The organism is Caminibacter profundus (assembly GCF_054657155.1).
Genome location: NZ_BAAHXC010000001.1, coordinates 173,015 through 230,685 on the forward strand (window position 1 = coordinate 173,015; position 57,671 = coordinate 230,685).

General features: G+C 28.5%; 57 protein-coding genes and 2 pseudogenes (1 of these 59 cut by a window edge). 42 read left to right on the forward strand and 17 right to left on the reverse strand.

The window, feature by feature from the left end; genetic code table 11:
• Positions 1-112 precede the first annotated feature (112 nt).
• The 11 genes from ACYQ1U_RS00935 (at position 113) to ACYQ1U_RS00985 (ending at position 11,268) form a co-directional block, all read left to right on the forward strand.
• Positions 113-403 (forward strand): 4-hydroxy-3-methylbut-2-en-1-yl diphosphate synthase, encoded by a 291-nt coding sequence (locus ACYQ1U_RS00935; RefSeq protein ID WP_459883342.1) that lies wholly within the window; start codon positions 113-115, stop codon positions 401-403.
• On the forward strand, positions 404-1,804 hold the full coding sequence (locus ACYQ1U_RS00940; protein ID WP_459883343.1) for a replicative DNA helicase: 1,401 nt from the start codon (positions 404-406) through the stop codon (positions 1,802-1,804).
• A gap of 56 nt (positions 1,805-1,860) precedes the next feature.
• The gene (locus ACYQ1U_RS00945) at positions 1,861-3,042 is read left to right on the forward strand and encodes a ComEC/Rec2 family competence protein (RefSeq protein ID WP_459883345.1); all 1,182 of its coding nucleotides are present in this window, start codon (positions 1,861-1,863) and stop codon (positions 3,040-3,042) included.
• 167 nt (positions 3,043-3,209) lie between these two features.
• A complete protein-coding gene (locus ACYQ1U_RS00950; RefSeq protein WP_459883346.1) occupies positions 3,210-5,138 on the forward strand; it encodes an IGHMBP2 family helicase in 1,929 nt (642 codons plus the stop codon).
• Entirely contained in the window at positions 5,138-6,310 is a 1,173-nt protein-coding gene (locus ACYQ1U_RS00955; protein ID WP_459883347.1) for a class I SAM-dependent rRNA methyltransferase, read from the forward strand. The genes ACYQ1U_RS00950 and ACYQ1U_RS00955 overlap by 1 nt, the downstream gene beginning before the upstream one ends.
• The gene (locus ACYQ1U_RS00960; protein WP_459883348.1) at positions 6,307-6,804 is read left to right on the forward strand and encodes a SixA phosphatase family protein; all 498 of its coding nucleotides are present in this window, start codon (positions 6,307-6,309) and stop codon (positions 6,802-6,804) included. Before ACYQ1U_RS00955 ends, ACYQ1U_RS00960 begins: the two co-directional genes overlap by 4 nt.
• The gene (locus ACYQ1U_RS00965; RefSeq protein ID WP_459883349.1) at positions 6,764-7,306 is read left to right on the forward strand and encodes a hypothetical protein; all 543 of its coding nucleotides are present in this window, start codon (positions 6,764-6,766) and stop codon (positions 7,304-7,306) included. Before ACYQ1U_RS00960 ends, ACYQ1U_RS00965 begins: the two co-directional genes overlap by 41 nt.
• A 25-nt stretch (positions 7,307-7,331) precedes the next feature.
• Positions 7,332-7,562, forward strand: coding sequence for a hypothetical protein (locus ACYQ1U_RS00970; protein WP_459883350.1), 231 nt, complete (start codon positions 7,332-7,334; stop codon positions 7,560-7,562).
• Between the two features lie 23 nt (positions 7,563-7,585).
• Complete coding sequence (locus ACYQ1U_RS00975) at positions 7,586-7,837, forward strand: type II toxin-antitoxin system RelE/ParE family toxin (protein WP_459886340.1); 252 nt, start codon at positions 7,586-7,588, stop codon at positions 7,835-7,837.
• A 216-nt stretch (positions 7,838-8,053) separates the two neighbouring features.
• Positions 8,054-9,847 carry a menaquinone biosynthesis decarboxylase gene (locus ACYQ1U_RS00980; protein WP_459883351.1) on the forward strand — a complete coding sequence of 598 codons (1,794 nt, stop codon included), beginning with the start codon at positions 8,054-8,056 and terminating at the stop codon, positions 9,845-9,847.
• Between the two features lie 155 nt (positions 9,848-10,002).
• The gene (locus ACYQ1U_RS00985; RefSeq protein ID WP_459883352.1) at positions 10,003-11,268 is read left to right on the forward strand and encodes a KamA family radical SAM protein; all 1,266 of its coding nucleotides are present in this window, start codon (positions 10,003-10,005) and stop codon (positions 11,266-11,268) included.
• Here the strand turns inward: ACYQ1U_RS00985 and ACYQ1U_RS00990 are convergent.
• Complete coding sequence (locus ACYQ1U_RS00990) at positions 11,252-11,632, reverse strand: bacteriohemerythrin (RefSeq protein WP_459883353.1); 381 nt, start codon at positions 11,630-11,632, stop codon at positions 11,252-11,254. The two genes, ACYQ1U_RS00985 and ACYQ1U_RS00990, sit on opposite strands and share 17 nt — an antisense overlap.
• 280 nt (positions 11,633-11,912) lie before the next feature.
• On the opposite strand from ACYQ1U_RS00990, the gene ACYQ1U_RS00995 reads away from it, so the two are divergent.
• Positions 11,913-12,548: a Crp/Fnr family transcriptional regulator gene (locus ACYQ1U_RS00995; protein WP_459883354.1), complete on the forward strand. Its 636-nt coding sequence runs from the start codon at positions 11,913-11,915 to the stop codon at positions 12,546-12,548.
• 74 nt (positions 12,549-12,622) lie between these two features.
• Here ACYQ1U_RS00995 and hcp read toward each other — a convergent pair whose 3' ends face one another.
• Both hcp and ACYQ1U_RS01005 read right to left on the reverse strand, forming a co-directional pair.
• Entirely contained in the window at positions 12,623-14,041 is a 1,419-nt protein-coding gene (gene hcp, locus ACYQ1U_RS01000) for a hydroxylamine reductase (protein WP_459883355.1), read from the reverse strand.
• A gap of 250 nt (positions 14,042-14,291) precedes the next feature.
• Complete coding sequence (locus tag ACYQ1U_RS01005; protein ID WP_459883356.1) at positions 14,292-14,897, reverse strand: sterol desaturase family protein; 606 nt, start codon at positions 14,895-14,897, stop codon at positions 14,292-14,294.
• Positions 14,898-15,036: 139 nt separating this feature from the next.
• Here ACYQ1U_RS01005 and ACYQ1U_RS01010 point away from each other — a divergent pair, with 139 nt between their 5' ends.
• Positions 15,037-15,690 (forward strand): phosphoribosyltransferase, encoded by a 654-nt coding sequence (locus ACYQ1U_RS01010; RefSeq protein ID WP_459883357.1) that lies wholly within the window; start codon positions 15,037-15,039, stop codon positions 15,688-15,690.
• 66 nt (positions 15,691-15,756) lie between these two features.
• Here the strand turns inward: ACYQ1U_RS01010 and ACYQ1U_RS01015 are convergent, their stop codons facing one another.
• Positions 15,757-16,959 carry an argininosuccinate synthase gene (locus tag ACYQ1U_RS01015; RefSeq protein ID WP_459883358.1) on the reverse strand — a complete coding sequence of 401 codons (1,203 nt, stop codon included), beginning with the start codon at positions 16,957-16,959 and terminating at the stop codon, positions 15,757-15,759.
• 77 nt (positions 16,960-17,036) lie between these two features.
• Between ACYQ1U_RS01015 and ACYQ1U_RS01020 the strand changes: the two genes are divergently transcribed.
• The 4 genes from ACYQ1U_RS01020 (at position 17,037) to ACYQ1U_RS01035 (ending at position 20,163) form a co-directional block, all read left to right on the forward strand.
• Positions 17,037-17,282, forward strand: coding sequence for an RNA-binding S4 domain-containing protein (locus ACYQ1U_RS01020; protein ID WP_459883359.1), 246 nt, complete (start codon positions 17,037-17,039; stop codon positions 17,280-17,282).
• Positions 17,282-19,003 (forward strand): proline--tRNA ligase, encoded by a 1,722-nt coding sequence (locus tag ACYQ1U_RS01025; protein WP_459883360.1) that lies wholly within the window; start codon positions 17,282-17,284, stop codon positions 19,001-19,003. The genes ACYQ1U_RS01020 and ACYQ1U_RS01025 overlap by 1 nt, the downstream gene beginning before the upstream one ends.
• Before the next feature lie 198 nt (positions 19,004-19,201).
• Positions 19,202-19,753: a Uma2 family endonuclease gene (locus ACYQ1U_RS01030; protein WP_459883361.1), complete on the forward strand. Its 552-nt coding sequence runs from the start codon at positions 19,202-19,204 to the stop codon at positions 19,751-19,753.
• Positions 19,750-20,163 carry an FxsA family protein gene (locus tag ACYQ1U_RS01035; protein WP_459883362.1) on the forward strand — a complete coding sequence of 138 codons (414 nt, stop codon included), beginning with the start codon at positions 19,750-19,752 and terminating at the stop codon, positions 20,161-20,163. The genes ACYQ1U_RS01030 and ACYQ1U_RS01035 overlap by 4 nt, the downstream gene beginning before the upstream one ends.
• Positions 20,164-20,298: 135 nt before the next feature.
• Here ACYQ1U_RS01035 and ACYQ1U_RS01040 read toward each other — a convergent pair whose 3' ends face one another.
• Positions 20,299-21,300, reverse strand: coding sequence for an NAD(P)-binding domain-containing protein (locus ACYQ1U_RS01040; RefSeq protein WP_459883364.1), 1,002 nt, complete (start codon positions 21,298-21,300; stop codon positions 20,299-20,301).
• A gap of 188 nt (positions 21,301-21,488) precedes the next feature.
• On the opposite strand from ACYQ1U_RS01040, the gene ACYQ1U_RS01045 reads away from it, so the two are divergent.
• From ACYQ1U_RS01045 to ACYQ1U_RS01095, 11 genes and pseudogenes are all read left to right on the forward strand, one after another.
• Entirely contained in the window at positions 21,489-22,748 is a 1,260-nt protein-coding gene (locus tag ACYQ1U_RS01045) for a glutamate-5-semialdehyde dehydrogenase (protein WP_459886343.1), read from the forward strand.
• A gap of 99 nt (positions 22,749-22,847) precedes the next feature.
• A complete protein-coding gene (locus tag ACYQ1U_RS01050; RefSeq protein WP_459883366.1) occupies positions 22,848-23,750 on the forward strand; it encodes a Ppx/GppA phosphatase family protein in 903 nt (300 codons plus the stop codon).
• Between the two features lie 197 nt (positions 23,751-23,947).
• Positions 23,948-25,642: an acetolactate synthase large subunit gene (locus ACYQ1U_RS01055; RefSeq protein WP_459883367.1), complete on the forward strand. Its 1,695-nt coding sequence runs from the start codon at positions 23,948-23,950 to the stop codon at positions 25,640-25,642.
• Positions 25,639-26,112 (forward strand): acetolactate synthase small subunit, encoded by a 474-nt coding sequence (ilvN, locus tag ACYQ1U_RS01060; protein ID WP_459883368.1) that lies wholly within the window; start codon positions 25,639-25,641, stop codon positions 26,110-26,112. Before ACYQ1U_RS01055 ends, ilvN begins: the two co-directional genes overlap by 4 nt.
• A 52-nt stretch (positions 26,113-26,164) precedes the next feature.
• Positions 26,165-27,115, forward strand: a complete 951-nt coding sequence (gene lpxD / locus ACYQ1U_RS01065; protein ID WP_459883369.1) for a UDP-3-O-(3-hydroxymyristoyl)glucosamine N-acyltransferase — start codon at positions 26,165-26,167, stop codon at positions 27,113-27,115.
• 63 nt (positions 27,116-27,178) lie between these two features.
• On the forward strand, positions 27,179-27,940 hold the full coding sequence (locus tag ACYQ1U_RS01070; protein ID WP_459883370.1) for a hypothetical protein: 762 nt from the start codon (positions 27,179-27,181) through the stop codon (positions 27,938-27,940).
• A gap of 84 nt (positions 27,941-28,024) precedes the next feature.
• Positions 28,025-28,171, forward strand: a pseudogene (locus ACYQ1U_RS01075) (diguanylate cyclase domain-containing protein); the annotation flags it as partial.
• Positions 28,158-28,958, forward strand: coding sequence for a hypothetical protein (locus ACYQ1U_RS01080; RefSeq protein ID WP_459883371.1), 801 nt, complete (start codon positions 28,158-28,160; stop codon positions 28,956-28,958). The pseudogene ACYQ1U_RS01075 and the gene ACYQ1U_RS01080, both read left to right, overlap by 14 nt.
• A 109-nt stretch (positions 28,959-29,067) precedes the next feature.
• Complete coding sequence (locus tag ACYQ1U_RS01085; protein ID WP_459883372.1) at positions 29,068-30,240, forward strand: cysteine desulfurase family protein; 1,173 nt, start codon at positions 29,068-29,070, stop codon at positions 30,238-30,240.
• Positions 30,241-30,265: 25 nt separating this feature from the next.
• The gene (locus tag ACYQ1U_RS01090; RefSeq protein ID WP_459883373.1) at positions 30,266-31,231 is read left to right on the forward strand and encodes an iron-sulfur cluster assembly scaffold protein; all 966 of its coding nucleotides are present in this window, start codon (positions 30,266-30,268) and stop codon (positions 31,229-31,231) included.
• A 239-nt stretch (positions 31,232-31,470) separates the two neighbouring features.
• Entirely contained in the window at positions 31,471-31,683 is a 213-nt protein-coding gene (locus tag ACYQ1U_RS01095; RefSeq protein ID WP_459883374.1) for an EAL domain-containing protein, read from the forward strand.
• Here the strand turns inward: ACYQ1U_RS01095 and ACYQ1U_RS01100 are convergent.
• Positions 31,680-33,233, reverse strand: coding sequence for an L-aspartate oxidase (locus tag ACYQ1U_RS01100; RefSeq protein WP_459883375.1), 1,554 nt, complete (start codon positions 33,231-33,233; stop codon positions 31,680-31,682). The genes ACYQ1U_RS01095 and ACYQ1U_RS01100 overlap by 4 nt on opposite strands.
• A gap of 52 nt (positions 33,234-33,285) precedes the next feature.
• Here ACYQ1U_RS01100 and ACYQ1U_RS01105 point away from each other — a divergent pair, with 52 nt between their 5' ends.
• From ACYQ1U_RS01105 to ACYQ1U_RS01130, 6 genes are all read left to right on the forward strand, one after another.
• Complete coding sequence (locus ACYQ1U_RS01105; RefSeq protein ID WP_459883376.1) at positions 33,286-33,918, forward strand: plasminogen-binding N-terminal domain-containing protein; 633 nt, start codon at positions 33,286-33,288, stop codon at positions 33,916-33,918.
• 79 nt (positions 33,919-33,997) lie between these two features.
• Entirely contained in the window at positions 33,998-35,380 is a 1,383-nt protein-coding gene (locus tag ACYQ1U_RS01110; RefSeq protein WP_459883377.1) for an FAD-binding oxidoreductase, read from the forward strand.
• A 112-nt stretch (positions 35,381-35,492) separates the two neighbouring features.
• Positions 35,493-35,966: a hypothetical protein gene (locus tag ACYQ1U_RS01115; protein ID WP_459883378.1), complete on the forward strand. Its 474-nt coding sequence runs from the start codon at positions 35,493-35,495 to the stop codon at positions 35,964-35,966.
• 15 nt (positions 35,967-35,981) lie between these two features.
• Positions 35,982-38,705 carry a ParA family protein gene (locus ACYQ1U_RS01120; protein WP_459883379.1) on the forward strand — a complete coding sequence of 908 codons (2,724 nt, stop codon included), beginning with the start codon at positions 35,982-35,984 and terminating at the stop codon, positions 38,703-38,705.
• Between the two features lie 3 nt (positions 38,706-38,708).
• Positions 38,709-39,467, forward strand: coding sequence for an exodeoxyribonuclease III (xth, locus tag ACYQ1U_RS01125; protein ID WP_459883380.1), 759 nt, complete (start codon positions 38,709-38,711; stop codon positions 39,465-39,467).
• 8 nt (positions 39,468-39,475) lie between these two features.
• Entirely contained in the window at positions 39,476-40,054 is a 579-nt protein-coding gene (locus ACYQ1U_RS01130) for a DedA family protein (protein ID WP_459883381.1), read from the forward strand.
• Here the strand turns inward: ACYQ1U_RS01130 and ACYQ1U_RS01135 are convergent.
• From ACYQ1U_RS01135 to ACYQ1U_RS01145, 3 genes are read right to left on the reverse strand one after another with little or no spacing between them, the layout of a single operon-like run.
• Positions 40,044-41,096 (reverse strand): GGDEF domain-containing protein, encoded by a 1,053-nt coding sequence (locus ACYQ1U_RS01135; RefSeq protein WP_459883382.1) that lies wholly within the window; start codon positions 41,094-41,096, stop codon positions 40,044-40,046. The genes ACYQ1U_RS01130 and ACYQ1U_RS01135 overlap by 11 nt on opposite strands.
• Positions 41,090-41,371 (reverse strand): Dabb family protein, encoded by a 282-nt coding sequence (locus ACYQ1U_RS01140; protein ID WP_459883383.1) that lies wholly within the window; start codon positions 41,369-41,371, stop codon positions 41,090-41,092. Before ACYQ1U_RS01140 ends, ACYQ1U_RS01135 begins: the two co-directional genes overlap by 7 nt.
• Complete coding sequence (locus tag ACYQ1U_RS01145; protein WP_459883384.1) at positions 41,368-42,534, reverse strand: pyridoxal phosphate-dependent aminotransferase; 1,167 nt, start codon at positions 42,532-42,534, stop codon at positions 41,368-41,370. Before ACYQ1U_RS01145 ends, ACYQ1U_RS01140 begins: the two co-directional genes overlap by 4 nt.
• A gap of 302 nt (positions 42,535-42,836) precedes the next feature.
• Here ACYQ1U_RS01145 and ACYQ1U_RS01150 point away from each other — a divergent pair.
• The 4 genes and pseudogenes from ACYQ1U_RS01150 to ACYQ1U_RS01165 all read left to right on the forward strand — a co-directional run.
• Positions 42,837-43,355 (forward strand): annotated as a pseudogene (locus ACYQ1U_RS01150) (nitrate- and nitrite sensing domain-containing protein); the annotation flags it as partial.
• Positions 43,356-44,573: 1,218 nt separating this feature from the next.
• Entirely contained in the window at positions 44,574-45,035 is a 462-nt protein-coding gene (locus ACYQ1U_RS01155; RefSeq protein ID WP_459886346.1) for a methyl-accepting chemotaxis protein, read from the forward strand.
• A gap of 9 nt (positions 45,036-45,044) precedes the next feature.
• Positions 45,045-47,018, forward strand: a complete 1,974-nt coding sequence (locus ACYQ1U_RS01160) for a bifunctional diguanylate cyclase/phosphodiesterase (RefSeq protein ID WP_459883386.1) — start codon at positions 45,045-45,047, stop codon at positions 47,016-47,018.
• A 47-nt stretch (positions 47,019-47,065) separates the two neighbouring features.
• Positions 47,066-47,230 carry an EAL domain-containing protein gene (locus ACYQ1U_RS01165; protein WP_459886348.1) on the forward strand — a complete coding sequence of 55 codons (165 nt, stop codon included), beginning with the start codon at positions 47,066-47,068 and terminating at the stop codon, positions 47,228-47,230.
• On the opposite strand, the gene cysE is transcribed toward ACYQ1U_RS01165, so the two are convergent.
• The 8 genes from cysE to ACYQ1U_RS01205 all read right to left on the reverse strand — a co-directional run bounded on the left by cysE (position 47,231) and on the right by ACYQ1U_RS01205 (position 55,693).
• Positions 47,231-47,932 carry a serine O-acetyltransferase gene (cysE, locus tag ACYQ1U_RS01170; RefSeq protein ID WP_459883387.1) on the reverse strand — a complete coding sequence of 234 codons (702 nt, stop codon included), beginning with the start codon at positions 47,930-47,932 and terminating at the stop codon, positions 47,231-47,233.
• Entirely contained in the window at positions 47,916-48,491 is a 576-nt protein-coding gene (tmk, locus tag ACYQ1U_RS01175; protein ID WP_459883388.1) for a dTMP kinase, read from the reverse strand. The genes cysE and tmk overlap by 17 nt, the downstream gene beginning before the upstream one ends.
• The gene (gene coaD / locus ACYQ1U_RS01180; protein ID WP_459883389.1) at positions 48,475-48,957 is read right to left on the reverse strand and encodes a pantetheine-phosphate adenylyltransferase; all 483 of its coding nucleotides are present in this window, start codon (positions 48,955-48,957) and stop codon (positions 48,475-48,477) included. The genes tmk and coaD overlap by 17 nt, the downstream gene beginning before the upstream one ends.
• Positions 48,958-49,048: 91 nt before the next feature.
• On the reverse strand, positions 49,049-49,567 hold the full coding sequence (locus ACYQ1U_RS01185) for a UbiX family flavin prenyltransferase (protein ID WP_459883391.1): 519 nt from the start codon (positions 49,565-49,567) through the stop codon (positions 49,049-49,051).
• Between the two features lie 19 nt (positions 49,568-49,586).
• Positions 49,587-50,180, reverse strand: coding sequence for a flagellar basal body P-ring formation chaperone FlgA (gene flgA / locus ACYQ1U_RS01190; protein ID WP_459886351.1), 594 nt, complete (start codon positions 50,178-50,180; stop codon positions 49,587-49,589).
• The gene (lon, locus tag ACYQ1U_RS01195) at positions 50,177-52,498 is read right to left on the reverse strand and encodes an endopeptidase La (RefSeq protein WP_459883392.1); all 2,322 of its coding nucleotides are present in this window, start codon (positions 52,496-52,498) and stop codon (positions 50,177-50,179) included. Before lon ends, flgA begins: the two co-directional genes overlap by 4 nt.
• 8 nt (positions 52,499-52,506) lie before the next feature.
• A complete protein-coding gene (gene bamD / locus ACYQ1U_RS01200) occupies positions 52,507-53,124 on the reverse strand; it encodes an outer membrane protein assembly factor BamD (RefSeq protein WP_459883393.1) in 618 nt (205 codons plus the stop codon).
• Positions 53,117-55,693: a valine--tRNA ligase gene (locus tag ACYQ1U_RS01205; protein WP_459883395.1), complete on the reverse strand. Its 2,577-nt coding sequence runs from the start codon at positions 55,691-55,693 to the stop codon at positions 53,117-53,119. The genes bamD and ACYQ1U_RS01205 overlap by 8 nt, the downstream gene beginning before the upstream one ends.
• Positions 55,694-55,790: 97 nt before the next feature.
• Between ACYQ1U_RS01205 and fliW the strand changes: the two genes are divergently transcribed.
• The 4 genes in view from fliW to ACYQ1U_RS01225 are tightly spaced (each overlapping or abutting the next) and all read left to right on the forward strand, a layout consistent with a single transcriptional unit that may run on beyond the window.
• Positions 55,791-56,174, forward strand: coding sequence for a flagellar assembly protein FliW (gene fliW, locus ACYQ1U_RS01210; RefSeq protein WP_459883397.1), 384 nt, complete (start codon positions 55,791-55,793; stop codon positions 56,172-56,174).
• Positions 56,164-56,931, forward strand: a complete 768-nt coding sequence (proC, locus tag ACYQ1U_RS01215; protein ID WP_459883399.1) for a pyrroline-5-carboxylate reductase — start codon at positions 56,164-56,166, stop codon at positions 56,929-56,931. The genes fliW and proC overlap by 11 nt, the downstream gene beginning before the upstream one ends.
• Positions 56,909-57,598 carry a type II secretion system protein gene (locus tag ACYQ1U_RS01220; RefSeq protein ID WP_459883401.1) on the forward strand — a complete coding sequence of 230 codons (690 nt, stop codon included), beginning with the start codon at positions 56,909-56,911 and terminating at the stop codon, positions 57,596-57,598. Before proC ends, ACYQ1U_RS01220 begins: the two co-directional genes overlap by 23 nt.
• Positions 57,595-57,671, forward strand: the 5' portion of a protein-coding gene (locus tag ACYQ1U_RS01225) for a prepilin-type N-terminal cleavage/methylation domain-containing protein (protein WP_459883403.1). It continues 946 nt past the right edge of the window; only the first 77 of its 1,023 coding nucleotides appear in the window; it begins with the start codon at positions 57,595-57,597; its stop codon lies beyond the right edge, outside the window. Before ACYQ1U_RS01220 ends, ACYQ1U_RS01225 begins: the two co-directional genes overlap by 4 nt.

A 57,671-nucleotide genomic window follows, 5' to 3' on the forward strand; every position in this document is an offset into this window, starting at 1 on the left:
CTTTATTCCTTATCCCTTACGCTTCTTATCCCAAAATTGTAATAAGGGATAAGTGTTAAGGGGTAAGAATGTAAGATAAGGGAAAATAGTATGAATATTTAAAAGGAATAAAATGAGTGCAACGACACTTATATATATTGTTGGACTTAGTATTTCATCTATGGCATTTATTTTTATGTTGTTAATACTAAAACCAAGTAAAGTTACAAAAGAAAAACTCACAAAAATTTTAGGAGATGAAGTTATTGAAAAAATAAAGCAAGCAAAAGATGAAGAAGAGATAAAAACAATTATTAGAAGCTTGCCAAGGCTTAAGAGATCAAAATTAAAAACACTTATGGAGTCTCAAGATATTAGAGATTTATTAAAAGCAATTGATGAATTTATTTTAAAGGATAAATAATTGAATCTTTTTAATTTGGATATAGAAAGAGGAATTTTAAGTGCAGTTTTGTTTGATGGAAAAGTTTATGAAGATATAGCTTCTATTCTTAAGCCAACTGATTTTTATCTTCCTTTTCATCAATATGTATTTGAGACAATGGAAGAGCTTTATAAAAAAGATTTGCCTATTGATGAAATTTTTTTAAAGGAAGAGTTAAAGAAAAAAAATAGGTTTGATGAAGAACTTTTTTTAGAAATTTTAGGTACTGCTCCTATTGAGGAAATTGAAGCGTATGCAAGAGAGATAAAAGATTTAGCGACCAAAAGAGAACTTATACATCTTTCAAATGAAATTAAAAAAATAGTTACTGAAGAAGATAAAAGAGCTGCTCAGGAAGTAGAAGAAATTCAGAGTAAACTTTTTGCAATTGCAACTTCAAATTTAGCAGGAGACTTTAAATCATCAAAAACTATTATAAACGATACTCTTGAATTCATAAAAAAACAGGCTGCTAAAAAGAATAAAATTGTTACAGGACTTGATACAGGGTTTGTTGAGCTAAATAGAATGACTAGTGGATTTGGTGAAGGGGATTTGATAATAATTGCAGCAAGGCCTTCTATGGGTAAAACTGGTCTTGCATTAAATATTGCTCTTAATGTATTAAAGCAGGATAAAGGTGTGGCAATATTTTCACTTGAAATGCCAGCAGAGCAATTGATGCTGAGAATGCTAAGTGCTGCTGGTAAAATTCCACTTCAAGATATAAGAAGAGGAAACTTAAGTGATGAGGAATGGTCAAAACTTTCAGAAATTGCAGATTATTTCTCTTCAAAAGCTTTATTTGTTGATGATGAGGGGAATGTTAATATTCATACAATAAGAGCAAAACTTAGAAAACTAAAAGTTCAAAATCCAGAACTTTCTCTTGCAATAATTGATTATTTGCAATTAATATCTTCAGACCAGCGTGAGAGACATTTGGCAATTGCAGAAATTTCTAGAAGCTTAAAACTTTTAGCTCGTGAGCTCCAAATACCAATAATTGCTCTATCTCAGCTAAATCGTGCACTTGAAAGTAGACCAAACAAACGACCAATGCTGAGTGACCTTAGAGAGTCAGGAGCAATAGAACAAGATGCAGATATAATTATGTTTATTTATAGAGATGATGTATATAAAGTATTAGAAGCAAAACAAAAGCAAAAAGAAGCCTTAGAGAAAGGAAAATCAATTGAAATTGATTTTCAGGAAAAAGAAGTTGAAGATGCGGAAATAATTATTGGAAAACAAAGAAACGGACCAACAGGTACTGTTGAGATGTTGTTTCATAAAAAATATACTCTTTTTACTGATAAAGTAAGCGAAGTAAATGAAATAGAACCTACCGAAACTCATATTGAAATGCCGACTATATAAAATGAAGTTTCCAAGTAGCCAAGTTCCAAGTTCCAAACAATACATCAATTAACATCATGCAAACAAAATTATTTATTCTATTTTTACTTTTGGTTTTTAGATTTCAAATCTCTTTTTTAGAATATCTAAATTTTAAGTATTTTCCTGTAAAAGAGATTGAAGCTAGAGTTTTTGCACAATATAAAAAGAAAAATTATTATGTTTTAAAGCTAAAAAATGATGAGGTTACTTTTTATACAACTTCTAGGGAGAATTTAAAAAATTTATTAAATGAAAAAGTAAAACTTAAAATCTTTACTAAAGATATAACTTTTTGGGGTTATTTGACTAAATTTTATGCACCTTCTTTTGATTTAAAATTAGAGCCAGTTTCAAAAGTAGAAAAATATATCGAATCACAACACTCTTCAATAGTTTTAAGTAATTTATTTAAGGCGTTATTTCTTGGTGAGAGTATGGAATATTCTACAAGAATTAAGCTTTCAACTCTTGGAGTTAGTCATCTTTTTGCTTTAAGTGGGTTACATTTGGGTTTTATTAGTTTTTTGCTTTATTTTTTATTGTCTCCTATATATAATTTGTTTCACAAAAAGTTTCCTTATAGGAATAAATTTGTAGATTTAGGAATTATTGTATTACTAATTGAGTTTTTATATTTGAAAATAACTTCTTTTCCACCTTCTTTAATTAGAGCTTTTGTGATGGAAGTAGTGTTATTTTTCTTTTTTGTTACTTTAAGGAATGTTTTTAGTATAAAAGTTTTAGTTTTGACTTTTTTAGTTTCTTTTTATATTTTTTCTATGAAAATTATAAATATAGGTTTTTTACTTAGTATTGTAGGTGTTTATTATATTTATCTTTTTTTTAGTTACTTTAAAGCTACTTTTAAAAGTGGGTTAGTTCTTAGTTTTTATATGTTTATTGTAATGTTTGTTTGGGGACATTATTTTTTTGGAGAAATGAATATTTATCAGCTTTTTTCTCCAATTGTCAATTTGTTGTTTTCTATCTTTTATCCGATAGAAGCTATTTTGCATATTTTTGGAGTTGGAGGATTGTTTGATAGTATGATAGAAAAATATTTAAGTTTTGGAGAGAAATTTTATTATGTTAATATTTCATTTTGGTTTTTATTTGTTTTTGCTTTTTTTTCAATTATAGCATTTAAGAAAAAAATTGCTTTTTATGGTATAAATATACTTGGAATAATCCTAATATTAGGAAGTATTAGATTTTAGAAGAAAGAGTGAGTTTCAAGTAGCCAAGTTCCAAGTGGTGAATGGAGAATTAAAGTGTAATTGATGATTTTATTGGTTAATGGTTTTTATAGATTAATCACTCATTACTAATCACTAATTACTAATTACCAATATACAAATACACTAATATCCTAAAAGGAGAATAATTGTTTGTTTTTAAAGATGTTAAAGAATATAAAGAGTATTGGAGTGAATTAATTGAAAAAGAAAGACTTGCAGAAAAAGAGTTTCACTTAAATGAGATAAAAAGATTAAGTGGGACTGAGAGACAAAAGAAAGGAAGGGCAGTCCTTGGTCTTAGAATGAAATATGTAGGTGAGTTTTTAGATTTTAAAGTTTATAGATTTAATAGAAATAATATGCCAGAACATCAAATTAAAGTAGGTGATATTGTGTTAGTTAGCAAGGGTGAACCTTTAAAATTTAATCAAGAAGTAACTGTAAGCGGTATTGGAAAAAATTTTATAGAAGTATATTCTAAAGAACCAATCTTTCGCTCAAAACTTTATAGATTAGATCTATTTGTAAATGATATTACTTTTAAGAGAATGCAAAAAGCACTTGAAAAAATTGAGAATGGAGAATGTAGAATTGATAATGAAATATTAATTGGGAAAAAAGAACCGGAAGTTGTAGAAATAAATGAAGAAAGTGAAGTGTTAAATGAATCGCAAAATAAAGCTTTAAAAAGATGTATAAAATCAGAAATTTTTTTAATTCATGGCCCTCCAGGTACTGGTAAAACTACTACCTTATCTGAAGTTATAAAAAAACATATTGGCAAAAAAATTTTAGTAGCTGCTGATAGTAATGTTGCAGTTGATAATTTAATGGAGAAACTTAAAGACTTTAATATTGTAAGAATTGGTCACCCTGCAAAGATAGAGAGTAATTTGATGAAATATTCTCTTGATGTAAGGATTAGGCGCGATAAAAGATACAAAGAGATTGAAAAGATATTAAAAAAAATTGATGATTTAAAATATTTGCAAGATAAACGAACTAAAAAGCCAACACCAGGTAGAAGAAGAGGAATGAGTGATGAGGAGATTTTAGCCTTAGCTAAGTCAAATAAAGGCAAAAGAGGAGTTAAGGCTGAGTGGATTAAAGAAATGGCAGAGTGGATAAAAATTCAACAGAAGATAAATAAATTGTATGATGAAAAAAATAATAAAACCAAAGAAATTATGAATGATATTTTAGATAAAGCAGAAATAATTTTTGCTACAAATTCCACAGTTGGTGGAGAGTTTTTAGAGGAGAGAACTTTTGATGTAGTATTTATTGATGAAGCAGCACAAGCAATGGAACCAAGTACATTAATTCCTTTAATTAAAGCAAAGCAAGTAATTTTTGCAGGAGATCATAAACAACTTCCTCCAACAATTCTTAGCAATGATAATAGACTTAAAATCAGTATTTTTGAAAGATTTAGTAATTTATATAAAAAAGCAGTATATACTCTTGAGGTTCAGTATAGGATGAATGAAAAAATTAATAATTTTCCTAGTTGTGAGTTTTATGAATGCAAAGTAAAAACTTTTGAAGAAATTAAGAATATTACTATTAAAGATTTAGGAATAAAAGAGGATGATTACTTAGGATTTGAGCCAGTTGTGTTTTTTGATACAAAAGGTAAATTTTTAGAGGCTATAAAAAAAGATTCACTCTCAAAATATAATCCATTAGAGGCTGAGTTTGTAAAAAAGCTAGTAGATAGTCTAATTGAAAATGGTGCTGAACCCCAGCATATAGGAGTTATTACTCCATATAAAGACCACGAAGAGTATATAAAAAAGTTATTAAGTTCCAAGTTCCAAGTTCCAGTTGTTGAGGTGAAGTCGGTTGATGGGTTTCAAGGTAGGGAAAAGGAGATAATAATTTTAAGTCTTGTTAGAGCTAATGAAAATGAAGAAATAGGATTTTTGAGTGATATAAGAAGACTTAATGTGGCAATAACAAGAGCTAAAAGAAAACTAATAATTGTAGGAGATGCTAAAACTATTTCAAGTAATATTGTATATAAAAGATTAATTGACTACATAAAAAATAATGGAAAATATATGGAGGTATAATGAAAATTGAAATTACAAAATCTGGATATGAAAAGTTAAAAAAAAGAGCACCTTGGATTTATAAAAATGAACTAAAAGATATACCGGATTGTGACAGTGGGACGCTTGCCGATTTAGTATATAAAGGTAAATATATTGCAACTGCTTTTATAAACTCAAAAAGTAAAATAACTGCGAGAATTTTGAGTTTTGAGAAAGTAAATATTGATAGACATTTTTTTGAGAATAGAATAAAAAACGCCATCAATAAAAGAGTTTCCAAGTCCATAGTACCAGGTTCGAAGTTTAATATTAATGGGAGTATTACAAATTCTTTAAGGCTTATTCATAGTGAAGCTGATTTTTTACCAGGTCTTATTGTAGATAAATATGGAGAAAATTTGGTAGTAAGCTTTACAACAGCTGGTATGAATAATTATAAGGGAATTATAATAGAAATTTTGATAGATGTTTTAAATCCAAAAGGAATATATGAAAAAGGGGATAAAGTTAGAGAGAAAGAAGGATTAGAAGTAATTTCTCAAACTCTTTGTGGCGAAGTAGATGATGAATTTATAATAGTTGAAAATGATAAATTGTTTTTAACTAATTTAAAAGAAGGGCAAAAAACAGGCTTTTTTTTAGACCAGCGTAAAAATAGATACATAGTAGGGCAATATGGTAACAAAAGAACACTTGATTTGTTTGCAAATGCTGGAGGATTTGGGATTTATAGTGAAGCTAAATTTACTAAGTTTGTAGAAATATCTAGCTTAGCTTGTTCTCAAATTGAAAAAAACTGTGAACTAAATAAACTTAGAAATTACGAAATAGTAAAAAAGGATGTTTTTAAGTTTTTAGAACAAGAAAAAGAAATGTATGATTTAATAATTATAGACCCTCCTGCATTTGCTAAGAGTAAATCAGCTAGACTAAATGCATTAAAGGGATGGAAGTATTTAATAGTAAATTCTCTTAAACTGCTTGAAAAAGATGGTTATTTAGCACTTTTTAGTTGTTCTCACTCTATTACATCAAAAGATTTACTCGATATTGCACTTAGCAGTAGTATAATCGATAAAAGTTATTTAGAAGTGGTTGAATTTTTAAAACAAGATATCGACCATCCTTATATTTTAAATATTCCAAATTCTCTTTATTTAACAGGGGTGTTGTTAAGGAAAGTACAATGAAACTATTATTTATTCGTCATTCTCTTGCAGTAGATAGAGAGGAATTTATAGGGCATGATTTTGATAGACCTCTTACAAGAAGAGGTGTAAAAAGGGCTTTTAGGTTTTTTGAAGTGGCGAAAAACATATATCCTAAGATAGATTATATTATTACTTCAAAATCTCTTCGTGCCAAACAAACCGCTGAAGTTTTAAAACGTTTTTTTAAAGAAGCTGAGTATGAAGAGAGCAGTTTATTACTTCCAGGGAGTAATATAAATGATTTAAAAAAAGCAATAGAGGGAAAAGATGGTATTATTGCTATTGTAGGCCACGAACCAGACCTTAGTAATTTTATAAAAGAAATAATGCATGCACCTAATCTCAAAATAAAACTCTCAAAACCATCTCTTGCAGAAGTTGAAGATGGAGCATTAAAGGGACTTTTTGAATATAAGCAGATAAAGGCATTATATGAAAAAAATTACTCTAAAAATCATAAACAATATTGCTAAAAAACAAAACTCAAATGTAATTGAAGTTTTTAGTGTTTTTTTTGCAAATATTGTAGCTGGAAATGATGATTTTGAGAAAGTTGCATTAAAAATTTTTGATTTAAAAAAAATAGAGAAAAAAGAGATTTTAAAAGACTTTTTTGAGTATCTAAAGAATGATATTGCAAGAAATAAAGAAGAATTTTCAAAAAATTTATGTGTATTTGCAAGTGATTTTAAAGAAAGTGCAATTAATTTAGGATCTTTTTTTGCAATATTTTTGCCTCAAGATGTAATTTTTTCAAAAGATGCTCAAAAAATTAGAGAGAGTTTGTCAGTTTATCCTGATGAAGTGAAAGACACAATTATAAAAGCGTTAGAATTTTTGAGTATGCTTTTAGTTGAAGAGTTAGAAGATAACGTAAAATGCGAAATATTCAAAAACATAGTAGATATTATGATAGTTTTAGGGGAAGTGGTTAAAATAATGAAGAATTTAGAAAATGTTACTATTATGATATAATATTTAAAACTTTTAAGGAAACAAAATGGAAGTAGTAGTTAAAATCGATAATTCTAAATTTAACGAATTTAAAAATTTAATAAAAGCCTTAGATGCTGAGATTATAAGCTCATATCCTGATGAAATTATTGTGGGCAGTGTCGAGGAAGTTAGAAAAAGAGTTTATGAAGCTGAAAATAGAGTAAAAAGCGGTAAGTATGTTGATGAAAAAGAATTTGATAATTTTATTCAAAAGTTAGTAAGTGAAGATAATTAAAGACAGGAAATTTTTAAAAAAAAATTAAACTAATATATGAATATATCAAAAAAGATAAACCTCTTGCTACTAAAAATTTCGTTTATACATTAAATTCAAAAATTAAAAACCTCAAAACTTTCCCTAAGATGTATCGAAAATCAATATACTTTGATGATGAAAATTATAGGGATTTAATACATAAAGGCTATACAATTATCTACAAAATAGAAAAAGACAAAATAATACCAATTGACAATGGAAAATGGACAATGAAAAATGATGAAAAGTATTGAAATAATGGCAGTTTTAAACATTTTTAAAGTAACTAACTAATTGAGAATTGGTATAATAATACTTGATATTTTCAAATGGAGTGAAAAAATATAAAAATTATAAATACTAAAAATAAATATGACATCTGTTTTTGAGAGAAGAAAAGATTAAAATGAGATAAGTTTAGACTTAAAAAAGATTTGGTATTATAATAAAAAATCAAAGTAGGAGAATAAATGCGACTTTCAGATTTAGAAAAATATATAAAAGTTATAGACACTCCTCTTGATGTAAACCTTGAAATACCTCATCTAGCTTACATTGAAGCTAAAAAGAGAAATCCTAAAATTTTGATGTTTACAAATCCAGTTGAGGGTGATAAAAAATATGATATACCGGTTGTTATGAATATTTTTGCAAATGATGAAGTGGTAAGGGCTATTTTTGGGAAAGATTTGGATTTGATTGCTAAAGAAGTTGAAGAGCTTATAAAACTCAAACCTCCAAAAACTTTAAGTGAAAAACTAAAAGCATTTGGAAAGTTGTTTGCTATTAAAAACACTATTCCAAAAACTGTTAAAAGCGGGGAGTGTCAATATCGTATTTATCAAGGAGATGCTGCAAAGCTTAGTATCTTGCCAATTCTTAAAACTTGGGAACTTGATGGTGGAAAATTTATTACAATGGGACAAGTTTATACAAAAAGTCTTGATGGTAAGACAAAAAATGTTGGTATGTATAGACTTCAGGTATATGATGATAAAAGACTAGGACTTCATTGGCAAATACACAAAGACTCTGCACATCTTTTCTGGGAATATAAAAAAGCAAATAAAAAAATGCCAGTAAGCATTGCTATAGGGGGTGACCCTTTATGGACATGGTGTGCAACAGCTCCTATGCCTCCAGGTATATTTGAAGTTATGCTTTATGGTTTTATTAGACAACAAAACCCGAAACTTGTTAAATGTATCAGTAATGATTTAGAAGTACCAGCTGATGCTGATATAGTGATTGAGGGGTGGTGTGATCCAAATGAAATGGAAATAGAGGGAATGTTTGGAGACCATACCGGATATTATACTCTTAAAAAGCCATTTCCTGTGATGCATGTAAATACTATAACTACAAAAAAAGAGCCTCTTTATTATGCAACTGTTGTTGGGAAACCGCCTTTAGAAGATAAGTATATGGGTTATGCTACTGAGAGGATATTTTTGCCATTACTTAGGACAACATCTCCAGATTTGATAGACTATGCAATGCCTGAAAATGGTGTGTTTCATAACTTAATTCTTTGTAAAATCTCTCCAAAATATCCTGGCCACAGTATGCAGGTTATGCATAGTTTGTGGGGAGTAGGGCAGATGAGTTTTGTAAAACACGCTATTTTTGTTGGAAGCGGGGCACCAGATCTTAGAGATTATGAAAGTTTAACTAGATATATTTTAAATAATTTAGATAAAGAAAAAATTCTTATTTCTAAAGGTATAGTTGATGAGCTTGACCATTCAAGTATAGAAGAACTTGTAGGAGGAAAGCTAGGAGTTGATGCAACGCAAAAAAGTAGCCAAGTTCCAAGTTCCAAGTTCCAAGTATTAGAAGATGAAGAATTGTTAGAAAAATTAAGAGAAATTGAACCGTTAATTGAAGAAGTTAAGCAATATTTTACTGATACAAAAAATCCTGTTTGTGTTATTAAATTTAAAAAAGAAAAGAGTGCTAAAGAGATTTTTGAAAAAATAAAAGAGTTAAAGAATCATTTAAGAATAGTTGTATTTATAAATACACCTGAAACATATAACCCTTATATGCTCGTTTGGAGAGTTACAAATAATATTGATGCGCTTCGAGATGTTTGGATTGAAGATGTTATGGGAATTGATGGGTCTAATAAAAATAGTTTAGATGGGTTTAATAGAGAGTGGCCACCAGATGTAGATACTACTTTTGAAGTTGTAGAAAAATTACAAAAATTAGGTTTGATTGAATTAAATGAAGCTGAGTTAAGAAAATATCAGATTATTTAAAGAAAATCATCTAAAAAAGCAGTTTTTTTGTCTTTTTTTAGCTTAGTTTTAGATTGAGTTGTTATAATAAGAAAAGGCTTAAACTTCAAGAATGATAAACTACAAAAAAAGTTTTTTAAGACTATATCATCTACAAAATAAAATAAAGGAGAGATATGACATATAAAGCTTATAATATTAAAACTTTTAAGGAGTTAAACAAAGAAAAAAAGTATTTAAGTGAGAGTGAGATTAGAGAAATTGAAATTGCTTCGCTTGTTTTTCCTTTTAAGGTTAATAATTATGTTTTAAGTCTTATTGATTGGAAAAATTATAAAGATGATCCTATTTTTAGACTTATTTTTCCTCAAAAGGAGATGTTAAAAGAAGAAAATTATCAAAAATTATTAAGTGTATTAGATAATCAAGAAGAGCTTCAAAAAGAGGTTTTCAATATTAGAATGAGCCTAAATCCTCATCCGGCAGGACAAAAAGAAAATGTTCCAGAAATTAATGGAAAAAAACTTGAAGGAAGTCAACATAAATATAAAGAGACGATACTTTTCTTTCCAAAACAAGGTCAAACTTGTCATGCTTATTGTAGCTTTTGTTTTAGATGGCCACAATTTACAGGAATTAGCGAACTTAAGTTTGCAAGTAAAGAAGTTGAGGTGTTAATTGAATATATAAAAGCAAATCCAACTATTACTGATATTTTATTTACTGGTGGAGATCCGTTAGTAATGAGTAGTAAACTCCTTAGAAGTTATATTGAGCCTATTTTAAAAGCAAAAATTCCTCATCTAAAAAGTATTCGTTTTGGTAGTAAAGTATTAGGTTTTTGGCCTTATAGATTTGTAAGTGATAGTGATGCTCAAGATTTGCTTGATTTATTTAAAGAAATTGTAGATAATGGATATCACCTAGCATTTATGGCTCACTTTAATCATTATAGAGAACTTGAAGGTGAAGTATTAGAAAAAGCAGTGGAAAATATAAGAAGTACTGGAGCGATTATCCGTACTCAAGCACCGGTACTTAGACATATTAATGCAAGTAGTGAAGTTTGGGAGAAAATGTGGAAAAGACAGGTGGCTCTTGGAATGATTCCTTATTATATGTTTATTGCAAGGGATACAGGAGCTAAACACTATTTTGAGGTTCCTTTATATGAAGCTTGGAAAATTTATAAAGGTGCAATCAGTAAAGTAAGCGGTCTTGCTAGAACTGTTAGAGGACCTAGCATGAGTGCTACTCCTGGAAAAGTAGGGGTTGTTGGAGTTAGCGAGATAAATGGAGAAAAAGTATTTGTGCTTAATATGCTTCAAGCAAAAAAATCGGAACTAGTGGATATTCCGTTTTTTGCTAAGTTTGATGAAAAAGCTACTTGGATAGATGAATTAAAACCAGCATTTGCTAATAAGTTTATATTTGAGCATTAATCATATTAAAAAATCCTCCCGTGACTGTATCCATAGTGGATATATGATTATCAAGCCACGGGAGGAAAGTTTGTTTAAAGTATTTTTCTAAATATTCATAGTCATTAATATGCTTTTTAACTTCTTCTAGTTCGTTAAGTATTCTTCCATGTTCCATTTTGTGTGGAAGATAGGCGAAAAATTGGTATTTTTGCATTAGTCTCTCTTCAAATGCAAAATGTTCTTTAACATCTTCAATAAATTCTTCAAAAGTATCATTTAACTCTTCTTTTTCTTCAATTTTTTTGAGTAATTTTTCTAAGATTTTTACTTCTTTTTCATGTACTTCATTCATAGGCTCGTAAGCTACTTTTTTTATTTCCATTTTTGTCCTTTTTTTCTTTTATTATACCAATTCCAAGATGTTTAGACACTTCAGTATAATAAAATTTAGTTAATCAAATACAACCAATTAAAGCATATACTTCTATTTAAAAACTATGACTATATTAGTATTGGTATTATAACTTAAAAAGAAGCATAAAAAATTGATTTAGATTAAGAAAAAATTTTTTTAATTAAAAAGTTTATTTATTGATTAAAATCAATGACTTTTGGAAAAAATATGTAATATAATAGTAAAAATACTGTAAAAGAGGAGGATAATGGATATTAAAAATTACTTTCTTTTTAAAAATCTTGATGATAATGATTTGAAAGAGATTGAGAAATTTATAATAGTTAAAAAACTTAAAAAAGATGAAATAGTTTTTTTTGAAAAAGAAGAGCCAAGCTATCTTCATTTATTGGTAGAAGGAAGTGCTAGGGTATATAAGGTTGATAATAAAGGAAATGAACTTGTTATTCATAAGTTTCATCCAGTATCACTGATAGCTGAACTAGCTAATTTTGAGAAAATGCCATATCCCGCTAATTGTGCAATGGATAGTGATGGGATTATTTTAAAAATAGAGTTTGAAAAATTTAAAAAGTTTATGCAAAAAGGTGATGTGTGTATGCAAATTATGAGTTCGCTTCTTAGAAAAATGAGATATTTAGATAATGTTATTCAAAATAATTTAGTTCTTGATACCGAAACAAAAATAGCAAAATTTATTTATGATAACCCATTAATATTTGAAGATCTTAAACAGCATTCAATTGCTAAACTTTTACATATAAAGCCTGAAACGCTTTCAAGAAAACTTAAAAAATTAAAAGATTTAGGAATTATTGAAAACAGAGGAAGTAAACTAAAAGTAATTGATAAAGAAAAAATAAAAGAGTATTTCAGTTGGTGATTATATTGAAAATTAAGAATATTTATTGATTTAGTTCAATTTGTATTTTTAAGAAGTTCAAAAAAGGGAAAGAGTTAAGAAGCTAAATCTTTCCCAAAATCTTTATGAATATCTCCTGAAATTACTCCAAGATTGAAGTTTTCAACTAAGAAATTAACAATATCTTCATTTGCAAATTGTGGTGCATTTGGTCCAATATAGATATCTTTTATTCCAAGATATAATAATGCTAGTAAAATTAAAATGGCTTTTTGCTCCATCCACATAAGAGCAATTGATACAGGAAGTTCATTAATATTTTTAATACCAAGAGCATTTGCAACAGTTAAAGCAATGTGAACTGCACCATTACTATCATTACATTGTCCAAGGTCAATATATCTTGGAATATCAGTTCCAGGTACAGTTCCAAAATCTACATCATTAAATCTAAATTTACCACAACTTGATGTAATTATAATATGGTCTTTTGGAACAGTTAGAGCTAATTCTCTAAAATAATCTCTTTTGTTACCAGGTGCGTCACATCCTGCAATTACCCATACTCTTTTTAGTTTTCCTTCTTTAATTGCGTCAAGAACTTTTGCTCCATAAGCTTCTATAACAGTTTTATAGTGATGTCCTGTAACAATTTTTTCATCACTGTCAAATCCAGTAATATCTGGAAGTTCTAAAGTATGGTTAATTAATGGATCAAAATTATCATTTTCAATTTTTTTAGCACCTTCAACACCAGTAACTTTGTAAGTATATAGTCTATCTATATAATTTTTAACTTTTGGTGACTTTTCAGGTGGAACTATACAGTTTGTATTAACAACGCAAGTCCCATTCCATTTGCTAAATATATCAGTTTGGTCAAACCAAGCTTTTCCTATGTTTCCTTTTAAGTTTTTATATTTTCTAAGATGTGGATATCCGTGTGCCGGTAACATTTCTGAATGAGTATATACATTGATTTTATCACTAAGTCCTCTTTCTTCAATTCTTTTTAGTAATTTTTCAAGCATATCAAGGTTATGACCTGAAACTAAAATACCTTTTCCACTTGCTTTATTTTGAGTAACTTCAACAGGTGTTGGGATACCAAGTGCTTTTGTGTGAAGGTCACTTAATAGATCCATTATTTTTACTCCAGCTTCACCAACTTTCATAAGTTGAGCAATATGTTCATCGAAATTGAAGTTTACATTTGTTAATGTAAAGTATAAAGTATTAGCTGTAACATCATCAACTTCAAGAAGTTTTTTCCAATCTTCATCAGTTCCTACTTTTTCAATCAGCTCTCTTGCATGTTCTCTGTATGCACTTAATCCTCTTAAACCGTAAGTCATTAAATCTTGAAGTCTAGCTTTTGTAGCATCTTTACCACATACACCTTTGCTCTCTCCATGGCTACCACAACCATTTGGTGCACTCATTTCACATTGCCAACATAAAAATGATAAATTTTGTTCATTATTTTTATTGTTATTTCCAAAAAGTCCGAACATTTTTGCTCCTTTTTTTGAAGCATTTTAATTTTTATTTTGAGGTATTTCATTGATTGCAGTCAATAAAGTAAAAAAAATGTCAAAAAATCGTTAAATTTTCATCTATTATATCAGTGGAAAATAAAGATAAATAACCAAGTGACCAAGCAAATGAAGTAGTCAAGTTTTAAGTAACAAGAGCTTATTAGGAGTTAGTAGAGGTTGTAGAGGTTGTTAGTAAAGGTTGTAGAGGGTAGTAAAAGTTATACTTCTAATACTTTCTTTTTACTCTTTTAAGTTTTTCAATTCCTTTTAAATCTTCCTCACTCCATTGATAGTAAGTTCCAAAAACTCTATCCCAAATATCAGTAGTGATTCCGTGATTTAATTTTGGTTTTTTGTGATGTACAAAATGAAATTCTTGCATATATCTCCAGTATTTACTTGAAAACTCACGTCTATGCATTATATGATGCATTATTCCATAGTTAAAATATCCTAAAGACATTCCGCCAACAAGAGCTAATGCATCAGGCAAAGGCATAATAAAAGAAAAAATCCATACAAAAAAAGAAGCAATTACTGCACTCATAAAAAATGGCATTGCATCGTAGCTAAATGGATTTTGATGGTGATGTTCATGTCCTTCAATAAATATTTTTAAAGGATGGCTTTTATGAAATAGCCATGCGTGAACAGCATATTCTAAAAAAGTAAAAAAAATTACTCCAACAACAAAAAGTGCAATACTAGCCCAAATGTCTTTAGAATAGTAGATACTTAGCACTAAAAATACAGCTGCTGTTAAAAAGTCAGTTGTTAAGCTTAGATAATAGTTCCATTTGCTTGCTGTAATTTTTAAAATAAAACTTTTCATTGCCCCTCCTTAAGCTAGGCTTATATAAAATATAATTTAAAATTATAGCATTTTCGAATAGTTTTATAAATCAAATAATAGCGAGTTTTTTAATAATTTTCGTGATATAATGATGAAAATTAGTAAAGGAGTGTTTATTATGGTATTTAAAAATAGATTTGAAGCTGGAAAAATGCTAGGTAATAGATTAAAACAGTTAAAAGAATTGACAAATCCAGTAGTTGTAGCTCTCCCAAGAGGAGGTGTGCCTATAGGAGTTGAAATAGCAAAAAGTTTAGATGCTCCATTAGATATTTTATTTGTAAAAAAAATACCATCTCCAATTAACGAAGAAGCTGCAATTGGAAGTGTAAGTGAGAGTGGACAAATTTTTATAAATAAAGATGCAGTTGATAAACTAAATATAATGAGAGTTAATGTTGATGAAGAGTATATTCAACAAACCGCAATAGAAAAAATAAGGGAGATGGCAAGAAAGAGAGATATTTATAAGGTTGAACCAATTCCTCTTGAGGGAAAAGATGTAATTTTGGTAGATGATGGAATAGCAACTGGAGCTAGTATGTATTTAGCTGCTCAAAGTGTAGTAAGAGATATGCCAAAAAGTATTATTATTGCATCTCCTGTCGCACCTCTTGATGAAAATCTTCTCAAAATGCTAAGAAGTGTGTCTCATCATCTTGAGATTTTAGAGACTCCACCAATGTTTATGAGTGTAGGTCAGTGGTATGAAGATTTTCATCAATTAAGCGATAGCGAAGTTAAGGAACTATTAAGTAAATTTAAGAGTTGAAAATAGGGAGTTAATAAGTTGCCAAGTAGTTTTAAACTAAGAACTTGGCAACTAAAACTTAGATACTTAATTTTTACCTCTAACAAACCCTTCAATGATAAATCTTAGTGCGTTTAATTTTATAAAGCCTTCAGCATCTTTTTGATTATATACTGTATCTTCTTCAAATGTTGCAAACTCAGGACTAAATAATGAATTTGGTGATTTTCTACCAACTACAAACACATTTCCTTTGTATAGTTTAAGTCTAACTGTTCCATTTACATTTTCTTGAGTTTTATTAATAAGTTCTTGAAGAGCTTCTCTTTCAGGACTAAACCAAAATCCATTATAAATAAGTTCAGCATATTTTGGCATTATTTCATCTTTAAGGTGTGCTTCACCTTTGTCTAAAGTAATACTTTCAATTGCTCTGTGAGCTTTAAGTAAAATTGTACCACCTGGAGTTTCATAACATCCACGAGATTTCATTCCAACAAATCTATTTTCTACTATGTCAATTCTACCGATTCCATGTTTTTTACCATATTCATTTAAAGTCTCAAGAATTTTAGCTGGAGTCATTTTGTCTCCATTTATTGCAACTGCATCTCCTTTTTCAAATTCAATTTCAATATATTCTTGCTTATCTGGAGCTTTTTCAGGTGCAACAGTCCATCTCCACATATCTTCTTCTGGTTCTGCCCAAGGGTCTTCTAAAATTCCTCCCTCATAAGAAATATGAAGAAGGTTAGCATCCATTGAGTATGGAGATTTTTTCCCATGTTTTTGAATTGGAATACCGTGTTTTTCTGCATATGCTAATAATTTTTCACGGCTATTTAAATCCCACTCTCTCCAAGGAGCAATTACTTTGATATCAGGTTTTAGAGCATAATATCCAAGTTCAAATCTTACTTGGTCGTTTCCTTTACCAGTAGCACCGTGAGCTACTGCCTCAGCACCTACCTGGCGAGCTATTTCAATTTGTCTTTTTGCAATAAGAGGTCTTGCAATTGAAGTCCCAAGTAAATATTCACCCTCATAAATTGCATTTGCTCTAAACATAGGGAAAACATAGTCTCTAACAAACTCTTCTCTTAGGTCTTCAATAAATATATTTTCCGGTTTTACTCCAAGTTTAATAGCTTTTTCTCTTGCTTCTTCTACTTCTTCACCTTGACCAATATCTGCTGTAAAAGTTACAACTTCTGCGTTGTATTTATCTTGAAGCCATTTTAAAATAACACTTGTGTCTAGTCCTCCACTATAAGCTAAAACTACTTTCATTATAATCCTTTTTTAGTGCAATTATATTATGTTTTGATATAATTTGAAAATAGTTGAAAATTGAAAAAAGGAAACTTTTGAGAGTTGATAAGTTTTTAAATTCAGTAAATATTGTGAAAAGAAGAAGTATAGCTGATGAAATGTGTAAAGAAGGAGTTGTTTTTATAAATGGCAAAAAAGCAAAACCTGCTAAAGATGTTAAGCCAGGGGATATAATAGAAATTCATTATTTGAGTGGAATTAAAAAGTATGAAGTTTTAAAAATACCTGAAACTAAAACAATTCCAAAAAGTAAAAAAAGCGAATATGTTAAGGAGATTTAATGAGATGGAGTAGATTTTTTTTATATACACTTAAAGAGACACCAAAAGACGCAGTAACTCCTAGCCATATTTATTTAGTTAGAGGAGGATATATTAAACAAGTTGCAGCTGGAATTTATGATTTTACACCACTTGGAAAAATGGTATTAGATAGTATTAGAGATATTATAAAAAAAGAGATGGATAATGCTGGTGCTCAAGAAGTAATGTTAAGCTTTGTCACTCCATATGAACTTTGGGAAGAAACAGGAAGAGCTAAAAAATATGGGGATGAACTTTTAAGAATTGAAGATAGAAAAGGGCAAAAGTTTGTACTATCTCCTACAAATGAAGAAAGTGTTGTAGATTTAGTTAGAAGCTATGTAAAAAGTTATAAACAACTTCCAATCAATCTTTATCAGATTAATCTAAAATTCCGTGATGAGGCAAGACCTAGATTTGGACTTCTTAGAGGTCGTGAATTTATTATGAAAGATGCATATTCTTTTCATGCGAGCATTGATGACTTAGATAGAGAATTTAATTTAATGGAAGAGACTTATTCAAAAATATTTAAAAAAATGGGTCTTGATTTTAGGGTAGTTGAAGCTGATAGCGGAGCTATTGGTGGGAGTGGAAGCAAAGAATTTATGGTTTTAGCAAATACGGGAGAAGATGATATTGTTGTATGCAGTGAGTGTAATTATGCTGCAAATATTGAAGTCGCAACTCGCAAAATTATTAAAAGAGAAAATCCTATAAAAACTGAAGTAATTGAAGAAGTTTATACTCCTGATAAGAAAACAATAGAAGAAGTGTGTGAATTTATAGGAGTTGATCCGTATTTTAGTATTAAAGCTGTGGTTAAAAAGGCTATATTTGATAAATCTCAAGAGATAGTAGTATTCTTTGTAAGAGGTACAGATGAATTAGAAGAGACTAAAGCTAAAAATGCTATTGGCGCAATTGATTTAGTAGATGCAAGTGAAGAAGAAATTGAAAATGCTGGGCTTGTTCCAGGCTTTATAGGACCTTTTGGTCTTCCAAGTCATATAAAATATGTAATTGATGATGATTTAAGAATGGCAGAAGAACTTGTATGTGGTGCTAATAAAAAAGATTATCATATAAAAGGTGCAGGGCTTCTTGATGCAAATTTACTTGGAAATTTAACTATATATAGAGATATTGCTAAAGTAAAAGAGGGGGATTTATGTCCAAAATGTGGTAAACCTTTAAAGATTACAAAAGGAATTGAAGTAGGGCATATTTTTAAACTCGGAACCGTTTATAGTGAACCTATGAATGCAACATTTCTTGATGAAAATGGAAAAGCAAAACCTTTCATTATGGGATGTTATGGTATTGGAGTTAGTAGACTAATTTCTGCTGCTATTGAGCAAAATCACGATGATAAAGGTATCATTTGGCCAAAAGAGATAGCACCGTTTGTTGTTGATATTATTGTAAGTGATGTAAAAAAAGAAGAACAATTAACATTTGCTGAGGAGTTATATGATAAACTAACTAAATCAGGAATAAAAACTATTCTTGATGATAGGCTCGAGAGATTTGGTCCTAAAATTGCTGATTTTGAGCTTGTTGGAATTCCAGTTTGTGTGATTGTAGGTAAGAAACTAAAAGATGGAAAAGTGGAAGTTAGAGATAGAAAAACTGGAGAAAAATTTGAGGTTGAAAAAGAGTATGCTTTTGAGAAAGTTTTAGAGATTATAAATAAGTGAAAAATGGAAAATTATAAAACCAATAATCAATATACCAATAACCAATTATTGTATATATAGCTTTAAGCTTTATGCTTATACCAATTGACAATGGAAAATGGACAATGGAAAATGATGAAAAGTATTGAAATTAAGGAAATTTTAAACATTTATAAAGTAACTAACTAATTAAGAATTGGTATTACTAAAAGGAATGAAATGTATGTAGAAACTTATACTTATGAAGATTATAAAAAATGGGAAGGGGATTGGGAATTGATTGAAGGAGTGCCACTTGCAATGGCACCAAGTCCTGTTGGAATTCATCAGATTTTATCTTTAAGTTTTGCAAAGCTTCTTGAAGAGGTTGTAGAAGATTGTGATGAATGTTTTGTTTTGATAGAAGAGGATTATATTGTAGATGAAGAGACAGTTTTAAAACCTGATGTAGCTGTGGTGTGTGGAGATGATATTTATTCATATATAAAAAAGACTCCAAAAGCGGTGGTTGAAGTTATATCTCCTTCAACTATTAAAAGAGATGAGATTATAAAAAAAGATATATATGAAAAAGAAGGAGTAGAGTGGTTTTTTTTAGTATATCCGAATATTTTAAAAGTTAAGGCCTACAGGCTGGAAGATTCAAAATTTAAAAAAATAGGAGATTTTTTAGATGGTAAGTTAAAAATAAAAATAGAAGGATGTGAGGGTGAGATTGATTTTGATAAAATGTTTAAAAAAATTAAAAAATATTTAAAGAAGAAAAAATGAAGCTGTTATTTTTTTTAGGATATCTGTTTTTAGAGATACTTTTTTCATATGAATTCGCTAAAGTTTTTACTCCTTTTGGACTTTTTTTGGAAGTTTTAGTGACTGCTGGAGTTGGAGCTTATATTATAAAAACGTTACATTTGTCTTTATTTTCTGAAATGCAAAGAGTTTTTTATAAGGAAATAACAGAAGAAGAATTTGTTACAGCAGGGCTTTTTAAGTTAATAGGAGCATTTCTTTTAATAATACCAGGTGTTTTTAGTGATATTTTGGGAGTTTTATTTTTACTAGAACCATTTGCTGTATGGATTGCTAAGAAGTTATTTAAACAAAAAATTTATGCTTCTAAAAACCCAAATGATGATGATATAATTGATGTAGAGATTGTAGAAATTGTAGAGAAAAAGTAGTATTAATTTTCAAAAATATTATTACAACTTTATTAGTATTACTTTTTTTCACACGATAGCGTAAATTTTTTAATATTTTTAAAAAGAGCAAATGGTGGTTTAAGCTAAAAGTAAAAAATAAGAAAAGAAAGAAGATTAAAGTTTTTTAGCTATGTCGTTAATAGCAATATATGCGTGGTTGAATGCAAGAGCAATACTTCCTTGGCTAGTTACTACATCACCGATTGTATAAAGTCCTGGTATATTTGTTTCCATTGTTTCTTCGTTATAAACAGGTTCACCCCATTCATTTAGCTCAATTCCACTATTTTTAAGGAAGTCTACAGGGCTTGTACCACCAAGTGCATAAACTACTCTATCAAAGATTTCACTTGTTCCATCTTTATAGTTTACTTTTACTCTAGGAGGTGTTACATCATCATTTTCCACAGGTTCTACACTTTCAATATCAACACCTAATTTTGAATGTATTTTTCCTTCTTTAAAGTATCTTTCTACAATTTCTTTATTTGTTGGGTTCATTCTTACAATTTCAGGTCTTCTGTAGTTTAGTGTAACATCACATCCAATATTCATATCTACAAGACCATATGCATACTCACCTGCAGTATCACCACCACCAACTACTAAAACTTTTTCGTTAGGTTGAACTTTATCTAGATTGAAGTTTAGTCTTGGTCTGATTTTTGGAGGGAATTTATATCCTGGTTTATTTGGTTTACCCATTCTACCGATAGCTATAATTACATTTTTCGCTTGAATTACACCAAGTTCGTGGTCTGCTCCAATTTCAAAAACTCCTTCGCTATTTTTTGTTACACCATATACATGATGATTATATTTAAATTTGTCTTCTATTCCAGCATCTTTTATTTTTTTATCCATTTGGTCAAGAAACTCTTCTTTTAAGCATTCTTCAAATGTTACATTTCCAATAAATTCAAATTTTTTACCTTGCCAATCTTTATCAACTCTTTTTCCTGGTTTATAAAACTTTCTAATCATATCAGAATGATTGTCCGCTTTTTCAAGAACAATAATTTTATCAATACCTTTTAATTTTGCTTCAATAGCGCTTGCTATACCTCCAGGACCAGCACCAATAATAGCAATGTCAAATACTTTGTCAAAAGACATATTTTCTCCTTTTTTGTTTTAATTATATCTTATATTTTTTTATAAAAAATTATTATAATATTTCTTTAAGTTAACAATGTGTAAAAAAGTAACATTTATTTTTAGCTAAAGGTACTTATCATTAACTTAATGAATAGATATTCATTGAATTTAGGTTTTTTTATTTATGTTTAAATATTTATGTTAAAATATTAAAAAAAAAGGAGAAAAAAGTGGAGGAAGTGTTACAAAAAGTAAAAGCAGCAAGTAAGACTATAGCAACTCTTAATGGAAGCATAAAAAGAAAACTATTAAATGAAATGGCACAAGGGTTAGAAAAATATACAGATGAAATAATAGAAGCAAATAAAAAAGATTTGGATTATGCTAAAGAAAAGAATTTATCAAGTGCATTAATTGATAGACTTTTACTAAATGAGCAAAGAATAAAAAGTATGGCAGATTCTTTAAGAGTTATTGCAAAACTCAAAGACCCAGTTGGAAGAATTATTGATGGATGGAAACTTGATAATGGACTTGAGATACAAAAGGTAAAAATCCCTATTGGAGTAATTGGAATAATTTATGAAAGTAGACCAAATGTAACAAGTGATGCAGCAGGGCTTTGTCTTATGAGCGGTAATGCATGTATTCTTAAAGGAGGAAAAGAAGCATTTCATTCAAATGCAGTAATAGTTGAAATTTTAAGAGATGTTCTTGAAAAAAACAAACTTCCAGTTGATATTATTACACTTTTGCCAGATTATAGTAGAAGTGGAGTTGAATGGCTTATAAAACAAGAAAATTACGTTGATTTGATTATTCCAAGAGGTGGTGAAGGATTAATTAAATTTGTAAGTGAAAACTCAAAAGTTCCAGTAGTTAAACACGATAAAGGTTTATGTCATGTGTATGTTCATCAAGATGCGGATTTAAATAAAGCTCTTAAAATTGCACTTAATGCAAAAGTTCAAAGACCTGGTGTTTGCAATGCTTTAGAGACACTTCTTGTAGATAGAAAAATTGCAGGAAAGTTTTTACCATTAATTAAAGAAGAAATGGAAAAAGAAGGGGTTGAGCTTAGAGGTTGTGAGGTTACTCTTGAATATATAAAAGTTAGTGTCGCTAAAGAAGAAGACTGGTATACTGAATATTTAGATAAAATTTTATCAATAAGAGTTGTAGAGAATTTTGAAGAAGCAATTAATCATATAGAAAAATATGGTTCAGGTCATAGTGATTCAATTGTAACAGAAAATTTTAAAGCAGCTGAGGAGTTTTTAAATAGAGTTGATAGTGCATGTGTTTATGTGAATGCTTCTACTAGATTTACTGATGGAGGAGTATTTGGATTTGGTGCGGAAGTCGGAATTTCGACTAATAAGCTTCATGCAAGAGGTCCTATGGGAATTGATGATTTGACTACTTATAAATATAAAATTATTGGAGATGGACAGGTTAGAGAATAAAGAAAGTAGCCAAGTGGTAGAGTTCCAAGTTCTAAGTGAGAAGTTAAAAACTTTTCACTTTACACTTTTAACTTTTAATTTATTATACAAGGGGTTTGAATGATTGCAATTGATTTAGGTAGTAACACTATAAGAATTGTAAAATGGGACTGTAAAAAGAATAAAAAAATAGATGAATTTGAAAAGATTATAAAAACTGCTGATAATCTAGTAAAAACGAAAGAAATTTCATCGGAAGCAATAGAAAGAATAATTAATGCAATAAATGAAGCAAAAGAGAAAATTGATTTTAATGACAAGATAACTGCAGTTGCAACTGAAGCTTTAAGAAGAGCTAATAATGCTGATGAGGTTATAAAAACAATTAAGGAAAAAACAGGGATTGAATTTAGAGTAATTACTCCAGAAGAAGAAGCTAATTTTGTAAGTATTGCAGTAGAAAATTGTCTTTTAAATTTAGAATTTGATGCAAGAAACTTCTTTTTAGTTGATATTGGTGGAGGTAGTACTGAACTTATTTTAAAACATAAAGATACCATTATTTCTCAAAGTTTTAGAGTAGGAATAGTAACTCTAACTCAAAAGTATAAAACAATTGAAGCTATTAAAATTGCAGTAAAAAAAGAAGTTGCTAAATTTAGAGATTTTATTGATTTTATATTTAATACTTATAAAAAACCAAAAATTTTTGTAGCAAGTAGTGGGACCCCTACAACTATAGCGGCACTTAAGCTTGGAATGAACTATAAAACATATGATCCTGAAAAAATAAATGGTACTATTATTACTATAGAAGATTTAGATTATTGGATGGAAAAGCTTTTAAAAATAGAGATGAAAAAAAGAGAAGAGTTGGTAGGTGTTGGCAGAGGAGATTTAATTGTCAGTGGTATAATGATATTTAAGGAAATTTTAAGAATTACAAGGTATAAAGAATGTATAGTATGTGATGATGGAGTTAGAGAAGGTTTAGCAATTAGTGAATGTAGAATGGGGTTGTGAGAAGTTCCAGAACTTGTCCGGCATACACAAAATGTGTGTACGGGTTCCAAGTTCTTGGTTCCAAGTTTTAAATTTTAAGTGAAAAGTTAAAATTAGAAGTGTTAAGTGATAAGTAGTCTACTACACACTTAACACTACACACTAATAACAAATATACCAATAATTTATTTTGATATAATTCGCAAAAAAGGCTGTTAATGAAATTGACTGGAGCTCAGATAGTAATAGAAAGTCTAATAAAAGAGAATGTAGAGGTAGTATTTGGCTATCCTGGTGGAGCAATTATGAATGTGTATGATGAAATTTATAAACAAAGCTCATTTAAACATATTTTAACAAAGCACGAACAGGGTGCTGTACATATGGCAGATGGATATGCAAGAGCTACTGGCAAGGTTGGTGTGGCAATGGTAACTAGTGGGCCAGGTATTACAAATGCAGTTACAGGGATTGCCACTGCTTATACTGATTCTATTCCTCTTGTAGTAATTTCAGGACAAGTACCAACTTTTGCAATAGGAACTGATGCATTTCAAGAAGTTGATGCTGTAGGAGTTACAAGACCTATTACAAAACATAACTTTTTAGTAAAAGATGTAAAAGATTTAGCTTTTATTATAAAAGAAGCTTTTTATCTTGCAAAGAGTGGTCGTCCAGGACCAGTTCATATTGATATTCCAAAAGATGTAACTGTAAATAAAACAAAGTTTGAATATCCTGAGAAAATTGAATTAAAAACTTATAAACCAACTTACAAAGGTAATAAAAGAGCTATAAAAAGAGCAGTAGAAGCTATAAAAAAAGCTAAAAAGCCTGTTTTTTATATAGGTGGAGGAAGTGTATTAAGTGGTGCATATGAATTAATTAGAGAAATAGTTAAAACAACCAAAATTCCAACAGTAGAAACTCTTATGGCAAGAGGAGTTTTAAGATATGATTGTCCGTATCTTTTAGGAATGGTTGGAATGCATGGTTCATATGCAGCAAATATGGCGATGAATGATGCAGATTTGATTATATCTCTTGGAGCAAGATTTGATGATAGAGTAACTGGAAAAATTGATGAATTTGCAAAAAATGCTGATATTGTGCATATTGATATTGACCCTAGTCAAATTGGAAAAGTTGTGCCAACTAAATATCCAATTGTTGGTGATGTGAAAATGGTTTTAGAAGAGATGATGACTTTACTTGAAGAGATTGAACCAAATAGATATGAAGAGTGGAGAGGAATTCTTAATAGATATAAAGAGTTGTATCCTCTAACATATAGTGATAGTGATGAAGTAATTAAACCTCAATGGGTTATTGAAAAAACTGGTGAAATAGCACCAGAAGATGTAGTGATTTCAACTGATGTAGGTCAACATCAAATGTGGGCAGCTCAATTTTTTCCATTTACATATCCAAGGCAGCTTTTAACAAGCGGAGGGCTTGGAACTATGGGATTTGGATTTCCAGCAGCTCTTGGAGCAAAGGAAGGAGTTAAAGATAAAATAGTAATAAACTTTACTGGTGATGGAAGTATTATGATGAATATTCAAGAGGTTTTAACTGGATATAAATATAATCTTCCAGTAATTAACATTATTTTAAATAATAACTATCTTGGAATGGTAAGACAGTGGCAAACAATGTTTTATGAAGATAGACTTAGTGAAACTGATTTAAGTGATGTTCAACCAGACTTTGTAAAACTAGCTGAGAGTATGGGTGGAATTGGTTTTAGAGTAAGTAAAAAACAAGAATTTGAAAATGCTTTAAAAGAAGCAATTGAATCAAAAAAAGTAGCATTTATTGATGTTCAGGTTGATAGAAGAGAAGATGTGTTGCCAATGGTTCCACCAAACAGTCCTCTTAAAAATATGATTGTATTTAAGGAAGAAAAATGAAAAAAATAATATCAGTAATTGTTGAAAACGAACATGGAGTTTTAGCAAGAATAGTAAATATGTTTGCCGCACGTGGATATAATATAACATCTTTAACAGTTGCACCAATTCCTAGTAGTGAGTTTTCTAGAATGACTATTATGAGTGAGGGAGATCCAAAAGTTTTTGAACAAATTGTAAAACAACTTTATAAATTAATTCCTGTATATAAAGTTATTGAAAGTGATGATTTTATTGAAAAAGAGATGGCAATGGTTAAGTTTTCTTTAAAAGAAGTAAAAGATAACCTTGCTGATATTGATGCACTTGCAAGATGTTATAATGGGAAAATCAGTAATGTAAATGATAAACATATTGTTGTAAGTGTGGTAGATAGACCAAATAGAATTGATAATTTTTTAAAAGCAATACAAGCTAAATATAAAAATGCTGAAGTTGTAAGAAGTGGAGTAAGCGTTATCGAAAGATAGATGAAAAATGAAGTGGCCAAGTTTAGAGTAAAGAATTGAGAATGGAGTAGTAATGAAATTAAGAGAAGTTTGTAAGATTTTAGAAATTGAGTGTAATTTAGAAGAAGACAAAGAAATAACTGGTCTTAACACTTTACAAGATGCAAATAGTAATGAAGTTAGTTTTCTTGAAAATCCAAAATACGCAAAATTTCTAAAAGATACAAAAGCTGGTGCTGTTTTGATAAGAAAAGAAGATGCAAGTAAACTACCAAAACAAGTAGTGCCTTTAATTACTGATGAGCCGTATTTAAAGCTTGCTATTTTAACTAAATATTTTGCAAAAGAGCCTTGGGTAGATGGTGAATATTATATCGACAAAAGTGCAAAAGTCGATAGTAGTGTTAGAGTTGGCAAAGGTGCAAAAATAGGAGAAGATGTTGTTATTATGCCAAATAGTGTAATTGGGCCTGATGTTGTAATTGAAAAAGGTTGCGTAATATACCCAAATGTAACAATTTATAGAGATACGATTATAGGTAAAAATGTAATTATTCATGCTGGAAGTGTAATTGGTAGTGATGGATTTGGTTATGCACATACAAAAGATGGAAAACATGTAAAAATATATCATTTAGGAAGAGTGGTAATTGAAGATAATGTAGAAATTGGAGCAAATACTACTATTGATAGAGCAGTATTTAGCGAAACTAGAATCAAAAAAGGCTCAATTATTGATAATTTAGTTCAAATTGCCCATAATTGTGAAATAGGCGAATATTCTATATTAGTATCACAAGTAGGTCTTGCTGGGAGTAGTAAGCTTGGAAGAAATGTTGTAATGGGAGGACAAAGTGCTACTGCTGGTCACCTTGAAATTGCACCATTTACTCAAATTGCAGCAAGAGGTGGTGTTACAAAGTCTATAAAAACTCCTGGTATTTATAGTGGTTTTCCTCTAATGCCACATAGAGAGTGGCTTAAACTTCAGGGTCTTCTTGCAAAATTTCTTAAAAAGTCATAGTTTTTCAGCTGCTTTTTTTCTTTTGTTAAAATAATAATTCTGTAAAAATTAAAAAGGTTAATAATGGTTAATAAAAAAAATCAAATAATTAATCTGATTGTTAAAAACAAAGACGATATTATTAAAAATTGGTTGGAAGACGAAAAAGTAACTGAAATTTTTAAAGAGAAGGGAATAAGTATTGAAAAATTTAAAAAACATTTTGCTTATAATTTTTTATCAAATTTTTTGGAAATAATAAAAGGAAAAGAAAACTGTCCTTATTTAAATAAGTTTATCGAGCTTGTAAAGGATAAGCTAGACATATATGAAGTTATGACGGTTTGTAAAGCGTTAAAATATTCTATATTAGACAATATAAATTTTAAATATAAATGGTTTTTTGATGTTTTTGATTTTGTATCTAAACAGGTGTTAGAAGCTTTTTACTTAAGAGAGTTAGATAAGGAACATAAATTAAAAAATATTTTAAATGTACAAGATAATATAATTTTTGAATTAAGAGATAATGAGTTGGTTTTTGCGAATAAAATTTTTTATAAGTTAAATCAAAACTATTCACACCCTTTGGAAATTATAGACGAGGTTGAGTACTTTGAAGATGTTTTTAATAAAAAAAATTTTGAGGAATGGCTAAATTTGATTTTGACCAAAAATTTCAGCAGATGTGAAGTTAAAATTCAGGACTTAGATTATGAACTTAAAGTTTATCCAACAGAGGAAAATAGTTATTTGTTTGTTATAAATGACATATCATTTATAAAAGAAAAAATTAAAAGAAATGTGGAAGAGAATAGTTCTACAAAAAAACAGGTGAATTATTGAACTTATTATATATAGACCCTGTTACAGATTTGGCTAATAATAGAAAATTTGACGAGAAAGTAGTTTTTAAAAAATAAAAAATTTGCTTTTATAATGATTCGCTTTAATAATTTAAAACTAATAAATGAAATATACGGAAGAGAAGTAGGAGATTTTGTATTAAGGGAATTTGCTAAGAAACTGAAAAATTATGAAAATATTTTTGCAGCAAGAATAGATGATTTCTTATGAGGATACTTTAATAGAATTAAAGTTAAAAATAGCAATAGTTATTTATAGAGAAAACGATACAAAAAGTAAAATTCTAAATAGAGCTTATGTTTTAGTAGAAAAAATGAAAGGTAATATTATAGATGACAAAGAATTTGTAAGACATGAACATTTAAAAGAAGAGGTTATGAAAAAATTTTTTTCATTTCTTAGAGAACAAAAAGATAAAAATCAAACAGTTCAAGTAATTAATTTTTATAAAGAAATTCTTATTAAATCAGAAGCCAAAGTTGTTAGTATAGGGAAAAATGACGTTGCTTTTAAGGTTAAAAAAACAACATTACATTCTATTCATATTAATAATTTATTATATATTGAAATGCCAAAGACCCCGAATGTAAAAGCAAAAATTACAGATATAGATATAGAGAGGTCTGTTATAAAGACAAGTGAATTTGATATAGATTTATCAAAAAAAGACTATGTGTCTGTCGAAGTAGAACCTCCTATGGATGTGCTGTTAAAGTGGGATAAATATCAAATTTCAGCATTAATAGAGATTATTTCAATTAATAGATTTGTTGTAAAAAGTACTTATTGTTATGAGTTTAAAATTGATATGGAGATAGAAGTTTCGACTGTTATTAATATAAGAAAAAAAGAGGAACAGATAAACTTGAAGGGGAAAATTACAAATGTACAAAAACTACTTGACGGATTTTTAATAGTGATAGAATTTATAGATAAAATAGAGAGTGAAAAATTTCTTTCTAAGCTTGTTGCTGATAGACTAGACAAATTCATATAATTCAGAATTTAAAACGAAGCATTTTGGATATTAATGAAAAAAATTGATATATATCAATTTTTTTTTTGTAAAGTGTGTTACAATTAGTTAAAAAGCTAAAGGAGCTTTAATGAAAGTATATTTAGATAATAATTCAACATCTCCTATCGATGAGAGAGTACAAAAAATTTATTGTGATGCAACAAAATATTTTGGAAATATTAATGTAATTTATGACTTAGGAATAGAAGCTAGACAAAAATTAAATGAGGCGTATGATGTTTTATACCCTGGAATTGGTGCGTCAGATGAAGATGATATAATAATCACTTCTTCAACGACTGAAGGTAATAATACTGTAATAAAAACTTTTTTAGATGCTTACCTAAAAGGTAGCGGCAAAAAGCATATAATAACAACAATAGCAGAGCATTCATCTATTAAAGCTACATGTGCTTATTGTAAAACACATGGGATGGAAGTTACATATCTTAGAACAGATGAAAACGGAAGAATTTCGCTTAAAGAACTTGAAAATGCAATAAGAGAAGATACAGCGTTAATTTCAGTACTTTTTGCAAGTCATGAAAGTGGTGCAATTCAGCCAATTCGTGAAATTGGAGAAATAGCTAAAAAGTACAATATTCCATTTCATTGTGATGGTGCTCAAGCAATTGGAAAAGCAAAAATTAATGTAAGAGAGTTAGGAGTTGATTATTTTACATTCTCAGCACATAAAATTCATGGTCCAAAGGGTGTTGGGGGACTTTATGTGAGAAAAGGAGCACCTTACGTAAATCTAATACATGGTGGAAATCAAATGGGTGGTAAAAGAGGTGGAAGTGTATATTTAAATGGAATAATTGCAATGGCTGAGACAGTGAAACTAGCAAATGAGCATTTAGATGAGATGTATTCAAGAGTTAGTAAGCTTAGAGATAAATTGGAAGAAGCTATTTTAAAGATTCCTGATACTAAAACTTATGTAGATAAAAAATATAGACTTCCAAATACAGTTGTTGCTTCATTTAGAGGAATTGAAGGTGAAGCAATGCTTTGGGATTTAAATATGCACAAAATTTATGCAGCAACTGGAAGTAGTTGTAGTAGCGAAAGACTTGAAGGTAGTGAAGTGCTTGAAGCTTTAGGAGAAGATCCTGAAATTGCTCATACAGGAATTATCTTTTCATTAAGTCGTTTTACAACAGAAGAAGGGATTGATTATGTAATAGAAGTACTTCCTAAAATTGTAGAGAGACTAAGAAGTATTTCAATGACATATGCTAATGTAAAGCCAAATTAAAAAAATACAAATATAAGGAGAAAAAATGGGAAGAAATGATTTAATAACAGGAAATGTTTGGGAACAATATTCAAATAAAGTAATTGAGAGAATGAACAATCCAAAATTTTTGGGTGAATTTAGTGAAGAAGATGCTAAAAAAAGAGGAGCAAAGCTTGTAGTGGCAGACTTTGGTAGTGAAGCGTGTGGAGATGCTGTTAGACTTTATTGGTTGGTAGATCCAAAAACAAATAAAGTTATTGATGCGAGATTTAAAAGTTTTGGATGCGGGACAGCAATTGCGTCATCTGATGTAATGACAGAACTAACTATAGGCAAAACTGTTGATGAGGCTATGAAAGTAACAAATCTTGATGTTGAAAAAGCGTTGAGGGATGAACCAGATAAACCGGCATTTCCACCTCAAAAAATGCATTGTAGCGTTATGGCATATGATGTTATTATGGAAGCGGCTGCAAAATATAAAGGAAAAGATGTAAATGAACTTAAAGATAGTGAAATAGTTTGTGAATGTGCAAGAGTAACAAGAGGTGAAATTGAAGAAATTATTAGAAAATATGATGTAAAAAGTGTAGAAGAACTTCAAAAATACACAGATGCTGGTACTTATTGTAAAAGTTGTGTAGCTCCTGGAGGGCATGAAGAGAGAGATGTATATCTTGTAGACATTATAAGAGAAATGCAAGAGGAAATGAAAAAAGAAAAACTAAAAGAATCTATAAATTCTGAAGATTTTGATAGTATGAGTTTGATTAAAAAGATAAAACTAATTGAAGAGTTTTTAGATAAAAAAATAAAACCAATGTTAGCAGTAGATGGAGGTAGTTTAGAACTTATTGATATAAGAGAAGAGGATGATCTTACAAGAGTTTATATTAGATATCTTGGAGCATGTGCGACATGCGCAAGTGGTAGTATGACTTTAATGGCAATAGAAGATGAACTAAAAAGATATTTTAATACAGATAAAATAAAAATAGAACAGATTTAATTAAGGTTTAAATGTTTCTTTCATTCTCCTTCTCTTTCTTCTTCATTGGTTAATAATCATATTTATTTGGTACTGACTAAATAAAGCGAAACAATTGCAAATTTTAGTGAAATAAAAGCGTTAAAAATTTTCACTCTTGTTGAGCGTATTTATACCAATTCTAATATAGTCATAGTTTTTAAATAGAAGTATATGCTTTAATTGGTTGTATTTGATTAACTAAATTTTATTATACTGAAGTGTCTAAACATCTTGGAATTGGTATTATAAAAGTGATTTCAATTTTAGGTAAAGAATTTATGGTATTAACAGTAGCAGAATTTGTTGAAAATAAATTAGTACTTGAATATCTAAAAGAGATGAAAGTAAATTTAGCTCAAGGTTATTATCTGTCTGCACCAAAAACTATAGAAGAATTATTAATAGAAAAGATGGAGAAATTTCACTTTTAATCTAATTTCTCCAATGTGTGATGTAAAAATGCATGGTCACTTTCTGGGAAGTCTAGTCTAAAATGAGCACCTCTGCTTTCTTCTCTATAAAGAGCTGATTTTGCTAAAACTGTTGCAATGTCAATTGCATTAATACATTCAAGTTTTTCTTGTAAAGAAGAATCTATGTCGTCATTTGTGTTTAATTTTTCTTTTATTTTATTTAGTCTTTCTTGAGCTTTTTTTATTGCATATCCATTTCTTATGATACCTAATTTGTTGAAAAGAATTTCACCAATCTCGTCTTTGATTGTTTTAGCATCTATTTTTGTGTTTTTTAGTTTTTCTACAAGTTCAATATCTTTTTGAATATCTTCGTTTTTTGGTTCTATATGTTTTGTTTGTCTATGAGAATATTTCACTGCTTGATAACCTGCAATTTTTCCAAATACTGCACCTTCACTTAAAGAGTTTCCACCAAGTCTATTTGCACCATTTACACCATTGTTACCTGCCTCTCCGGCATAAAATAGACCTTCAATATCAGTAAAGCAATATGTATCAGTTTTAATTCCTCCCATTGTATAGTGTGCAAGTGGTGAAATAGGTATTGGTTCTTTTGAAATGTCTATACCTTTTAAAGATTTTACTCTTTTTTTGAGATTTATTAGTTTTGTATTAATTACTTTTTCTGGAATATCAGTTAAGTCAAGATATACTTTTTTCCCTTTTTGAAGTTGTTTAACAATTGCACGAGTAACAAAGTCACGAGTATTTAGTTCATCTACGAATTCTTTTCCATCACTGTTTATTAGTTTTCCACCTTCAGCTCTTGCAGCTTCACTTATTAAGTAGTTTGTTCCTTCAAGCCCTGTTGGGTGAAATTGTACAAACTCCATATCCATAGCTTCAAGGCCGATTCTTAGTCCCATAGCTATACCATCACCAGTTGCATCGTTAATGTTTGTTGTGCGACCTCTATAAAGCCCTGCAAATCCTCCAGTAGCAACTATTACAGCTTTTGCTTTTATTACTTTTACTTCACCATTTTGATCTACAAAAGTAGCACCTGCTACTTTTCCATCATTTACAAGTAAATTTAGAGCAAAATAATTTTTGATTGTGTCAATATTTAAGTCATTTAGTGCTTTATTTAAAGCTTTCATAATTGCAGGACCTGTTGCATCTGCTGCATAAACTGTTCTTTTATATTTTGTACCACCAAATGGTCTTTGAGCTAGTCTGCCATCTGGAAGTGTATTAAAAGGTACTTTAAATTTTCTGTGTAGTTCTCTAACTACTTGTGGAGCTTGCTCACAAAAAATTCTAACAGCTTCTTCTTCTGCAAGTCCCATTCCAGCCTTTAGTGTGTCTTGAATATGGTTTTCAATTGAATCACCATCTCCCATATTGTTTAATGCAGCATTTATTCCACCTTTTGCCATAAATGAATTGTTAGCCATTGGTGATTTTTTCATAACGATTGCCACATTACTTCCAAGCTCTTTTGCCTCAATCGCAGCCATCATTCCAGCAATTCCACTTCCAATTACCAAAATATCGTATTCCATCCAAAAATCCTTATGTTTAATTTTGATATAATTTTACCAAAAAGGTTATTAAATGAGGATATTTTTTGTATTATTTTTAACAGTGTTTGCTTTTGCAGAAATTAGAGCAAATTTAGTGGAAGTATACAATAATTATGGAAAAATTGATAAAAAATTAAAAAAAGGAACTAGTGGTATTGTGTTATGTCCGTATGAAGGTGAAAAAATTATTTGTGCTAGAGCTGTTGCAAATGGTAATTTAGTTGATTTTTATACATATGATACTTTGAGAAATGATGCTTTTGCACTTCCTGTTGTTGTTCCAAAAAAAGGTGATGAGGTTGTGTTTGAAAAAGATTATAATAGAATAATGATAATTGCACCAAATCAAGAGGTTTATTTAATGATTAGAAATAAATATAAAAATGCAATAATTATTTCACCTGATATTTTAGCTTCATTTATTGATGGGATGCCAGATATTAGTACTTTTAGAAAATTTGCTATAGAAAATAATATAGTAAGATATATATTTGTAATAGGCAAGAAGCTTTATGAAGTTGATTCATTTAGTTTTTATGTAATAAATTCACACAAAATTAAAAAAACTTCTAAATATAATAAAGCTTTCTTTACATATTTTAATAACTTTGATATAAAAACTGAAAATATTGAGAATTATTATTTAAAATTAATAAAAAAATAATTTTATTTTTTAAAAAAATTTTGCGTGTTTTGAATAATAAAGAATTAAATTAAATACAAAATCTAAGTAAAGGTTAAACATGATAGATACTAAACATATTGAGGCTTTAAAAAAAATAGTTGGTGTTGAAGATGTCAAAACAGATAAAATTCATTTGCGTGCTTATTCATATGATGCGACAAAAGAACACTATTACCCAGATGCTATAGTTTTTCCAGAAAATGAAAGGGAAGTTAGTCGTGTTTTAAAATACTGCAATGATAATAAAATTTCTGTAATACCAAGAGGTGCTGGAAGTGGGTTCACGGGAGGAGCTTTGCCTGTAAATGGAGGTATAGTATTAGCAGTTGAAAAATATATGAATAAAATACTTGAAATTGATGAAAAAGATATGGTAGCAGTAGTACAGCCAGGTGTCGTTAATGCACATCTTCAAAAAGAAGTTGAAAAAAGAGGTCTTTTTTATCCGCCTGATCCTGCAAGTATGGATTATTCAACAATTGGTGGAAATGTTAGTGAGAATGCTGGTGGTATTAGGGCAGCAAAGTATGGACTTACAAAAGATTATGTAATGAGTCTAAAAGCAGTACTTCCAAATGGAGATATAATTAGAGCTGGAAAAAGAACAATAAAAGATGTAGCAGGATATAATGTTGCTGGTATTTTGATTGCAAGTGAGGGGACCTTAGCAGTTATTACTGAAATTACTCTAAAATTACTTCCAAAACCAAAACTAAAAAAAACTTATATGGGAATTTTTGAAAATGTAGAAGATGCTATGAATGCTGTTTATAAGTCTTTGTCTATGGGAGCAACGCCAGTTGCTATGGAATTTATGGATAGTTTAGTTGTAAAAGCTCTTAAAGAGAAACTTGGAGTAAATTTACCTGAGTGGGCTGGAGCTCTTTTAGTTGGTGATGTGGATGGAAATGTTGAAGAAGAAGTAAACTATCAACTTGGCATTTTGGAAAATTCGTTTAAAGAAAATGGATGTAAGGAGTTTAGAGTAGCTAAGAATGAAGAAGAATCAAATGAAATATGGTATGCAAGAAGAAATGCATCTCCATCTATTACTATTTATGGCAGTAAAAAGATAAATGAAGATATATCAGTACCAAGGAGTAAACTTCCAGAAGCTTTAAATAGAATTTATGAAATTGGAAAAAAATATAATTTAACCATTCCTTGTTTTGGTCATGCAGGTGATGGAAATATCCATGTAAATGTAATGGTTGATGGAAGTAATGAAGATGAGGTAAAAAAAGGATATGAGGCAGTTGAGGAGATATTTAAAGCAGTTGTTGATATGGGAGGTACTTTAAGTGGTGAACATGGAATAGGGCTTAGTAAAGCTCCTTTTATGAATATTGCTTTTAGTGAGGCTGAGATGAATTTATTTAAAAGAATAAAAAAAGCTTTCGATCCAAACGGTATTCTCAATTCTGGGAAAATGGGAATATAAAATAAAGTAGCCAACTTCTGAGTCTCAAGTTCCAGGTGAAAGGATAAAAAATGAAAAGTGAAAGGTGAAAAATAAAAAAATTTCAACATTTAAACTTAGTTTAGGATGATAAATGAAATATTACGAATTTAGAGATGCAGCAAGAAAACATTTTAAAGTTTGTGAATGTTTGTATGAAAGATGTAATGAAGATTGTTTAAAAAATTGGCTTATAAAAGAAGAGATTTATTATTTATTAGGTTATGTAGTAGAGATGGGATTAAAATATATCAAGTTAAAACAAATAGGAGAAGGTGAAATAGAAGATTTGGACTTTGATAATGGTGAAGAAATAAAAAGTTTTTTTAGAAGTAGAGGAGAAAATATTAAATTTTTTACTCACGATATTACTTATTTGATGACTTTAATTAATGAGATAGAAGTAAATTTTGAATCTTTAGAAAAAATTAAAGTTTATTTTGCAGATAAATGGAATATTTACATTAGATATCATTGTAATGAAAATAAGTATTGTGATGTAAGAAAAGATTTGGATGAAATTTATAAAGAAGTGAAAAAGTTTTTAGAATATTGTTATAAAATTTAAAAAAAAGGTAAAGAAATGTTGCTTGTAAAGGAATGTATAGATAAACTTCAAAGTTTTTTAAGAGATAGAATATACAATATTACTATTAATATCGATACAACTATAACTTTGAATATTATTGGAAAAATTGATAATGAAATTTTAAAAGAAATTGATTGTAAAGTGTTTTTAAGAGAATATTCACAAGAAGAGTATGAAAATGATGAATTTATAAGAAAAATATTTGATAAACAAATAAATTGGAGTTATAAAAAAAGATTTTCTTCTTTCGATGATTTTGACTTAAAAAATATTAATCTTCCTGTTGTTTCATTTTATAGTTATAAAGGGGGGGTGGGTAGGACTACTGCTCTTGTTTTATTTGCTAATTATTTGGCATATCATAAAAAGAAAAAAGTAGTTATTATTGATTTTGATTTTGAAGCACCTGGGATAATAAATTTTTTTAATTTTGAAAGTGAAAGTAAAAATGGAGTAATTGAATTTATTTTAGATACTCAAACCTCAAAAAGAGAGATTAATTTTAAAAGAGATTATTCTTTTAAAGTTTCTAAAGAAATTAGTGGTGATGGAGATATATATATAATTCCTGCAGGAGATATTAAAAATATTGAAAGTTATATTGAAGGATTGGCAAGAATTGATTTAAATTCAACAGTTACTATAATAAAAAAAATATTGGGTTTATTTGAAATTATAAAAAAAGAATTTTCACCTGATGTTATTTTAATTGATAGCAGAACAGGAATAAATGATGTATTTGGTCTTTTAAGTCATTACTTATCCACATTAATAATTGGTTTTTTTTCAAATTCTATACAAAATAGACCTGGTCTTGAGGTTTTTTTAAAAAATTTATTAAATGAAAATGCTCCAGAGTTTGTTTTGGTAAATTCTCAAATTCATTATGATACTTTAAACTCTTATAGATTTAAAACTTTTGAAGATAATGTTAAATCGATAATAGAGCTTTTAAATGATAATACTGACAATGTTTTACCATCAATGACTTATATATATAGAGAACCTTTACTCTCAGAGTTAGGTACAGAATTTAGTAGTAATGAAGATTATATGGATTTTATAAAAAATAGATTTATAAATACAAGATATAAAGATATGTTTGATATGATAGAGACATTTATAAGTTTTAATCAATATGATATAAAAAATCAGACAATAGAAAGTGAAAATATTAAGAATTTAAGGGAATGTCTGTTAAAAAATTTAGAAAAACATTATCCAGAACCTTATGGGGATGATGAGGAAATAGAATTTAATAAAGATTTTTTTACTAAAAGATTTTATTTTAGAAAATGTATGGAAGATATTTTTGATGAGAATAGACTTTTAATATTAGGAAGTAAAGGAACTGGAAAAACTTATTTTTATAGAGCTTTAGAAAATAGAGAATTTTTAAAAAATCTACAAAAAAAAGCTAATAATTTTGATAAAAAATATAAAGTTTGTAACATAATTTCATTAGAAAAAGATAAAAATGGAATTAAATTTTATCCTATTGATAGATTTAATGTAGAGGATATTAAAAATGAAGAATTTTTTTACGAAAGATTTTGGCAAGTTTATATTTTAAATTCTTTAGCATTAGAAAAAGAAAAATTAAATTTAAGTATAGATTTTATTCCTCAAAAATTAAATGGAAAATTTAAAGAGAAAGAGAGAAAATTTTTTTTAGAATATATTTATAACAAATTTGAAGAAATTGAAAATGAATTAAACAAAATAGATAAACAATTAAAAATAAAAGATGAAAATTTGTTAATAACCTTTGATCAATTGGATTTTATAGTAAAACCAGTAAATTGGCCAAAAGCAATTTCTCCATTAATTAGATGGTGTGTTAGAAATCCTTATTTAAAAATTCAACCAAAATTATTTTTAAGAAAAGATTTATATGAAAAACTTTCAAATTTAACAAATAAACAATCTTTAAGAAATAGGGTAATTGAATTAGAATGGGATAAAGATGAAATTTTTGCTTTTTTCTTTAAGATTGTTTTTGGTTATGAAAAAAATAGGTTTTTCCAAATAATGAATTTTTATAAAGATAATATTAGTGAATATAAAAATATTACAATAGGTGTTATAAATAGTATCGAAAAATATGCAACTGATATATATTATAATCAATTTCCTTTAGAAGATTATTTTATAAAACCTTTAGTTGAAGTTTTTTTTGGAAAAAATGTTTATTTAGGACCTGATGATAAAAAAAGAAAAAGGTTTGGATCAACTTATGATTGGTTTTATAAAAATTTACAAAATGCTGATGGTACAATTTCTATAAGACCTTTTTTAGATTTAATAGAAAATGCTATAGATAATTTTTTAAATTCTAATAAGATAAATAGAATTTTTTATCCAATATTACCGCCAAGTTTTTATACTTCAGCTCCTATTAGAAAAAAAGCAGTTGAGAGACATTTTGAAGATTTAGCAATAGAGAGTGGAAATGAGGATTTTAGAGAAATTATATTATATATAAAAGATAATCCAAATTTTCCTAAAAGATTTAGAAAAAGAATTTTAATTGATAAAGAGTATGATGAATTTTTAGAACACGTTAAAAATAATGTGAAATTAATACATAAAAGTAAAGAGGAAATTGAAAATATTCTTAAAATTAATGGAGTAATAAGAGTAGAATATATGTCTGGTTCTAAAAAAAGAGCAATTTTTGCATATTTGTATAAATACTTTTTAGGATTAAAAGGATAAACATTGAAAATATGCACATTTAATGTAAACTCAATAAGAAGCAGGCTTGAAATAGTTCAAAATTTAGTTAAAGAATATGATATTGATATTTTATGTATGCAGGAGATAAAAGTAGAAAATGAAAAATTCCCAAATATTAATGAGGATTTTGAATGTATTATTCATGGTCAAAAAAGGCTTCATGGTGTAGCTACATGCAGTAAGTATCCAATTGAAAAATACAAACAAGGATTTGAAGGCGAACTTAATGAGCCAAGGTTAATATATACGCTCATAAATGGAGTTCATATAATTAATATTTATGCACCTCTTGGTGATAATTATGATGATAGGTTTGATTATAAGATGACTTTTTATGATAAATTATTTAATTTTTTAACAAGATTTGATTTAAAAAGTGAAAAAGTATTAATTTGTGGTGATTTTAATATATCTCATACTGACCTTGATGTATGGGATGAGTTTATATGGGAAGGGGAAGTTACTCATTTACCAGAGGAGAGGGCGATTTTATCTAAGTTTTTGAGTTTAGGATTTGTTGATTTAATTAGAAAAGTTTATCCAAATGAAAAAATTTTTACATTTTATGATTATAGAGGAGGGGCAGTTTATAAAAATGAAGGTCTTAGACTTGATTATATTTTAACAACTAAGTCACTCGAGAGAAAATTTAAAAATATTGAGATATTAACATCTATTAGACGAAAAAGAAAGCCAACGCCATCAGACCATGTACCGATAATTGCAGAATTTGATTTATAAGGATAGTGATGTTTCAAGAGATAATTGATTTTTTAGTAAACTTTACTGAGACTCTTGGATATTTTGGTATATATTTTTATATGCTTTTAGTTGGAACTTTTATTCCAGTCCCAAGCGAACTAGTATTACTTCCAGCAGGATATTTAGCTGCAAAAGGGGATATGAATTTATATCTTGTATGGTTTAGCTCTGCTCTTGGTAGTTTGAGCGGGGCTTTAATTAACTATTTTTTAGCTAAATTTATAGTAAGGAAGTTTTTAAAAGATAAGCCAATAATAAAAAAAGTAAACAAGTTTTGGAATGAACATGGAAAAATATCAGCTTTTTTAGCTCCTTTAACTCCAGGCCTTGGTCAATATATTTCCATTCCGGCAGGTCTTTCGCATATGCCTCTTCGTTTTTTTATACCTCTTACTTTTTCTGCTAATTTAATTTGGACAGGTTTTTTGATTATGATTGGATATTTATTTGGAACAGGAAAAGAGGCAGAAAAACAAGTTGTTTATGGTAGTTTGTTTTTACTTGGTGGAGTGATTTTAATAGCTTTTATTTATGTTTTTAAAGAAATGAAAAAAACTAAACAGTAATTATTTTATTTTTACCACTTTTTTTTGCTATATAAAGGGCAGCATCTATTCTGTTTAAAAATTCGTCAACAGAATTATAATTATTACTATATTCTCCCACTCCTCCACTTATTGTTACTAGATTGTCATCTAATATAATATTTTTTGCAATTTCTTGTTTTATTCTTTTAGCTACTGTTATAATGTCTTGTAGTCTTGACTCTGGAAAAATTACAATAAACTCTTCACCTCCATATCTACATGGTAAATCAGTTTTTCTTAGGTTTGTTTTTAATATTTTTGCAATTGAAGTTAAAACTTCATCTCCAGTTTGATGACCATAAGTGTCGTTGATTTTTTTGAAATTATCTATATCGAATAAAAAAATACTAAAAGGAGTTTTGTTTCTTTTATATTTTTCATGTAAATATTTGATTTGATTTTCAAAATAGAGTCTATTGTATAGTGTAGTTAGAGGGTCAGTGATAGTTGCTTTTTCAAGCCCACTTCTAACTAATGAGTAAACTATAAGTATTAAAATTACAATTAATGTTATCGATATGAAAGTAAATAAAAATATTTTATTTATGATATAAGCCATTTTATCTTCAGCTATGTGTTTCATTAAGCAGGTAAGTTTATCAGCTGTTTGCCAAGCTTTTTCTGATAACACTAATAATTTTTTTTCTGAGTTTGTATTTTTTATTTGTTTCCAGAGTGAGTTAGTTGTGCTGAATAAGTCATAAAATTTTATTAAATATTTGTCAGGTACTATTTCTGGATAATTATCTAGATAGTAATTTATGGTTATAAATAAATTATCGATATTTTTAGATACTTTGTGAATTTTTTGAGAGTGAGCTATTTTGAGTTTGGTATATCTTTGTATGTTTCCTCTAATTTGACCAAATTTATTAATTAAAAAGCTATCATATTTTGTATATTTTTTTAAGTGATTACTAATAGTCAATTGATTTACTAATATTATTACTAGAATAAAAGAGAGAAAAAAAATAATTGAAGTTGAAATAAAACTATTAAGGGTTTTTATTTTATTTAACATTTATAATCCACGACTCTTCTTTCTGTAATATATTTTTTTAAAAGTTCGATTACTTCTAAATGTTTAGGATGTTTATCATAAATTTCTAAATCTTTAAGATTTTCTACTTCAGTAATTATACAAAAATTACTAGGGTTTTTGTCAAATCCAATATCAATTCCTACTTCAATATGCTTGATTACATCAATTTCATTTTTAAGATTTTCTATTTTTTGCTTTATCTCTTTTAAAGGAGAGTTTTCTTTTACTTTACATAAAACTACATGCCTAATCAATTAAACTCCTTTATAAACTCTTCTATTCTTTTTATCCCTTCTTTTATTGTATCAAGATCGGTAGCGAAAGAAAATCTAAAGTATCCTTCACTTCCAAAACCAACGCCTGGTACTACTGCAACACCTTTTTCTTCTAGTAATTTTAAAGCGAACTTCATTGAATCTTCTTCTATACTTTTATGATTAACGAAAATATAAAAAGCACCTGTAGGCTTTGCAGCAGATAGACCATTTATACTATTGAATGCTTCATAAACATAGTCTCTTCTTTTTTGAAACTCTTTTCTCATAATTTCTACATCGGAGTCAGCTTCTCCAAGGAGGGCTGGAATTGCTGCTTTTTGAGTGATTGAATTTATATTTGAAGTGCTTTGAGATTGAAGTTTTATCATATTTTTGACAAGTTCTTTATTTTTGCTTGCACAATATCCAAATCTCCAACCAGTCATTGCATGAGATTTAGATAGACCATTTACTGTAATAGTTCTGTTTAACATATCTTCATTTATGCTAGCACTCGCTACAAATTCTTCATCATAAATTAATTTTTCATACATTTCATCGCTTATTACCCAAATATTCGTATCTTTTAATACCTCTGCTAAGCTAGTAAGCTCTTCTTTTGTATAAACTGCGCCAGTAGGATTACTTGGTGTTGTAAGAATTAAAATTTTTGTTTTTGGTGTAATTGCGTTTTTTAGCATTTCAGCTGTAATTTTAAATCCAGTTGATTCATTAGTTTCAATTATTACAGGTACTCCGCCATGATATTTTACAACTTCTGGATATGTTACCCAAAAAGGGGAAGGTATGATTACTTCATCTCCTTTATTTAATAAACATGCAAAAATATTAAATAGAGACTGTTTTGCTCCATTGCTAACAATTATTTCATCTAGTTCATAATAAAGGTTGTTGTCTCTTTTTAATTTTTCCTGAATTGCTTCTAAAAGTTCTGGGATTCCAGCAACTGCAGTATATTTTGTAAAGCCCTCTTCAATAGCTTTAATAGCGGCTTTTTTTATCACTGCTGGAGTGTCAAAATCGGGTTCACCAGCACTAAATGCTAGGACATCTTTACCTTTTGCTTTTAATTCTCTTGCTTTTTGAGATATTGCAATTGTCAGTGATGGGCTTAGTGTTTCTATTCTATTACTAAACATTTCATAACCTTTTTTATTTTGTATTATATAAAAATAGTATAAAAAAAAGTAAAAATTAATAGTAATTTTTTAAAAAAGAAACACCGAAGAAACACTAATTTTTTTTGATTTTTAGTCGATATAAAAAATCAAAAAGGAAAAAGATGATTAAAAATTTAACGATAAAAAAGAAATTATTACTGCTAGCAGGTTTACCGCTGTTTTTTTTAGTATTATTTGCAGGGTATTTGATTTACGATCAGTATAAACAGTATAAAAAAGAAGAAAACTTTAAAAAGCTTATAGTATTAAGTACGGAATATATGCCAAATATATTAGTGGAGCTTCAAAAAGAGAGGGGGCTTTCATCTGCTTATATTGCAAATCGAGGTCAAAGATTTAAAGATGAGTTAAATTTGCAAATAAGAAAAACTGATATTGCTCTTGGTAAATTAAAAGCTTATATTAAACAAAACGATATTTCAAAAATAGATCCTCATTTATATTTATATTATAAGCAAGCATTTGAAAAACTAAAAAATATTAATCGAATAAGAAATAAAGTAAAAAATTTAGAGATTGGTTTAATAGATGAAATAAAATATTACTCTTCAATAAACAGGGAGTTTTTAATTACTAAAGATCAGTTACTTAATTATAATTTAGGAGAAGATATAACCCAAGGAATGATTAGGTTTTTTAAAACTTTATGGCTAACTGAATATGCAGGAAAAGAGAGAGCATATCTAGCTTATTTATTGAGTACAGGAAAACTTAGGAATGATATTATTATTGAATGGTATTCAACAGTGTCTGCTCAAAAACTTTTATTAAATGAATTATCTGAGGTTGCAAAAATAATTAGAGAATATAATCTAGAAGTGCAGAAAGTAAGAGATATTTTTGCAAAAATACCTTTTAAATTAAATCTAATATCTGCTATGAAAGAGACTGTGGGTTATGGAGGTCTTATTCATAACTTTAAAAACTATGTATTAAGAGGTAAGGCTAAGTATGAAGAAAATGTAAAAAGATCATATAAAAAGTTAATTATGTTAATAGATAAGTTAGAAAAAGAAGGAATCAGCGAACAAGAAACAACGGAACTTGAAAAAATTAGAAAAGTATTTACCAAATATTATTTAGGTATACCAAAAGTAGTAGAAGCTTGGTCTAATAATATGCCAATTAAACAGCTTGATAAAGTAATAAAAGTAAATGATAGGCCAGCTATTAATGCTTTTAAAAAACTTAGTAATACTAAAACCTATATTAATATTACTCCTAAAGAGTGGATAGTTTTAGCAACAAAAAAAATAAACCTTATAAAAAAATATGCAGATAAGTTAGCTCAAAAACTTATAAAAATTACAGAAAAAGAATATAATCATACTCTTAAGTTTTTAATTATAGTTAGTATAGTAACTATATTAATAATAATTACAGTAATAGTTTTAGCAATTTTACTCGTAAGAGATTTAACGCAATCTATAGATAAGTTAAAAGATGGGCTTCTTGAATTTTTCAAATTTTTAAACAGAGAAACTACTCAGGTAAAAGAAATAGAAGTTAATTCAAATGATGAAATAGGATTAATGGCAAGAGTTGTCAATGAAAATATTAAAAAAGTTGAAGAAGGTATAATGAAAGACTCAATTATGATTAAAGGACTAGTTAGAGAAGTTGAAAAAATGAAAAAAGGAGTTTTAGAGGGTAGAATATTTGAAGAAGCTTCAAATCCGGATCTCGAAAAAGTAAGAGTTATATTTAATGAAATGAAAGAAGCTCTCGAAAAAATTATAGGAAAAGATATAAATAAAGCAGTATATGTATTAGATAAAGCAATGAATAGAGATTTTACTCAAAGAGTTCAAAATGCAATAGGAAAAGTGGAGTTTGCTGTAAATTCAGTTCTTGACACTATTGTAAATATTCTTTCTACGAACAAAGAAAATGGTGAAATGTTAAATCAAAAAGCAAATGAGTTAAAAGAAAATATGGAAAAATTAAGAATGGTTACTAAAGAAGCTTCTCAAGAATTAATTGAAGTTGTAAATGTTATGCATAGTTTAAACAATGAAGTATTGGAAATTTCAAATCAAACAAAAACTGTAGTAGAGCAGTCTCAAGATATTAAAAGTGTGGTAAATGTTATTCAAGAAATAGCAGACCAAACGAATCTTTTAGCATTAAATGCAGCAATTGAAGCTGCTAGAGCAGGGGAACATGGAAGAGGGTTTGCAGTTGTTGCTGATGAGGTTAGAAAATTAGCAGAAAAAACTCAAAAGAGTTTAGGTGAAATTGATGCAAATATAAATATACTTACTCAGTCAATTACAAATATTGGAGAAGCTATTGTTAAACAAACAGAAGATATTACAAATGTTACCGAAAAAATTAATGAAGTAAATTCAAAAACACAAGTAATGGAAAAAGAAGTTGAAGAAGTTGGTATAATAGCAAATGAAGTAAACAGTATGGCTAATAATATGATTCAAGAAGTGAAAAAGAATAAGTTTTAAAGGTAGGTTATGACCAATGAGGTGATTGAAACTTTTAAGGAAGTTTTTAGGAATTATCTAAAAACCTCTTCTATTCCAACTAAACTTCAAGAAGAAATTTATAAAAAGTTTCTTGAAATTTTTCAAAAAATTTTTATAAATTTTAAAAGTGTATTAGACTCTATAAATGAAGCAGTTATTATAATTGATGAACAAGATAGTATAAAAGAAGTAAATAAAACCTTTCTAAATTGGATAAATATTTCAAAAGAAGAAATAATTGGAAAAAATATAAAAGAGTTTATTTATAAAGACAAAAATATTGTATATCTTAAAAATGGATGTCTTGTTCCTATTGATGTATCTATTCAAGATTTTGAAATAAATGGAAAAAGTTATAAAAGGATAATAGCTCTTAATATTAAACAAAAGGTTGATATTGAGTTAAAACTCAAAAATCTTTTAAGGCTTTATAGAGTTTTAATTAAAATAAATGAGTTAATTACAAGAGCTGCTACAAAGGGAGAGATTTATAAAGAAAGTTGTGAAATTTTAATTAAAGAAGGACACTTTGATTTTGCTTGGGTTGGAGAATATGATGGTGGTAAAGTAACTCCTATTGCTTGTTTTGGGGAAAATGAAAGTTTTAAAAATTATCTTCGCTCTCATGTTATAAAAATTAATGATATTTCTTCTCTTATAAAAAAAAGATATAAAAAAGAAGAAAATTTAACTAATCAAGAAAAAAGCTTTTGTCATAAAATAACTGTTCCAATATTCAAAGAGGAAAATGGAATATCTACTGTTGTTACAAACAATACAATAACAGCTGCTTTAGTTGTTTATTATAAGGGAAAAGAATTTGAAGAAGAGGAAATTAATCTTCTAAAACAAATTGCTCATGATATTGGTTTTGGAATTGTTACTCTTTCAAGGAAAGAAGATATAAATTATCTTACTTATTATGATATATTAACTGCTCTTCCTAATAGAAGATACTTCTTTGATGAACTTAATTCTATTGTTGAAATGTTAAAAGAAAAAGACCAAAAAGGTATGTTAGGGATTGTTGATATAAATAACTTTAAGACAATAAACTCAACTATTGGTTTTTGGGCAGGAGACATAGTTTTATCTCAATTAGCAAAAGATCTAAAAAAACTTCTTAGAAAAAAAGATATCTTAGCAAGAGTTGGAGGGGATAAGTTTGCATTATTTTTATACAATATAAAAAGTAAAGAAGAAGAGTTATATAGATTAGAAAAAGTTTTAAAAGATTTTGAGTTTATTTTTGAAATTGAAAATAAAAAATTTTTAGTAACAATTAGTATGGGATGTGCTTTTTTCCCTGATGATGGGCTTAGCAAAGAGATACTTTTTGCATCAGCTGAAGCAGCATTAAAAGAATCAAAGAAAAAAGGCAAAGGAATTGAGTTTTACTCATCTTCTATGCAAAAAACTACTCTTGAGGTTTTAAATCTTGAGAGTGAGCTTGTTGAAGGTATAAAAAAAGATGAATTTATTGTTTTTTATCAGCCAATAATGGATATTCAAAGTAATAAAATTTCAATGGGTGAGGCTTTAATAAGATGGCAAAAAGGAGATGAATTAGTTTCACCTGCTAAATTTATTCCTATTTTAGAAGACAGGGGATTAATAAAAGAAGTTGGTGCTATTGTAATGGATAAAGTTTTTAAATTTATTAAGGATTATGATTTAGATGTTCCAATATCAATTAATATTTCAGCGAAACAAGTTCATATTGGATTTTATAACGAAGTAATAAATTTACTCCAAAAATATCAAATACCAGCTGATAGAATAATTATTGAAATAACGGAAAGTGTTTTGATGGAGAATTTAGAGATTTTACTAAAAAATATTAGTGAGCTTAATAAGCTAGGAATTAAATTTGAAATTGATGATTTTGGAACTGGTTACTCATCTCTTGCATATCTTAAAAAACTGCCAATTTATGCTTTAAAAATTATAGAGCTTTTATAAAAGATTTACCAGATGATGAAGAGGATGTTTCTATTTCAAGAGCAATTATTTCAATGGGGCACTCACTTGGTAAAAAAATTGTAGCAGAAGGTGTTGAAACAGAAGCTCAAGTAGAGTTTTTAAGAGAAAATGGATGTGACTTCATTCAAGGGTTTTATTATTCAAAACCACTTCCAGAAAAAGAATTTTTAGAATTTATAAATAACTTTTAATTATTTGTTTTTAAATGCTTCAAGATAGTCTCTATATTTTTTTTCTATTTCTTCATCTTTTTCAATGATGTTTTTGTCATTGTTAATAATTGCTTCTTCTAGAACTTTTATTCTGTCCATCAAATATTCAAATAACTCTTTTTCAATATCAGGTAGTTTGTTGTGTCCAAGAGGGGTATAGTCTTTTCTTTTTATAACTTTTCCAGGAATCCCTACAACAGTAGAGTAAGGTGGGACATCTTTTACTACGACAGAATTTGCTCCAATTTTGCTACCTTTTCCGATAATAATATTACCAAGTACCTTTGCTCCAGCACCAATAATACAATCATCTTCTATTGTTGGATGTCTTTTTCCAGGATTTAAGCTAACTCCACCAAGTGTTACACCTTGATATATTGTTACATTATTTCCTACAATTGCAGTTTCACCAATAACAACTCCAATACCATGGTCTATAAAGACATTTTCACCAATTGAAGCTGCTGGGTGTATATCTATATTAGTAACAAATTGATTAATACTCATTATAAATCTTGCTATTCTTCTAAATCCTTTTTTATAAAGTACATTTGCTATTCTATAAAAGGCTAAAGCCCAAACACCAGGGTATGCATAAAATAATTCAATATTATTTTTAAAAGCCGGATCTCTATTTTTTACAGCTTTAAAATCACCTATTATTTTATTTAATAAGCCCACTTATTGCCTTTTTTATTCTAAAGTTTATTTCTTCTATAGAGTTTGAAGCATCCAGTAAAAGGTATGGGATTTCAAGTCTTTTACAAGTTGCAATTAAGTTTTGTTGAATTTTTATAAGATATTCAATTCCTCTTTTTTCTATATTATCATGTGTCTTTTTTGATAATCTATTAATTAGTTCCTCTTTTTCTATTTTTAAAATGATTACAAATTCAGGAAATATAGAGTCAGTTGCGAAATTATTCAAATTTACAAGCATATCAAAATCAAAAAATTCCATTGCATAAGCAATACCGCTTATCACACTTCTATCACTTATTATTAGTTTATTATAGTTTGGTTTTATTACTTTTTCATTTAGTTCGGCTCTATCTGCTAAAAATAAAAATAGTTCAGTTTTTTTATGAATATTTTCATTAAAAATTATTTCTCTAAGTTTTTTTCCAACTTTTGTAAAACCTGGTTCTTTTATAAGGACAGCGTCTTTAAAATAGTTTTTAAGCAGTTCTATTTGAGTTGATTTTCCAGTTGTGTCAATTCCTTCAATTGCTATATACATTTTTTAAATCCTTGAGTATTTCTTTTGGCACTAAGTGACTTACATCCCCATTATATTTTAAAATGCTTCTAACAACACTTGATGAGATAAATGCATTTTGTAAATTTGGCATAAGATAAATAGTATCTATACTTTCATCAAGACTTTTGTTTGCATATCCCATTTGAAGCTCGTATTCAAAATCACTAACAGCTCTAAGACCTCTTATAATTATTTTAGCTTCTTCTTTTTTTGCAAACTCTACAAGTAAACAACTAAAAGGTTTAACTTCTATTTTTGGGAAATTTGAAGTGGCCTTTTTCATCATTTCAACTCTTTTATCAAGATTAAACATTGTTCTTTTATCTTTATTATCAGCAACTGCTACAATTATTTTATCAAATATTTTACAAGCTCTAACTATTATATCAATATGACCATTTGTAACTGGATCAAAAGTTCCAGGGTATATTGCTTTTGTAAACATTCAAATCCTTTTAAAATGTTATTTGTGTATTGGTATATTAGTTTTATCATATATTTATTTGGAACTCGGAACTTGGTTACTTGGCAACTATTCATTGCCATCTTTTAAATAAATTATTCTTAATACCTGCTAAATCGAACCATTTTCCAATGAGAAACATTTCAACTTCTTCAATGTTTTTTGGTTTATTATAATAAGCTATAACTGGAGGTGCAATTATAACATTTTGAAGGCGAGATAGTTTTAGCATATGTTCAAGATGAATTTGACTAAAAGGCATTTCACGAGGTGCAATTATTAGCTTTTTTTTCTCTTTTATAGCCACACTAGCAGCTCTTGTAATTAGATTATCTGCAATTCCAAGGGCAATTTTGGCTAAAGTATTCATACTACAAGGTACAACAAAAGTTATATCTATTCCAAAACTACCGCTCGCAGGTGCAGCAGCAATATCATCATTTAAAAAAATATTTTCTTCTTTTTCTAAAACAACTTTTGCATTCTCACTAATCACTAAATATCTCTCATACTCTGGTGGTATTAAATTGTATAGTTTTATTCCAAGACTAGCTGTGCTTGCACCACTAACGCATACTAATACTTTTTTCATTTTTTACTCCAATCTGAGTTTAATTGTTATCAATTGTAACTATTCCTTTTTTTATTACTTTAGCATTAAAGATTTTTTTATCCATTTCAATGGGTATTATTTCTCCAATATTTCCATCTTTTAAAGCCTTTGCTTTTGAATAAATTTTAATATTTTGTGAATTTATTATTACTGTTACTCTCTCTCCTCTAAGGACTGAGGGAGCAATTTTTGTATTTGATTCATTGATTATCGTATTTTTTGAAATAATTTTTGAAGCAATTAGATTATTTGGTATTTTTATTAAAGGTTTTGAATAAAAGAATCTAAAATTTACAATTTCTTTTTTGATATTGATATTTTCAAGAATAGGGGAGTTTTGTTTTATTATTTGGGTGGCTTTGAAAACAGGAATTTGTGCTTTTATTTTTATGTAATAGTAACTATTATCAATCTTTATACTTCCACTTGGAGATTTTGGGTTTATTAAAAACTTAATATTTTTATATTTTTTAGGAAATGGTTTTGAAGATTTAATTTTTTCTATAATTATATTTGGATACTCTTTTTTATAAAAAGATATTATTTCATTTTGAACAGTTGCTAAAAGAAAAAGAGGTAAAAGAATTATTATTTTACGAGGGCATGGTCAAGTACTTCTTCAATTCTTTTTACAGGTACTATTTCTAAACCAGCTTTCACTTCTTCAGGTACATCATCTAAATCTCTTTCATAATTCTTTTCAGGTATTAAAACTTTTTTGATTTTAGCTTTGTATGCTGCTATTAGCTTTTCTTTAAGTCCACCAATTGGCAGTACTTCTCCACTTAAAGTAATTTCACCAGTCATTGCTATATCACTTCTAACTTTCTTTTCGCTAAAAATACTTGCAATTGCTGTTGTCATTGTAATTCCAGCACTTGGACCATCTTTTGGAATAGCTCCCTCTGGGACATGAATATGTACATTATATTGATAATAAATTGGGTCTTTGCTTCGTTTTACTTTTATTTTTTTACTATCAATTAAAATTTTAACTAATGTAAATGCAATATGGGCTGATTCTTTCATAACATCGCCAAGTTGACCAGTTAGTATTACTTGACCTTTTCCGCGATATTTTACGGCTTCAACTTTTAATACATCTCCTCCAACCGGAGTCCAAGCTAATCCGTTTACTACTCCAATTTTATTTTGTTTTTTTATAGTATCAATTTCATATAGTGGTTTATCAAGAAAATCTTTTAAATTCTTAAGAGTTACTTTTACTTGCGTTTCACCTTCTAATATTTTAATAGCAGCTTTTCTCATAATTTTTGCTAGTATTCTTCTTAAATTTCTAACTCCTGCTTCTTTAGTGTATTTATCTATTATTTCTTTAAGAGCCGCATCAGTTATATTAATTTCACTTTTTTTTAGAGAATGTTTTTTTGCTTCTTGAGGAATAAGGTATCTTTTTGCAATTTCAAATTTTTCTTGAGGAGTATAACTTCCAACAAAAATCATTTCCATTCTGTCTCTAAGAGGTGCTGGAATAGTACTTGGGTCATTTGCCGTTGCAATAAATAATACTTTACTTAAATCTAAATCAAAGTTTAGGTAAAGGTCTCTAAAGTTAGTGTTTTGTTCTGGATCAAGGATTTCAAGTAGTACTGCTGTTGGATCTCCTCTATATCTTGCAATTTTATCCACTTCATCAAGAACTATTACTGGGTTCATCTCTTTTGCATTAATTAGTCCTTGAGCAATACGCCCAGGCATTGCACCGATATATGTTCTTCTATGACCTCTAAGTTCATTTACATCTTCAAGTCCACCAAGAGCAATTCTAACAAGCTTTCTATCAAGCGATGCTGCAATAGAGTTTGCAAGGCTTGTTTTACCAACACCTGGAGGTCCTACAAAACATAAAGTTGCTCCACTAAATTCTTCACCTCTTTTTTTTGCAAGTTCTTTTGCTCCAAAGTACTCTACAATTCTTTCTTTGGGTTTTTTAAGGCCATAATGGTCTTTATCTAGTCTATTTTTTAATTCATTTATATCAAAATCTTCTTTTGCATATTCACAAAAAGGTATTTCAAGAGCCCATTCAATATAGTTTTGAGTAGTTGTAGCTTCTGCACTATCTGGGTGCATTCTTGAGAGTCTATCTATTTGTTTCTTTATTTCTTTATAGGCATCTTCTTTCATACAAGGTTTTAGTTTTTCAAGTTTTTCTCTATATTCTTTTATCTCTTCTTCAAGCTCATTTGTCATACCAAGTTCTTGCTGGATTAATTTTAATTGCTGTTTTAGTAGATGCTCTCTATTTGCTTCTTGGACTTGTTCCATTACTTTGCGTGAGAGTTCATTTTTTAGTTTTATTGATTCAATTTCTTCTAAAATAAAATGAATTAGTTTTATTAATCTCTCTTTTGTATAAATCTCTTTAAAGAGTTCATATCCTTTTTCTACAGGAAGTTTTAGTGAACTTGCAATAATGTCTACTATTCTATTCGCATCAGAATTGCTATCAATTATTTTTATAAAATCCTTTGGAAAGAAAGGATTTAACTCACTTAAAGTTAAAATGTGCTCTTTTAAAGTTTCAAGTAACGCTTTTTCTTCTTTTGCATCTTTATAAACAGGAACTACTTTATCAACAATTGCCATAGTAGGGTTTTTGTCAGTTATTTCTAAAATTTTACCTCTCTCAAGTCCTTGAAAAAGAATTTTCACCCTACCTTCTGGTAGGGTCACTTTTCTAATAATAGTACCAATTGTACCGAAAGTACCAGGCTCATCTTTAACTGATACAAAAAGTAAAGAGTGGTCATTAATAGCTTTTTGAATAGCAATAATATCTTCTTTTCTTTCGAGGAAAATTGGAATAATCATAAAAGGATATATTAATTCTTTTTCTATTAATACGGGAACTTCCGTTGGTAATTCATTATAATTTTCTAGTGTCATGTCTCTCCTTACCAATAAAATATTTTTTTATACCATGGAACCTTTGGTGGTTTTGAGTTTTTAGGTATATTTGTTTTATATTCTAAAGCGGCTTTTTTGCCTTCATTTTTATAAAGCTTATATATTTTATCATCTAAATATTTATTTGTCAATAGTGCTTTTAAGTAAATTGTGTTTACTTCATATAAGTATCTTGAGTTAGGGAATTTAGTTTTATACTCTTTACATTTATTGATAATTTTTAATACTTTTCCTTGATTTGTATAAGCATTTTGGTAGGAGAGAAAATCAATTTTTATTTTTTGATACTCACACCATGGAATTTCTTCTAGACTAGCAAACCTTTTTTCATATTGGTCAAGGTAAAATTTTGCAAGTTCATAGTCTTCATTTTTTAAATGAGCTAAATATAAACTCATTAAGTCTGTTTTTATGTAAATTGATCCAGGATGTTCTGCTTCAAGTGTTAAAAACAGGTTATCAGCTTCATCGAGATAATTAGTGTTTATAGCTTTATAAATTTTTGAATGAATAGCGTTTGCAGTTAAGTTTTTTTCCGTTTTGTTTTTTGACGTGCACCCTAAAAATAAAAGCCCAAAAGAAAGGATTAATAAAGTTTTACGCATTTAGTTTCCTTAATTCTTCTTCAATTTTTGCTAGTTTTTCTTTAAATTCATCTAGTTCTTTTTGATTTTTTTCAACAACTTCTTTTGGTGCTTTTTGTATGAAGTTTGGATTTTGCAGTTTTTTATTTAGTTTTTCTATCTCTTTATTTAGTTTTGCTTTTTGATTTTCAAGTCTTTTTATTAGTGGATTTATATCGATTTCGTCTTTGCTTACCATTGTTTCAAGGTTATCACTAATATCTCTAATTGCATTTTCAATTGGAGTTTCTATAAATTCAACTTCTTCCACTTTAGCTAATTTTTTAATGTATTCTTTAGCAAGTTCAGGTAAATTTGCTAGGACAAAAGCTTTTTTAAAGTTACTTTGAGTGAGAGCCTTTATTCTTCTTAGACTAACAATAGCTTCTATAATTAAGTCAAAATCAGCTGGTTTAGCAGTTTCCTTTACTTTAGGATACTCTTTTAACATAATAGTATTTTTTTCTATATCAGGATTTTGAGATAGTTCTTGATATAAAAATTCAGTAATAAATGGCATAAATGGATGAAGTAGTTTCATTGATTCTTTAAAAATACTTCCAAGTTCGTTTATGCTTTCTTTACTAACTTTACTAAGTTCAATTCCCCAGTCACAAAAATCTTGCCATAAATATCTATAAAGTGTCATTGCAGCATCATTAAATCTATATTCATCAAGCTCACGTCTTACATTTTTAACAGCTTCATTAAATTTATGGTACATCCAAATTCCTAAGTCTGTTTTTATTTCGATTTCATCTAAATCAGCAAAAGAGTCTTGGTGCATTTTTAAAAATCTTGCAGCGTTATATAATTTATTTGTAAAGTTTCTAGATTCTATTATTTTTGCTTCACTAAGCCTAATATCTCTTCCTTGTACTGCCAAGATTGCCAGAGTAAAACGTAATGCATCAGCTGAATATTTTTCAATAATTTCAAGTGGGTCAATTACATTACCTTTACTTTTACTCATTTTTTGACCGTGTTCATCGCGCACAAGTGCGTGAAGATAAACATCTTTAAATGGAACTTCTTTTAAGAAATGAACACCCATCATAAGCATTCTTGCAACCCAGAAGAATAAAATGTCAAATCCTGTGATAAGTAAATTATTTGGATAAAATCTTTTTAAATCCTCTTCTTTATATTTTTCTCCTTTACCCCATTCACCATTTTCCCATCCAAGAGTAGAAAATGGCCAAAGAGCTGAACTAAACCAAGTATCAAGTACGTCTGGGTCTTGATGGAAGCTTTTTGACTTACATTTTGGACACTCTTTTGGTTCATCTACGCTTACCCATTCATGCCCACATTCATCACAGTAATATACTGGAATTTGATGTCCCCACCAAAGTTGGCGAGATATACACCAATCTCTAAGTTCTCTCATCCAGGCATCATAGTTATTTTTCCATTGAGGCGGGTGAAATTTAACATCACCTTTATTTGCCGCTTCGATTGCAGAAGCTGCCACTTCTTTTTTCAAAAACCACTGAGTAGAAACGTATGGTTCAATTACACTTTTACATCTATAGCAGTGTCCTACTTGATGGATATGTTTTTCTCTTTTTTCAACAAATCCAAGGTTTTCAAGTTTTTCTACAATTTTAGGACGAGCTTTAAGTCTATCTAGCCCCTCAAACTCTCCTGCTTGATTATTTAGAATTCCTTTTTCATCAAATACTTTTATCAAAGGCAATTTATGTCTTAGTCCCACTTCATAGTCATTTGGGTCGTGAGCTGGCGTAACTTTTACCGCACCTGTACCAAATTCCATATCAACATACTCATCAGCAATAATAGGGATTTCTCTATCAATTAGAGGAAGTCTAACTTTTTTGCCAATTAGATGTTTGTATCTTGTGTCTTGTGGATTTACCATAACTGCAGTATCGCCAAAATAGGTCTCAGGTCTTGTAGTAGCCACAACAATATATTCATTACTATCAACGATTGGATATTTGATGTAAACTAGCTCGCCCTCATGAGTTTCATACTCAACCTCAATATCACTCAATGCCCCATCTTTTGGACACCAGTTTACCATATAGTTGCCCTTAACAATATAACCCTCATCATAAAGTTTTTTAAATGCAACCCTAACAGCTCTTTGGAGTCCTTCATCCATTGTAAAGCGTTCTCTACTCCAGGCAGGACTTGCTCCAAGGCGTCTAAGTTGCTTAGTAATAGTTCCACCTGAAAATTCTTTCCATTTCCATACTCTTTTTAAAAATTCCTCACGACCCAACTCTTCTTTTGTTTTGCCTTCAGCTAAAATTTGTTTTTCTACTACGTTTTGAGTTGCAATTCCAGCGTGGTCAGTTCCTGGCTGCCATAAAGTTGCATATCCATCCATTCTTTTGTATCTAACCATAATATCTTGGAGAGTAAAAGTAAGTGCGTGACCGATATGTAGACTTCCTGTAACATTTGGAGGAGGCATCATAATACAAAAACTTTTTGATTTTGAATAATCTACTTCAAAAAATTTGTTTTCTTCCCAAGTTTTATAAGCTTTTGTTTCAAATTCTTTAGGATTGTATTCTTTCATTAAAATCCTTTTTTCTTGCAATTATACCAACAAAATTACAAAATTCTTGTGATATAATATGGAATGTTTTTTGCTAAGCGTTAAAAAAAGGATTAATATGAAATTTAATGCAATATTACCTATTTTAGGTTTTGAGAACGAAAAAGAGTATGAATTAGAAGAGATTAATGATATTTTTTATAAATTAAATGGTGAAAATGTTTCTTTTACTTTGATTAATCCTTTCAAAATAAGAGATGATTACGATTTTGAAATAAGTGATAGTGAACAAGAATCTTTGAAACTTGATGAAAATAAAAATTTTTTGGTGTTGAATATTGTTACGGTTAATGAGCCTTTTTTGGAATCTACTGTAAATTTTGCTGCACCTTTAATATTTAATTTGGATGATAAGTTAATGGGACAAGTTATTTTAGATAAATATAATTATGGTTTAGCTGAACCTCTTAAAAAGTTTGCAAAGGGTGAGAGTGATAGTTAGTATAATTGGATATGGAGCAATGGCAAAAGCCATTTTAAATGGAATGGAGAATGGAGAATTTAAACTTAAAGGCGAAAAATTTGAAGTTGAGGTTGTTGGAAGAAGTGAAAATAAATTAAAAGAGATAGAAAAAGAGTTTAATATAAATACAGCTTTAATTGATGGGTATGATATTACGGGAAAAGTTGTTATTTTAGCTGTGAAACCATATGCTCTTCAAGAAGTTTCTATGAGAATAAAAGGTGAGGCTGAAGTTTTAATTTCAATCCTCGCTGGTAAACCTTTAATAGAACTTCAAAAATACATAAAAGCAAAATCTTACATCCGTGCAATGCCAAATATAGCTGCAAAACACTCTGCATCTACTACTGCGATTACTGGAGATGAAGAAGCAAAACCTATTGCAGAAGAGATTTTAAACAAAATTGGAGAAGTAGTTTGGGTAAATAATGATGATGAATTGGATATGGCAACAGCTATTATAGGAAGTGGTCCAGCTTTCTTAGCAATAATAGCAGAAGCTATAAGTGATGCAGGAGTTTATACAGGACTTAAAAGAGAAGTAAGTGAAAAGTTAACTAAAGGACTTTTTAAAAGTTTTGCAGCATTAAATGAAAATTTTTCAAATATTAAAAATAGTGTAATGAGTCCAAAAGGTACAACAGCAGAGGGTATTTATACTCTTGAGAGCGAAGGTATTAGAGGTAGTATTATAAAAGGTATTATAAATACTTATGCAAAGTCAAAAAAGATATAAATCATTTACATTAATTGAACTTTTAGTTTCAATAATTGTTATTGGAATAATAATGACTACTATTCCACTTTTTTTACAAACATTAACAACTTCTGCAAAAGTTAGTATAAAAGAAGAGGTCTTTTTCTCTCAGTTTTCATTGCTTTCTCTTATTAATACAAAATATTTTGATGAAAATAATACTAGAGGAGATAATTTTTATAAAGATTTAAATGCCACTAAAGGAGATTCTGATCTTTTAATTGAAAAATTTGGAGATGAGCTAAATAGGCTAGGGAAGAAATTTATTAATAATAATCAATTTAGAAGTGGTAGTAGTGATACTGTTAGTACTATAGGAATTGATGATGAAAATATAAGTGATATTGCAACTTATGATGATATAGATGATTTTGATGGATTTAAAGAAAATATAAAAACAGGAATTAGTTCAAAAGGATACAGTATACAAGTAGAAGTTTATTATATAAGAGATGAAGCTAATTATAATGACCAAAACATTTTATTTAATATGGATTATACATCTCTTGGAAAAAATGGTTTTAGTAACATTAAGCTTATAAAAGTTTATACTACTTTTGCAGATGGTAGTAAAATTCAGTTAGAATATCCTACTTGTAATATTGGAGCCTCAAAAATACTCTCCTTAGAGGAGATAAATAGATGAAAAAAGCTTTTACTCTTGTTGAAGTATTAGTAGTTGTGGTAATACTAGGTATATTAGCTACGATTACAACTCA

Excerpts from the sequence above, each read along its gene's own strand:
- ACYQ1U_RS00935 (WP_459883342.1), top strand. The coding sequence starts at position 113 with ATGAGTGCAACGACACTTATATATATTGTTGGACTTAGTATTTCATCT.
- ACYQ1U_RS00945 (WP_459883345.1), top strand. The coding sequence starts at position 1,861 with ATGCAAACAAAATTATTTATTCTATTTTTACTTTTGGTTTTTAGATTT.
- ACYQ1U_RS00955 (WP_459883347.1), top strand. The coding sequence starts at position 5,138 with ATGAAAATTGAAATTACAAAATCTGGATATGAAAAGTTAAAAAAAAGA.
- ACYQ1U_RS00960 (WP_459883348.1), top strand. The coding sequence starts at position 6,307 with ATGAAACTATTATTTATTCGTCATTCTCTTGCAGTAGATAGAGAGGAA.
- ACYQ1U_RS00965 (WP_459883349.1), top strand. The coding sequence starts at position 6,764 with ATGAAAAAAATTACTCTAAAAATCATAAACAATATTGCTAAAAAACAA.
- ACYQ1U_RS00970 (WP_459883350.1), top strand. The coding sequence starts at position 7,332 with ATGGAAGTAGTAGTTAAAATCGATAATTCTAAATTTAACGAATTTAAA.
- ACYQ1U_RS00980 (WP_459883351.1), top strand. The coding sequence starts at position 8,054 with ATGCGACTTTCAGATTTAGAAAAATATATAAAAGTTATAGACACTCCT.
- ACYQ1U_RS00985 (WP_459883352.1), top strand. The coding sequence starts at position 10,003 with ATGACATATAAAGCTTATAATATTAAAACTTTTAAGGAGTTAAACAAA.
- ACYQ1U_RS00990 (WP_459883353.1), bottom strand. The coding sequence starts at position 11,632 with ATGGAAATAAAAAAAGTAGCTTACGAGCCTATGAATGAAGTACATGAA.
- ACYQ1U_RS00995 (WP_459883354.1), top strand. The coding sequence starts at position 11,913 with ATGGATATTAAAAATTACTTTCTTTTTAAAAATCTTGATGATAATGAT.
- hcp (WP_459883355.1), bottom strand. The coding sequence starts at position 14,041 with ATGTTCGGACTTTTTGGAAATAACAATAAAAATAATGAACAAAATTTA.
- ACYQ1U_RS01005 (WP_459883356.1), bottom strand. The coding sequence starts at position 14,897 with ATGAAAAGTTTTATTTTAAAAATTACAGCAAGCAAATGGAACTATTAT.
- ACYQ1U_RS01010 (WP_459883357.1), top strand. The coding sequence starts at position 15,037 with ATGGTATTTAAAAATAGATTTGAAGCTGGAAAAATGCTAGGTAATAGA.
- ACYQ1U_RS01015 (WP_459883358.1), bottom strand. The coding sequence starts at position 16,959 with ATGAAAGTAGTTTTAGCTTATAGTGGAGGACTAGACACAAGTGTTATT.
- ACYQ1U_RS01025 (WP_459883360.1), top strand. The coding sequence starts at position 17,282 with ATGAGATGGAGTAGATTTTTTTTATATACACTTAAAGAGACACCAAAA.
- ACYQ1U_RS01030 (WP_459883361.1), top strand. The coding sequence starts at position 19,202 with ATGTATGTAGAAACTTATACTTATGAAGATTATAAAAAATGGGAAGGG.
- ACYQ1U_RS01035 (WP_459883362.1), top strand. The coding sequence starts at position 19,750 with ATGAAGCTGTTATTTTTTTTAGGATATCTGTTTTTAGAGATACTTTTT.
- ACYQ1U_RS01040 (WP_459883364.1), bottom strand. The coding sequence starts at position 21,300 with ATGTCTTTTGACAAAGTATTTGACATTGCTATTATTGGTGCTGGTCCT.
- ACYQ1U_RS01050 (WP_459883366.1), top strand. The coding sequence starts at position 22,848 with ATGATTGCAATTGATTTAGGTAGTAACACTATAAGAATTGTAAAATGG.
- ACYQ1U_RS01055 (WP_459883367.1), top strand. The coding sequence starts at position 23,948 with ATGAAATTGACTGGAGCTCAGATAGTAATAGAAAGTCTAATAAAAGAG.
- ilvN (WP_459883368.1), top strand. The coding sequence starts at position 25,639 with ATGAAAAAAATAATATCAGTAATTGTTGAAAACGAACATGGAGTTTTA.
- lpxD (WP_459883369.1), top strand. The coding sequence starts at position 26,165 with ATGAAATTAAGAGAAGTTTGTAAGATTTTAGAAATTGAGTGTAATTTA.
- ACYQ1U_RS01070 (WP_459883370.1), top strand. The coding sequence starts at position 27,179 with ATGGTTAATAAAAAAAATCAAATAATTAATCTGATTGTTAAAAACAAA.
- ACYQ1U_RS01080 (WP_459883371.1), top strand. The coding sequence starts at position 28,158 with ATGATTTCTTATGAGGATACTTTAATAGAATTAAAGTTAAAAATAGCA.
- ACYQ1U_RS01085 (WP_459883372.1), top strand. The coding sequence starts at position 29,068 with ATGAAAGTATATTTAGATAATAATTCAACATCTCCTATCGATGAGAGA.
- ACYQ1U_RS01090 (WP_459883373.1), top strand. The coding sequence starts at position 30,266 with ATGGGAAGAAATGATTTAATAACAGGAAATGTTTGGGAACAATATTCA.
- ACYQ1U_RS01100 (WP_459883375.1), bottom strand. The coding sequence starts at position 33,233 with ATGGAATACGATATTTTGGTAATTGGAAGTGGAATTGCTGGAATGATG.
- ACYQ1U_RS01105 (WP_459883376.1), top strand. The coding sequence starts at position 33,286 with ATGAGGATATTTTTTGTATTATTTTTAACAGTGTTTGCTTTTGCAGAA.
- ACYQ1U_RS01110 (WP_459883377.1), top strand. The coding sequence starts at position 33,998 with ATGATAGATACTAAACATATTGAGGCTTTAAAAAAAATAGTTGGTGTT.
- ACYQ1U_RS01115 (WP_459883378.1), top strand. The coding sequence starts at position 35,493 with ATGAAATATTACGAATTTAGAGATGCAGCAAGAAAACATTTTAAAGTT.
- ACYQ1U_RS01120 (WP_459883379.1), top strand. The coding sequence starts at position 35,982 with ATGTTGCTTGTAAAGGAATGTATAGATAAACTTCAAAGTTTTTTAAGA.
- ACYQ1U_RS01130 (WP_459883381.1), top strand. The coding sequence starts at position 39,476 with ATGTTTCAAGAGATAATTGATTTTTTAGTAAACTTTACTGAGACTCTT.
- ACYQ1U_RS01135 (WP_459883382.1), bottom strand. The coding sequence starts at position 41,096 with ATGTTAAATAAAATAAAAACCCTTAATAGTTTTATTTCAACTTCAATT.
- ACYQ1U_RS01145 (WP_459883384.1), bottom strand. The coding sequence starts at position 42,534 with ATGTTTAGTAATAGAATAGAAACACTAAGCCCATCACTGACAATTGCA.
- ACYQ1U_RS01155 (WP_459886346.1), top strand. The coding sequence starts at position 44,574 with ATGCATAGTTTAAACAATGAAGTATTGGAAATTTCAAATCAAACAAAA.
- ACYQ1U_RS01160 (WP_459883386.1), top strand. The coding sequence starts at position 45,045 with ATGACCAATGAGGTGATTGAAACTTTTAAGGAAGTTTTTAGGAATTAT.
- tmk (WP_459883388.1), bottom strand. The coding sequence starts at position 48,491 with ATGTATATAGCAATTGAAGGAATTGACACAACTGGAAAATCAACTCAA.
- coaD (WP_459883389.1), bottom strand. The coding sequence starts at position 48,957 with ATGTTTACAAAAGCAATATACCCTGGAACTTTTGATCCAGTTACAAAT.
- ACYQ1U_RS01185 (WP_459883391.1), bottom strand. The coding sequence starts at position 49,567 with ATGAAAAAAGTATTAGTATGCGTTAGTGGTGCAAGCACAGCTAGTCTT.
- lon (WP_459883392.1), bottom strand. The coding sequence starts at position 52,498 with ATGACACTAGAAAATTATAATGAATTACCAACGGAAGTTCCCGTATTA.
- bamD (WP_459883393.1), bottom strand. The coding sequence starts at position 53,124 with ATGCGTAAAACTTTATTAATCCTTTCTTTTGGGCTTTTATTTTTAGGG.
- ACYQ1U_RS01205 (WP_459883395.1), bottom strand. The coding sequence starts at position 55,693 with ATGAAAGAATACAATCCTAAAGAATTTGAAACAAAAGCTTATAAAACT.
- fliW (WP_459883397.1), top strand. The coding sequence starts at position 55,791 with ATGAAATTTAATGCAATATTACCTATTTTAGGTTTTGAGAACGAAAAA.
- ACYQ1U_RS01220 (WP_459883401.1), top strand. The coding sequence starts at position 56,909 with ATGCAAAGTCAAAAAAGATATAAATCATTTACATTAATTGAACTTTTA.